Raw genomic sequence first — 52,080 nt, 5'->3', positions numbered from 1 at the left:
TGTGGCTCGCCGGCCAGCGGCCGGCGCTACCGGATAGCCAAGGCCTCGGGACATTCGGCGTTCGAGGCCGAGAACGTGGACGCGCTGGTGCGCGCCACCGATGGCTTCGCCTGATCGGTAGTGCCGGCCGCTGGCCGGCAACGCCTTGCCGGGTCGTTTCGCCGCCGCCCGATGTGGCTCGCCGGCCAGCGGCCGGCGCTACCGGATACCCAAGGGTTCTGACCCCGCCGAAACCTTCATCCACGCATGGCGTGGATTTACCAATCCCCGGCCAGCAACGCGTCGGCCAGCACCTGCAGCTTTGGCGAGTGCTGGCGCGACGGTGGGTAGATCAGCGACAGCGCGCGGCTGCGGCCTTCAAGCGGCTGCAGCACGCGTTGCAGGCGGCCGTCAGCCAGCGCGTCGGCCACCGCGAAATCCATCACCTGCACGATGCCGATGCCGGCGATGGCCGCTTCCACCAGCGGATCGCCACTGTCGAACACCATCCGCGTCGGTGGGGTGAACTCGTGCAGTTGGCCCTCCTGCAGAAACTGCCAGTCCACCAGCCGGCCACTGCGCAGGTTGCGCACCGCCAGGCACGCGTGGTCCCGCAGCGCGGCCACATCGTCCGGTGCGCCACAGCGGGCCAGATACGCGGGGCTGGCCACCGTCACCCAGCGCAGCGGACGCAGCGGGCGCGCGACGATGCGCTGGTCGGCGATGACGCCGGTGCGCAGGGCGGCATCGAAACCTTCCTCGACCAGATCGACCAGACGGTCACTGAGCACGGCCTCCACCTGCAGTTGCGGGTGCTGTTGCAGCAACGGCGCCAGCAGCGGTACCAGCACCTTGCGCCCGAACATCGAGGGCGCGCTGATCTTCAGGGTGCCCGCGGGCGTGCAGGGACGGTCGGCCAACTGGCGTTCGGCATCCTCCAGGCCACACAGCAGCGGTGCCACCTGATCGACGAACTGGCGGCCATCCGGGGTCAGCGCCACGTTGCGGGTGTTCCGCTGCAGCAGCTTCACCCCCAGCGTGGCCTCCAGCCGGCCGATCGCGCGCGACAGGCCGGACTGGCTCAGGCCCAGCTGCCCGGCGGCGACGGTGAAACTGCGGGCTTCGGCCACCTGCACCAGCATGCGCACTGCATTGAGGTCCATCGAAGTTCCATTCATGATGAAAATCATGACAGATATGGCTGGCAGGGGGTTTATTGATTCGGTCGCATCAATGAGACTGCGCTCCCCCACCGCACCAGACCGCCGATGCCTCCCCTCAAGTACCCGCGCTGGGCGCTGACCCTGCTGGCCACTGCCCAGCTGATCATCGCCCTGGATGCCACCATCATCTTCGTCGCCCTGCACGACATGGGCCGCGCGCTGCAGATCAACGCGCAGCAGCTGCAATGGGTAGTCAGTGCCTACACCGTGGCGTTCGGCGGCAGCCTGCTGCTGGGCGGGCGCGCCGCCGACCTGATCGGCCGCCGCCGCTTCTACCGGCTGGGCATGCTGCTGTTCGCGCTGGCGTCGCTGTTCGGCGCGCTGGCGCCGAATGCCACCCTGTTGATCATCGCGCGCGCGGCGCAGGGCATCGGTGCCGCGTTGCTGTTCCCGGCCACGCTGGCGCTGATCAACACGTTGTATGCGGAAGGCCCGGTGCGCAACCGCGCACTGGCGATCTGGAGCATGGCCAGTGCGGTCGGCCTGGCGCTGGGCACGCTGCTCGGTGGCGTGCTGACCCAGGCGTTCGGCTGGCCGGCGGTGCTGGCGGTGATCGTTCCGCTGGCCACCGCCTGTGCAGTCGCGGCCGGCGCGTGGTTGCCGGCCGATGGCCCGCGTGTGCAGGGCCGTTCCTTCGATCTGGCCGGTTGCCTCACCGTCACCGCCGGCGGCAGCCTGCTGGTCACCACCCTGGTGCAAGGGCCGGAGTGGGGCTGGACGGCCCGCGCCACGCTCATCTGCCTGCTGCTTTCAGCCGTACTGTTGACGGTGTTCGTGCAGATCGAAAAGCGCAGCCGTGACCCGCTGATGCAGTTTGCGCTGCTGCGCCTGCCCGGCCTGCGCGCGGCACTCGGCCTGACCTTCGCCTTCATGAGCAGCTATGGCGTGCAGTACTACTTCCTGGCGCTCTACTTCCAGGATGGTTACGGCTGGAGCCCGCTGCAGGCCGGCATGGCCTTCCTGCTGCCGACCATGGTCTGCACCTTCGGCATCCGCATTGCCGAACGCATGCTGCGGCGCCGTTCGCCACGGCAGGTGCTGGCCTGGGGCTTCGCGGCCGGTGCCATCGGCATCACTGCGGTGGCGCTGGCGATGCCGCATGGCGCCGGTTACTGGCCGCTGCTGCCGGGCATCGTGGTGCTCAGCGTGGGCCAGGGCATGAGCTGGACGGCGATGTGGATCGTGGCCGGGCAGGGCGTGCCGGGGCCGCAGCAGGGTGTGGCGTCCGGCATGGCCGCCACCGCACAGCAGATCGGCGGCGCGTTGGGACTGGCGGTACTGGTGATGGTGGCCAACGCCGCGCGTGGCACGCAGGAGGCAACCAGTCCTGATGCGCTGCAGGGCATGGTCAATGCGCAGTACGGCGCCGCGCTGTTCGCCGCGCTCGGCGTGGCCATCGCGCTGGGCCTGCGCCCGGCGCCGGTCGAATCGGCTGCTGCCGTCTGCCCGGTCAACGAGGCATGATTGAAGGCGCTGCCGTAGGTGGATGTGCCACGCCTGCGGTGGTGCCGGCCGCTGGCCGGCAACCTCGGGGTGGTTGGATCATTGAGGTTGCCGGCCAGCGGCCGGCACTACCAATCCGGGATGGGACCACGCGCGTTCAACCGAACGCCAGCAACTGTGGCTGCAAGGCGCTGAAGATCCGCGCCAGCCGCTCCGCCCACGCCTGCTGCCCGGCGGCATCGGCGATCAGGTCCTGGCGGATCTCCAGTTCCACGTGCACCAGGCCGCGCCCTTCGCCGTGCACCGGTACCGCGTAGTCGCTGGTGCTGCTGACCGAATACGGTTCGTTGTCACCCACCACCAGGTCGCCTTCATCGCGCAGTGCCTGCAGCAGTGCATGCGCAAAGCGCGTGTCCTGGTGGTACAGCACGCCGGCGTGCCACGGCCGCTGCGTGCCGTTCATCACTGGCGTGAAGCTGTGCATCATCACCAGCAGGGTGGGGCGGCCGGCATCGCGGCGTGCATCCAGTTCCGCGTCGATGCGCGCATGGTAGGGCGCGTGGATCGCATCGATGCGCTGCTGCCGCTGTGCAGCCGACAGCCTGGCATTGCCCGGGACCACGGTGTGGTCGCTCACTTCCGGAATCAGCGTCGGCGAGGCCAGTGGGCGGTTGCAGTCGATCAGCAGCCGCGAATAGGTCTGTTCGATCGCCCATGCATCCAGCCGTTCGGCCAGTGCGCGGGTGGTGCCGGCGATGCCGATGTCCCAGCCGATATGGCGGTCCAGCTCGGCCTGGGCCAGGCCGAGCCCGGTCAGCGCGCGTGGCACCTGCTGGCCGGCGTGATCGGCCAGCAGCAGGTACGGCGAGGCGCCCTGCGGCCGGTGGAGGGTATAGATCGCCGGGTCATCGGCGCCCAGCAGCGCCGGCAGTGCGTGCAGATCGGCGTCAGCCACGCGGGCGCCCGTCCAGGTGGTGCTCGATCATCCACAGGCCCGCCCACAGCTTGGCATCCAGCTCATAGCCTTCGCCCATCTTCTGCACCAGCCAGGCCGCCGCCTGCGCGCGCGGAATCTCGTGCACGGTGATGTCTTCGCTGTCATCGCCGCCACCTTCGCCGATCCGGCGCAGGCCGGTGGCGCGTACGAAGGCGATCTTCTCGCTGCTGGCGCCGGAGGACGTCGGGCCGATCATCAGCACTTCGGCGTGATCGGCGGTCCAGCCGGTTTCTTCTTCCAGCTCGCGCACGGCCGAGACTTCGATCGATTCGCCGGCGTGGATGTCGCCGACCAGGCCGGCCGGCATCTCGATGGTGGGGGCCTGCAGCGGCACGCGGAACTGTTCGACGAACAGCACCTTGTCCTCCGGGGTCACCGCGATGATGATCGCGGCCAGGCCACCGGCATGGGTACGTTCGCTGTATTCCCAGGTGCCGCGTACCAGCATGCGCTGGTACTTGCCTTCATAGACGACACGCGGGGCTTCGGTGTTGCGCTGGCTCATGCGGGCTCGCTGTGGGTGGGAAGAATATCGGGCACGCCGGCGGCATCGAACAGCCGGCGGCGGGTCATCGGGCCGAAGCGCAGGGTCTGGCACAGGCCGCCGAGCAGCTCGGGGTCGGCGGTCTGGCGCAGCAGGCCGGGTTGGCTGCCTTCCAGCGGCGCGTCCAGCGCGATGGTGGTCAGCTGGCGCCAGAGCAGGGCGTGCTCGCGCTGCTCGCGCAGGCGCACCGCCATCTGGGCGGCACCGCGCAGGCGCAGGAACGGCACTTCGTCCAGGCGTTCGTACAGCGCATCCAAGCTGCCGAAATGGGCCAGCAGCACGGCGGCGGACTTGCTGCCGACACCACTGACACCGGGAATGTTGTCCACCGCATCGCCGCACAGCGCCAGGTAATCGGCAATCTGGTGCGCATGCACGCCGTGCCGTGCCTTCACGCCGGCCACGTCCCAGCGCTGGTTGCGGGCGTAGTCCCACTGTTCGTCGTGATCCAGCAGCAGCTGCGACAGGTCCTTGTCGGCGGAGATGATCACCCCGCGATGGCTGCCGCGGTGCACGTGCAGTGCGCTGCCGATCAGGTCGTCGGCTTCGTAGTCGTGGTGGGCGAGGACGGCAAGGCCCAACGCCGCGCACAGCGCCTTGCAGTGCACGAACTGGCGCTTGAGCGCTTCCGGTGCCGGATCACGGTTGGCCTTGTAGGCCGGATACAGGCGGTGGCGGAAGCCGCTGTCGAGCGCTTCGTCGAAGGCAATGGCGATGTGCCGCGGGCGCTCGCGCTCCAGCAGGTCCAGCAGGAAGCGGGCGAAGCCGTGCACGGCATTGGTCGGCCAGCCCTGCGCGTCCTGGAACTGGTCCGGCAGCGAGTGCCAGGCGCGGAACACGTAGATGCTGGCATCGACCAGGTACAGCGACGGCGGCGGTGCCGGCAGGGTCATGCCGGCGGCGTCCAGTCCTGCAGCAGGGTCGCTGGGTCGGGGCGCTCGCGCTCGGGCACGTCGGCCTTGGCGGTGCCGATGTGGATGAAGCCGGCGATGCGTTCACCCTCGACCAGGCCCAGGTGGGCCTGCACGATCGGATCGAAGGCCATCCAGGCCGTCAGCCACTGTGCGCCGAAGCCAAGCGCCTGCGCGGCCTGCAGCAGGGCGAAGCAGACGCAGCCGGCGGTCATCAGCTGTTCCTGTTCCGGCACCTTCGGGTCCGGGCGCGGGCTGGCGACCACCACGATCACCAGAGGGGCGTGGCTGAAACGCTGGCGGTCCTTCTCGAACACGGCCTCGCCGGCATGCGGGTCGCGCTGGCGGCTGCGCTTGGCCAGGAAGTCGCCCAGAGTGTGACGTGCATCGCCGGCGATCTTCAGGAAGCGGAACGGCACGCGCTTGCCGTGGTCGGGCACGCGCACGGCCGACGCCAGCATCCGCTGCAGGGTGGCCGGGTCCGGGCCGGGCTCGCCCAGTTGCCGCGAAGGCACTGAGCGGCGGGCATCCAGGGCGAGCAGGGCAGCGGGGTCGGGCATGGAGTCTGAACCGGTCATCACGGGTGTTTGATTATAGTCGGGGTGGTCAATGACGCCGTCTGTGTCGCGTCCGGCCCCTGAATACCAAACTGTGATGAACATCATGCCACTGGCGGGAAACGGACAGCCGCTTCCCCTCGCCTCGTGGGCCTTGCACGGCTTACGATACCCCTCTTGCCGGGCCGCCGGTCATGAGGTTTGAAGTGAGGACTGTTTCACTGTCCGTGACGGGCTGGCCGGCCTACCATCGACGTTCCGGTACATGGGGTGTGCCGGTCGTCGCGATGTCCATGCTGTCTGTCGTACCAGAGAAGGTGGGGAGCCTTCCCGAATGATGAGCGTGCCCACACCGATGGGATCGCCGGGCCGTGACCCGGCCCAGCTCCAGCTTGCCCGGGACATGGTCCTGCCCGCGCTGTGCCAGGCCTTCGGGGCCGCACTGGCGCGATTCGACGATGCCCTGTTCGACCGCGCCGGCAATGCCGGCTCGTCGCAGTTGCTGTTCCTGGACGCGATGCGCGAACTGCGCCGCCGCCGTGAGGAGATCGCTGCCGCCTTCGCCGGCCACCTGCAGCAGGCGTGGGCCGCATTGGCGGCCGGTGAGCCGCTGTCGGCCGAGGCGACCCTGTCGGGGCCGGCCGAGGATGGCCTGAGCCTGCTGGCCGAACACGTACTGGAATCGCGGTTGGCGGTGCGCAATTTCGCCACTGTATTGCTGCGTGACTTCAAGCCGGTGCTGGCGCGGCTGGACCGCCGCCTGGGCCGGTTGATCGGCGGCGTGGAACTGGACGCCGACCACAATCCCATCAGCCCCGAACATCTGGGCGTGGCCATCCACGAGGCCTTTGCCGGCTGCGAACTGGCCCCGGAAGTGCATCTGGTGCTGATCAAGCTGTGCGAGCGCGACCTGCGTGCACCGGTCGGCCGCATCTACGAGAAGCTGGACGAGCAGCTGGCCGCAGCCGGCGTGATGTCGCAGATGGGGGCTCCGCAGCGCCCACAACCGCCGGCACCGGATCCGCGCATGACCGGGATGCTGGATGACCTGGTCGAGCATCGCCACGGCGCGGGCGTCGATCCGGGGTTCAGCGATGACGAGCAGGCCGCACCGGCTTGGGCGCAGCGCTTTGCCTCCCGCTGGTCCGAGCGCCGCGGGCATATGCAGCAGCACCTGGGCGGCGATGACGGCGCCGCCGGCGAGGCCTACGCCGGCCAGCAGGGCATGCTGCTGGAAGCGTTGCACGAACTGCTGCAGCAGACCCGCCATGTGCGTGAGGACGCCACGTCTGCGGCACAGGTGGCGGTCGGCCAGCAGCGCCCGCTCAGCCAGCGCGAAATGATGTCGGTGCTGTCGCTGCTGCAGGCCACGCCGAGCGCGACCCTGCGCGCGGCCATCGGCGAGGACGGCGAATCGCTGGCGCAGCGGCTGAAGAGCGAAGTGCTGTCCAGCGCCACCCAGCTCGGCGTCGATCCGGGCCAGACCCGGCTGGACCCGCAGGATGAGGATGCCATCGACCTGGTCGGCATGCTGTTCGACGTGATGCTGGACGAGCGTGAACTGGAAGGCCGCTCGCGCGAACTGATCGGCCGCCTGGTCGTGCCTTTCGTCAAGGTCGCCATGCTCGACCGCCGCATGTTCGTGCAGAAGACCCATCCGGCGCGCAAGCTGCTCAATTCGCTGGCCGAGGCCTGCGAGGGCAACACCGGCGAGAGCCAGGCCGAGCGCATGCTGATGGCCAAGGTCGAGGAGATCATCGAGCGCCTAGTGGCCGAGTTCAACGAGAACCTGGCGATCTTCCTGACCCTGGAAGAAGAATTCCGCGAGTTCCTGGTGCAGCATCGCCGCCGCGTGGAAATCGCCGAGCGTCGCGCCGCAGAAACGCAGCGCGGCCAGGAAAAGCTGGAAATGGCCCGCACCCGGGCCGGTGCGGAACTGGATCGTCGCATCGGTGATGCCACCCTTCCGCCGGCCATTGCCGAGTTCCTGCGCCAGCCCTGGCAGCACCACCTGACCCTGGCGCTGCTGCGCGAGGGCGAAGAAGGCGCGTCGGTGGCCGAGGCACTGAGCCTCGGCGACGGCCTGCTGGAGGAAGTGGCCGAGGCACGCCGGCAGATTGTCGGCAAGCCATGGCTGCAGGCCTGGCAGCCGGTGCTGGCCAAGGTGTTTGCCAGCGTCGGTGTGCACGGCGATGCGGCTACCGGTGCGATCGACGCCCTGCACGACACGTTGCAGGGCATCGCCGAGTCGCGGCCGGAACTGCAGCGCGCGCTGCCCGAGCTGCCGCAGGTCGCGCTGCCGGCACCGCCGGTGGCCGAATCGCCAGCGGTGGAACTCAGCGGGCAGATCGATGCCGACGATTTCGACAACGCCGATGCCGACCGCTTCCGACGCATGGAAATCGGCAACTGGTTGGACTTCGTCGACAAGGACGGCAAGGTCCAGGCGGGCAAGCTGTCCTGGGTCAGCCCGATTTCCTCGCGCCTGCTGTTCGTCAACCGTCGCGGCGTGCGCTTCTGCGTGGCCTCGCCAGAAGAGCTGGCGGTGATGGTGCGGCTCGGCCGCCTGCGTGCCCACGTTGACGATGGCGCCTTCGACAGCGCCATGCAGGGCGTGATCGACCGCCTCGACCCGGGCAGCACCACCCTGCACTGAGTGCTGGCTGCCTGCTAGGATCGGGAAAACTCACCGATCAGCGGGGACCTGCATGGCCGTGGCGTTGCTGGGGATCAAGGAGACCGCGCCGGGTGAACGGCGCGTGGCGTTGACACCGGAAACCGCGCGCAAGCTCGGTGCCCTCGGCATTACGGTCTGGTACGAGGCCGGCGCCGGGCTGGCCGCCGGCTTCACCGATGCCGCCTATGACGACGCCGGCGCACGTGTCTTCGACGCGGGCCGCTGGGCCGAGATCGATATCCTGCTGTGCGTGCAGGCACCTCCTGCGACGGTGCTGGAGCAGCTCAGGCCCGGTGCCAGCGTGGTTGGCCTGCTGGCACCGGCCAACGATCCGGCGCTGGCCGCGCTGGCGGCCGATGATCGCCTGCAGCTGTTCCCGCTGCAGCAGCTGCCGCGAACCACCCGCGCGCAGGCGATGGATGTACTCAGTTCGCAGGCCGGCATGGCCGGCTACAAGGCAGCGCTGATTGCCGCCGAACGCGCGCCGCGCTTCTTCCCGATGCTGACCACCGCCGCTGGCACCGTGCGGCCGGCCAAGGTGCTGGTGATCGGTGCCGGCGTGGCGGGCCTGCAGGCCATCGCCACCGCGCGGCGCCTCGGTGCACAGGTGGAAGGTTTCGATGTGCGCCCGGAAACCCGCGAGCAGATCCAGTCACTGGGTGCGCGCTTCCTCGATCTTGGCGTGAGCGCGACCGGTGAAGGCGGCTACGCGCGTGCGTTGACCGACGAGGAGCGCGCCGAGCAGCAGCGTCGGCTGGCCGACCACCTGCGCAGCGTGGACGTGGTGATCTGCACGGCTGCCGTACCCGGTCGGCCGGCGCCGACCATCGTGACCGCCGCGATGGTGGAGGGCATGGCCACCGGCAGCGTCATTGTCGATCTGGCGGCCGAGAGCGGCGGCAACTGTGCACTGACCCAGCCGGGGCACTGCATCGAACACCAGGGCGTGACCATCGATGGTCCGCTGGGCCTGGCCAGTCGCGGCGCGACCCAGGCCAGTGAGATGTATGCGCGCAACCTGCTCAACTTCGTTGCGCTGTTCGTGCGCGAGGGGCGGCTCGGTTTCGACTGGGACGACGAGCTGCTGGCAAAGACGCGCTGGCAGGCATGAATGACGTGGGGTCAGATCCCTTTGCCTCTGGCAAAGGGATCTGACCCCGATCTCCCGCAATCTGCCAGGGGTCGGATCCCTTTGCGTCAGCAAAGGGCTCTGACCCCGTTCCCCGGGGCCTTACCGCGGCTTCGCCGGCGGCGGGTTGTCGCGCACCCAGTCCCGGCGCTGCTCCGGCGTCATCTGCGACCAGCGCTCGCGCAGCGCGTCGCGCTGTGCCGGCGGCATGTTGCGCATCTGCCCGAACAGGGCGCGTGCCTGTTCACGCTGTTCCGGGCTCATGTGCTCGAAGCGGCGCAGGCCGCGGCGGGCCTTGTCGCGCTCCTCCGGGCTCATCGATTGCCAGCGCTGGCCGTGCGAGAGCATGCGCTGGCGCTGGCCGGCATCAGCGCTGTTCCAACGGTCGCGCAGCGGCGCCAGCAGGGACTCTCGCTGGGATTCGCTCAATTGCTCCCACGCAGGCAATGGCGTGACCGGTGCGGCAGGGGCGGGCGTGGCGTTCTGCGCCAGCGCCGGAACGGCCGGCAGCAGCGCCAGGGTCAACAGCAGTGGCAGGGCAAGCAGTCGGGACATGATTTACTCCATCGCCAGGTCGGTATCGCCCAGCCACAGGTACAGATCGGGATTCTCGTCGTAGAGCGCGCCGTTGTCTTCCACTGAAGCAAGCACGGGGTCCGGCGGCGGACCCGCAAGCGTGCCATGGCCGGTGAACTGCAGGCCAATGCCCAGTGCAACCACCAGTGAGCAGGCGCTGGCCAGCCACCAGCGCCAGCGCCCACGATGGGTGGTGGCCGTGGCGCCGTGGCGAGCTTGGCGCAGCCGGGCCAGCGTTGCCGGCGACAGCGCCTGCAGCGACTGCGCGTGCAGGCGGCGCAGGGTGTCATCGGAAGGCAGGGAGCGGTTCACGGGTGGGTCTCCAGGTAGTCCTGCAGCGCCTGCCGGGCGCGTGCCAGATGGGTTTTTACCGCGCCTTCGCTGCAGCCCATGGCGCGGGCGGTGGTGGCCCCGTCCAGGTCCTGCAGCACGCGCAGGGTGAAGGCCTCGCGCTGGCGGGCGGGCAGGGTGCGCAACGCGTCCACCAGCTGCTGGTACTGCTGGCGCTGCTCATGTGCCTGTGCCGGGTCCGGGCCGGGATCGGCCCAGTCGATCTCGCCGCCTTCCGCGTCCTGGTTGTCGCGCCAGAACGGCAGGCGGAAGCGGCGCCGGCGCTGCAGGTCGATCACCCGGCGGCGCAGGATGCTCCAGAACAGCGGCGCCCATTCGGCGGCCGGCTTGTCGGTGTAATCCAGCATGCGCAGCAGCGCGTCCTGCACCGCATCCATGGCGTCTTCGCGCTGGCGCAGGCCGGCCTCGGCGAAGCGGAACGCACGCGGGCCGACGCTGGCCAGGAATGCCTCCAGCGATGCCGGCAGGGCATCGGTCTGGGCGCTCGGGGGGGCGGGGCTGCTCACCAGCACAGGGTACGGTTCCTCGCTCGGGGTCACCATCGACAACGCGTGAGCGGCGCTCCGGTTGACGCCGGGTGCGCGCCGGGTTCAGCCCATGGTTATGATGGGCCGACGAAGACAGAGCAGGAGCGTTGCCGGTGAGTGACGGGTTCGTAGCGCTGTACATCTTCATGCTGGCAGCCATCGCCGGCCACGTGATCATTTCGCGGGTGCCGGTGATCCTGCATACCCCGCTGATGTCGGGTTCCAACTTCATCCACGGCATCGTGCTGATCGGCGCGATGGTGGTACTGGGGCATGCGCAGACGCCGCTGGAGAAGGCACTGGGCTTCCTGGCCGTGGTGCTCGGCGCCGGCAATGCCGCCGGTGGCTACGTGGTCACCGCGCGCATGCTGGAAATGTTCAAGCCGAGCGCGCCCAGGGGCGGCAAGGACGAACCGAAGGAGCCGCAGGCTTGAACATCAGCACCGTCGAACTGCTCGACTGGCTGGTCAAGGCCAGCTACCTGGTCGCCGCCACGCTGTTCCTGCTCGGCCTGCAGCGCATGGCCTCGCCGCTGACCGCGCGCAGCGGCATCCGCTGGGCCGGGCTGGGCATGCTGCTGGCCACCGCGGCCACCTTCTTCCTGCCCGAACTGCACAACGTGCCGTTGATCCTGGTGGCACTGCTGCTGGGTGCGGGCCTGGCCTGGTGGTCGGCCGGCAAGGTTGCCATCACCGACATGCCGCAGATGGTGGCGCTGTACAACGGCATGGGTGGTGGCTCGGCGGCGGCGATCGGTGCGGTGGAACTGCTGCGCTATGCCTTCCTGGCCCACCGCGATACCAGCCACTGGAGCGCGCAGGCGCTGGCCGACCTGGCCGCGCGCCAGCCGTCCGGCACGATGCTGCTGCTGGCGGTGGTCGGCGCGGCGATCGGCGCGGTGTCGCTGTCCGGCTCGGTGATCGCCTGGGCCAAGCTGGATGGACGGCTGGACAAGCGCGTGACCTGGCCCGGCCAGCAGGTGATGAACCTGCTGGTGGCGCTGGCGGTGGTGGTGCTGGCGATCATCGCGGCCAGTACGCTCAGTGCCTGGGCAATCGTCGCCTTCTTCGTGCTGGCACTGGCGCTTGGCGTGCTGATGACGCTGCCGATCGGCGGTGCCGACATGCCGGTGGTGATCTCGCTGTACAACGCGTTCACCGGCCTGGCAGTGTCGTTCGAAGGTTATGTGCTGGGCAACGAGGCGCTGATCATCGCCGGCATGATGGTCGGCGCGGCCGGCATCCTGCTGACCCGGCTGATGGCCAAGGCGATGAACCGGCCGATCCGCAACGTGCTGTTCTCCAACTTCGGCGGCGGTGCTGGTGGCGAAGCGCAGGCGATCAGCGGCGCGCAGAAGCCGATCGAAGCCCCGGATGTCGCGGCGATGATGGCCTACGCCGAACGCGTGGTGATCGTGCCTGGATACGGCATGGCCGTGGCCCAGGCGCAGCACAAGATCTGGGAACTGGCGCAGCGGCTGGGCCAGCGCGGGGTGAAGGTGAAGTTCGCCATCCACCCGGTCGCCGGGCGCATGCCCGGGCACATGAACGTACTGCTGGCCGAAGCGGGCGTGCCCTACGACCTGATCGCCGACATGGATGACATCAATCCGGAGTTCACCAACACCGACGTGGTACTGGTGATCGGTGCCAACGACGTGGTCAATCCGGTCGCGCGTACTGATCCGGCCAGCCCGATCTACGGCATGCCGGTGCTGGACGTGGTCAACGCGCGCAACGTGGTGGTGATCAAGCGCGGCAAGGGCACCGGCTTCGCCGGTATCGAGAATGCGCTGTTCTACGCTGACAATACCCGCATGCTCTATGGCGACGGCGCCGAAGCGGCCGCCTCGCTGGTGAGCGAGCTGAAGGCGCTCGACGGCGGGCATTGAAGACCGGGGTCGGATCCCTTTCCGCAGGACAGGGCTCTGACCCCTTTGCCGGCCAGCGGCCGGCACTACCCCCATCCGCGCGTGGTGGTTGCATCTGGTAGGTGCGGACCTGGGGCCGCGCGCTTTTGCCGGCCAGCGGCCGGCACTACCCCCATCCGCGCGTGATGGTTGCATCTGGTAGGTGCGGACCTGGGGCCGCGCGCTTTTGCCGGCCAGCGGCCGGCACTACCCCCATCCGCGCGTGATGGTTGCATCTGGTAGGTGCGGACCTTGGTCCGCACGCTTTTGCCGGCCAGCGGCCGGCACTACCGGATCCGCGCGTGGTGGTTGCATCTGGTAGTGCGGACCTGGGGCCGCGCGCTTTTGCCGGCCAGCGGCCGGCACTACCCCCCATCCGCGCGTGGCGTGGATCTACGCGCTCAGCGCGCCAGCCAGGCGCCGACGACCACGGCCACGGCCAGCCACAGCCATTCCATCGCGCCATTGGCCAGGGTGATCAGGGTCCAGGCCAGGTGCGGGCCCATCCGCGTGGTGGCGTCCCACAGGTCCAGACCGATCGAGCCGCCCATCCAGGCGCTGGCGATGGCCCAGTTGGCCACGACGGCCACCAGCAGGGTGCCGAGCACGACCAGGGCGATGCGCAACCGGCCCGGGCCCAGTGTGCCCAGACGCAGCATGAACACCAGTTCCAGGGCGGACACTACCGCCATCCAGCCGACCTGTCGGCCGGTCATCAGCGCCAGGACCATCCAGGCGAGGGGAGCAACAAGCAGACCCAGCAACAGCATGAGGGACCAGAGCCAGGTGACGGTCCTGGCACGCGTGGCAATGGAGGACATCGAAGCTCCCTGAAGATCACCCACAGGATACTGTGGTTTGCCGCAGTGCACCGGCGGTGCCGGGGCGGCTGGGCTAGAATGCCGTCTTGCGTGGCCCCGGCCACGGCCCCATATCGGTCCCCATGTATTCCCGTAGCAGCGAACCTGTCCACTTCGAACGCGATTGCGAGGCCGTGATGGTCCCGCAGGGCGATACCGTGACCCTGCCTGCCGGCAGCTATGGGTACATCACCCAGTCGCTGGGCGGCAGCTATTCGGTGTTCGTCGAGGGCAACCTGTTCCGCATCGCCGGCAAGGACGGCGACGCCATCGGCAAGGAGGCGCCGGCACCGCTCGAGCTGCCGGCCGACGCCACCGATGAGCAGGTGGAACAACTGGTGTGGCAGCAGCTGCGCACCTGCTTCGACCCGGAGATTCCGGTCAACATCGTTGAACTGGGCCTGGTCTATGAAGTGGAGATCAAGCATCTGGACGAAGGCAAGCGCGAGATCGACGTGAAGATGACCCTGACCGCACCGGGCTGTGGCATGGGCGAGATCCTGGTCGACGACGTGCGCAGCAAGCTTGAAATGATCCCGACGGTGGCCGAGGCCGACGTCGACCTGGTGTTCGACCCGCCGTGGAACCAGCACATGATGTCCGAGGCGGCGCGGCTCGAGACCGGCATGCTTTGACCCAGGGCCCGCAGTGACGCGGGCCCGGCACTACCCGCAACCAGAACAGGAATCCTCCGGTGTCCCAGTCCATTCCCAGCTTCGCCGTCACCCGTTCGGACCACCCGCGCAGCGCTGAAGAGCGCGCCAAGATCCTGGAGAAGCCGGGCTTCGGCCTGCACTTCACCGATCACATGGTGGAAGTGCGCTGGGACAAGGATGCCGGCTGGCACAACGCCAGTGTGCGTGCCTACGGCCCGCTGCAGCTGGACCCGGCCGCGGCCGTGCTGCACTACGGCCAGGAGATCTTCGAAGGCATCAAGGCCTACCGCCATGCTGACGGCTCGATCTGGACCTTCCGCCCGGATGCCAACGGCCGTCGCCTGCAGCGTTCGGCGCAGCGCCTGGCGCTGCCGGAACTGCCGGTGGAGATCTTCGTCGAATCGCTGAAGCAGCTGATCGCCGTCGACAGCGAGTGGGTGCCGTCGGCCGACGAGTCGAGCCTGTACTTCCGCCCGTTCATGATCGGCGACGAAGCCTTCCTCGGCGTGCGCGGCGCGCACAAGGCCGGCTACTACGTCATCGCCAGCCCGGCCGGCCCGTACTTCGCCAAGGGCGTGGCCCCGGTGTCGATCTGGCTGTCCACCGAATACGCGCGCGCGGCCAAGGGCGGCACCGGCGCCGCCAAGTGCGGTGGCAACTACGCCGCCTCGCTGCTGCCGCAGCAGAAGGCGCAGGCGCAGGGCTGCTCGCAGGTGCTGTTCCTGGACCCGGTCGAAGGCAGGTACCTGGAAGAACTGGGCGGCATGAACGTGTTCCTGGTCTACAAGGACGGCACGCTGGTCACCCCGGAACTGTCCGGCAGCATCCTCGAGGGCATCACCCGCGAGAGCATCCTGCAGCTGGCGCGCGACCGTGGCATGAAGGTCGAAGAGCGCAAGGTCAGCATCGACGAGTGGAAGGACGGCGTGGCCTCCGGTGCGATCAGCGAAGTGTTTGCCTGTGGCACTGCGGCGGTGGTCACCCCGATCGGCCAGCTGAAGGGCGAGGGTTTCTCGGTGGGCGACATCAACGCGCCGGCCGGCGAAGTGACCATGTCGCTGCGCAAGGAACTGACCGACATCCAGTACGGCCGCCTGCCGGACCGGCACAACTGGCTGGTCAAGCTGGGCTGATCGCCCGCACCGGGTTGTAGACCCGAGCGCGCGCTCGGCTGCGTTGTTCCTGGAAAGCCCGTCCCTGTGACGGGCTTTCTGCGTTTTGGACAGGTGGGTGGGGTCAGATCCTTTTCCGTGGGAAAAGGGATCTGACCCCGGCTCCGACCCCGAATCGGCGGATGCCGATGTCGGCAAAGTCATCGCAGGACAGGTGATGACCCAGTCAGGTGTGTGCAGGAGATGAGAAAGTTCCTTCACCTTCACAAACCCTCGACCCGGGAAGTCTCAGAACGAACATTTCATCTTGCTGAAAAGACGCTGAAAATCTTGTGGTGTCCGGTTTTGGTCATTAGCGTCATCTGCACGGCGGATCGATAGGGGGATCCGCTGACTCGCCGGACTTCGAACCTCGCCAACGCAAGCCAGCCCATGGTTCGGGCCGGTGCTTCTGCCGATTCCGGCATTCACACCACTAGAAAGGGAAATACGATGTCCCAGGTAACGCAACCGCGTGTGCGTCGAGTGTGGGTGGTCCTTGGTGCGTCCGTTCTGTCATCGCTGCTGCTGGCCACGCCTGCGCTGGCCGGTGACGTCCAGCTCAGCGGCCTGCAGTCCGCGCCGACGCACCAGCGCTTCATCGTGAAGTACCGCGACGGCAGTGCGCCGGTGGCCAACACCACCGCACTGGCCTCTTCGCTGAAGAGTGCCGCCGCCGGCCTGGCCAGCAGCCAGGGCCGTGCGCTGGGCCTGCAGCAGGTCCGCAAGCTGGCCGTCGGCCCGACCCTGGTCAGGACCGACCGCCCGCTTGACCAGGCTGAATCCGAGCTGCTGATGCGCAAGCTGGCCGCCGACCCGAACGTGGAATACGTCGAAGTCGACCAGATCATGCGCGCGACGCTGACCCCGAATGACACCCGCTTCAGCGAACAGTGGGGCTTTGGTACCTCCAACGCGTCGATCAACGTGCGGCCGGCCTGGGACAAGGCCACCGGCACCGGCGTGGTGGTGGCCGTGATCGATACCGGCATCACCAACCATCCCGATCTCAACGCCAACATCCTGCCCGGCTATGACTTCATCAGCGATGCCGCGATGGCGCGCGATGGCGGTGGCCGCGACAGCAACCCGAACGACGAGGGCGACTGGTATGGCGCAAACGAGTGCGGCTCGGGCATCCCGGCGTCCAACTCCAGCTGGCACGGCACCCACGTCGCCGGCACCGTGGCGGCGGTGACCAACAACAGCACCGGCGTGGCCGGCACGGCGTTCAACGCCAAGGTCGTCCCGGTGCGCGTGCTCGGCAAGTGCGGCGGCTATACCTCCGACATCGCCGATGCGATCGTGTGGGCCTCCGGCGGCACCGTCAGTGGCGTGCCGGCCAATGCCAATCCGGCGGAAGTCATCAACATGTCGCTGGGCGGCGGCGGCACCTGCTCGGCCACCTACCAGAACGCGATCAACGGCGCGGTCAGCCGCGGCACCACCGTGGTGGTCGCCGCCGGCAACAGCAACACCAACGTGTCCTCGTCGGTGCCGGCCAACTGCGCGAACGTGATCGCGGTGGCGGCCACGACCTCGGCCGGTGCGCGTGCCAGCTTCTCCAACTATGGTGCCGGCATCGACATTTCCGGCCCGGGCCAGAGCATCCTGTCCACCCTCAACACCGGCACCACCACGCCGGGCAGCGCCAGCTACGCGTCCTACAACGGCACCTCGATGGCGGCGCCGCATGTGGCCGGTGTGGTGGCCCTGATGCAGTCGGTGGCGCCGAGCCCGCTGAGCCCGGCACAGGTCGAGAGCATCATCAAGAGCACCGCACGCCCGCTGCCGGGCGCCTGCTCGGGGGGCTGCGGCGCCGGCATCGTCGACGCCAACGCGGCCGTGGATGCGGCGATCAATGGCGGTGGCCCGAACCCGGGCGGCAACGTGCTGCAGAACAACGTGCCGGTGACCGGCCTGGGCGCCGCGACCGGTGCCGAGCTGAACTACACCGTCGCCGTTCCGGCCGGCAGCACCCAGCTGCGCGTGGCAATCAGTGGCGGCAGCGGTGATGCCGACCTGTACGTGCGCCAGGGCAGTGCCCCGACCGATACCACCTACACCTGCCGTCCGTACCTGAGCGGCAACAGCGAGACCTGCACCGTCAACAGCCCTGCCGCCGGCACCTGGTATGTGCGGATGAAGGCGTACAGCACCTTCTCGGGCCTGACCCTCAGCGCCCAGTACTGAGCCCAAGTCCCTCTCCAAGGGCACGCCCTGGCTTCGGCCGGGGCGTTTTTGTCCGGGTGGGTGCCGACCTCGGCCGGCTCGCTGTTCCTCAGACCGACTCGAAACGGTTCGCCGCCACGTTCTTGCGCACATGCTGCGGGTCGAAGATCCGCCCGTTCATCGCGATGTACACGCCGCTCGGCAGCGACTGCACCGCACCGATCGCACAACCGATGTTGAACTCCGCATCCGAGCCGCGGAAGCGTGCCGGGCTCAGCGCACCGGTCATCACGATGGTCTTGTCCGGGATCGTCGCCAGCACCTTGCCGGTCTGCACCATCGAATCGGTGCCGTGGGTCACCAGCACGTGCCGGGTGGGCTGCGCGGCGATGGTGGCGCGGATCAGCTCGCGGTCTTCGTCGTTGATGTGCAGCGAATCCTTGCGCAGGATCGGAATCACGTTGAAGCGGAACGTCACGCCCAGCTCGCGCAGGATCATGCCGATCTGCGGATCGCCGATCTGGTAGTCCGACTTGTCGTCGAAGTAGATCTTGTCGATCGTGCCACCGGTGGTGACGACCAGGAGCTCTTCCATCATGTGCATGCGCGAAACCAGGACAGGGACTGCGGCGCGGGGCCAGGAATGCAGATGATAAGGCCCTGGGCGCGCAGCGTCAGCGCCGCTTGCCGAAGCGGGCGCGCAGGCCGGGCAGGCTGGCGCTGAAGATCACCAGCAGCGCCAGCGCGATCTCGATCAGCGCCAGCCAGCGCGTTTCCGGGTGGCTCCAGGCGCTCATCACGCCGTGGCTGAACCAGCCCAGCGCCAGCACCGAGGCCCAGAAGCCGGCCTTGCGCCAGCCCAGGCGCACGGCGATGGCCAGCGCCAGCGGTGGCGCGGTGAACACCAGTTGGGTGGCCAGCCAGTGCCTGTCATTGATGAACCAGCCTGCGAACAGCGCGGCCAGCCCCATCAGGGCCAACAGCAGGACCGTGCGCGGCGCGCGGTTCATCGGGCCAACCGCTGCGCGATGTCGGCCACCCGGCGCCCCAGCGCGCGCGCCAGCACCGCTTCGTCGTCGGTCGGCTGCGGATCGTCGGCGGCACCGGCCACGTGGCTGGCGCCATAGGGCGTGCCGCCACTGGTGGTGTGGCTCAGCGCCGGTTCGGTGAACGGGATGCCGACGATCACGCAGCCGTGGTGCAGCAGTGGCACCTGCATCGACAGCAGGGTCGATTCCTGGCCGCCGTGCATCGAGGCGGTGGACGTGAACACGCCGGCCGGCTTGCCGGACAGGGTGCCATTGACCCATTCGGCGCCCAGCCCATCCAGGAAGTGCTTGACCGGCGCGGCCATGTTGCCGAAGCGGGTGGGGCTGCCGAGCAGCAGGCCCTGGCAGTCGACCAGGTCCTGCACGCTCACGTAGGGGGCGCCATCGTCGGGTACCGGTGGCTGCGCGGTCTGGGTCACGGCGGCCACCGGCGGCACCGTGCGCAGGCGCGCGGTCATGCCCGGCACTTCGCCGATGCCCCGCGCGATCTGGCGCGCCAGCCGTGCCACCGAACCGCCCCGGCTGTAGTACAGCACCAGAATCTCGCCCATCGTGCCCGCTTCTCCTCGTCGTGTGGCTACCAGTATGGCTATCCTGCCAGCATTCCGCATCGGGTACCCTTCCACCGATGGAACCTTTGGATACGCTCAACCTGTGGATGGAGCGCGCGCGGGATCGCGCACGGGCCATCAGTTTCGGCCGCTTCCTGTGGCATCGCTTCCTCGACGACCGCCTGTTCCAGGCAGCGGCGGCGCTGGCCTACACCACGGTGTTCGCGCTGGTACCGCTGGCGATCGTGGTATTCGGTGTGCTGTCGGCCTTCCCCGTCTTCGACCGCTGGAGCGATCAGCTCAGCGACTACGTATTCTCCAACTTCGTGCCCTCCGCGGCGCGTGCGGCCGAGGGCTACCTGCGGCAGTTCTCGGCCAGTGCCGGCCAGCTGACGGCGGCCGGCTTCATCGCACTGGTGGCCTCACTGCTGATCACGCTCAACAGTGTGGAAGAGACCTTCAACCAGATCTGGCGGGTTGGCTCGACCCGGCCCAAGCTGACCCGCTTCCTGGTCTACTGGACCGTGCTGACCTTGGGCGCGATGCTCGCCGCCGCATCGCTTGCGGTATCGGCGCGGGTGTTCGCGATGCCGTTGTTCGGTACCCAGGAGGGCCGTTGGTTGGCCGAGCTGGCGCTGCGGCTGGCGCCGATCCTGATCGAGTTCGTCTGCATCACGCTGATGTTCCGGGTGGTGCCGCACCACACGGTGAAATGGCGGCATGCCGTGCCCGGCGCGATCCTGGCGGCGGTCATCCTGGAACTGGTGAAGTGGGGCATCGGTGCCTATCTGGGCAGCTTCCAGTCCTACCAGAAACTGTATGGCACGGTGGCGTTCGTGCCGATCCTGCTGCTGTGGATCTACCTGTGCTGGGTGGCGGTGCTGCTGGGGGCGTCGCTGGCTTCTTCGATGGCCGCCTTCCGCTACCAGCCGGTGGAACTGCGCCTGCCGCAGGGGTATGAGTTCTATGGACTGCTGCGCCTGCTTGGCCGCTTCCAGCATGCACGGGCCAAGGGCAAGGGCCTGGCCGATGACGAGATCCTGCGGCTGGAGCCGATGCTGACCGATTCACTGCTGCAGGACCTGATCTGCAACCTGCAGGAGATCGACCTGCTGCGCCGCGACGAGCGGGGCGAGTGGCTGCTGTCGCGTGACCTGGACCAGGTCAGCCTGGCCGATCTGTACGAATGCACCCAGCTGCGCATCCCGGTGGCCGAGCAGCACCTGCCGTACCGTGATGACAGCCTGGGCCGTGCCGCACTGGCGGCGCTGGACGATCTGCGGCTGCCCCTGCGCGAACGCCTGAAGCGCAAGGTCAGTGATATCTATACCGACTCTGGAGACATGCCATGACCCGCAAGACGCCGTTGCCGCTGCTGCTCCCGTTGACCCTGCTGCTGGCCCTGGCGGCCTGCAAGCCGGCCCAGGAGCCGACACCGGCCAGCAGCCAGCCGCCGGCACAGGCGCCGACGCCGACCACTCCGGCACCGGTCGATGAAACCCCGGCCGAGCGCACCACTGCCGAATTCCCGACCTTGAAGATGAAGGCGGTGGATGGCAGCGACTACGATCTGGCCGCGCATCGTGGCAAGTGGGTGGTGGTGAACTTCTGGGCGACCTGGTGCGCCCCGTGCCGCAAGGAGATGCCCGAGCTGTCGGCGCTGCATGCGATGCGCAGCAACATCGAGGTGGTCGGCCTGGCCTACGAGGACATCGAAGTGCCGGAAATGCAGTCGTTCCTGACCAAGCATCCGGTGACCTATCCGATCGTGATCGTGGACCCGTTCGATCCGCCGGCCGACTTCGCCACGCCGCGAGGCCTGCCGTTGACGCATCTGCTGGGTCCGCAGGGCAAGCTGGCCCACACTTTCCTTGGCCCGGTGACCGCCGCCGACATCGAAAAGCAGATCGCGGCCGCCAAGTAGTGGGTGGGTCGGCAGGGCCTGCGGCCCTGCACCTCGGTACGCGCCATCGCATGCGCGCTGCCGCTCCCACGCTTCGCTGCGCGAACCGCGGGCCCCACTTACCAACACCCAAACCCTCGCCCCCTGACTCAGGGGGGCTCTGCCCCAGACACGATCCGACGCCCGCCAGGCCAATGGGATTGCCGATGGGGTCAGATCCGCTTTCCGCAGGAAAACGGATCTGACCCCGGTTCCATTTCGATATCTGACAGATGTGTCGACCAAGGTCGACACCTACCACAGCCGCAGGGATCTGTCAGAGGCGGGGCGGTTGGGTGGGTAGGACGCGCCGTAGACCCGTCCATGGGGCTCGATGTCGCCATCCATGGCGCCAACGGTCGTGCCCACCCACCGCGCCGCCATCCCGCGGATGCCCGCTGTTGCTGTTGCCGTTGCCGTTGCGTTGAGCAGGTGCAGGGTGCAACCCTGCCGAACAACCCTAATCCTCGACCGGGAAATCCTCGATGGGCTTCAGCACATCGTAGTGCTCGCGATGCAGCTTGCCCTTCAGCTTCGGCAGCTCCGGCAACGGCGCATCCACCCGTGTGTCCGGCAACCGGTCCAGCAGGTTGCGCACCAGGGTCAGTCGCCCCAGCCGCTGGTCGTTGAAATCCACCAGCGTCCACGGCGCAGCCTCGCGATGCGTCGCGCGCAGCATCGCCTCGCGGGCTTCGGTATAGGCGCTGTACTTGCTGCGCGATTTCAGGTCGACCGGGGACAGCTTCCAGCCCTTCAGCGGATCGAGGTGGCGTTCGGCGAAGCGCTTCTCCTGCTGCTCCTGGTCCACGCACAGCCAGTACTTGAACAGCAGGATGCCGTCATCCACCAGCAGCTGCTCGAACACCGGTGCCTGGCGCAGAAACTGCTGGTACTCGGTTTCGCTGCAATAGCCCATCACCCGCTCGACGCCTGCGCGGTTGTACCAGCTGCGGTCCATCAGCACGATCTCGCCGGCGGCGGGAAGATGCGAGGCATAGCGCTGGAAATACCACTGCGTGGCTTCGCGGTCGGTAGGCTTGGGCAGTGCTACCACCCGGCATTGGCGTGGATTGAGATGCTGGCTGATGGCCTGGATCGCGCCGCCCTTGCCTGCCGTATCCCGTCCCTCGAACAGCACCAGCAGGCGTTGCCCGCTGAGCTGCACCCAGCGCGCCATCGCGGTCAGTTCCAGCTGCAGCGGCAGCAGCAGTTCGTCGTAGTCCTTGCGCTTGAGCTTGGCCATCGTCACACCACGCGGGGAGGAAGCCCGAGCGTAACGCAGGGGTCGCTCAGGTGCTGTCGACGCCCTGCCAGCCGTGTTCACCGGCAAGCCGCTGCAGCAGGGCCGACAGGTCGCGGGCAAACCCGGCCATGTCGAACAGGCCACTGCGGTCGCGCGCCTGCGCCAGCTCGGCGCGAAGCGAGGCCAGTGCTGCGGGGTCATTGCCCAGTGCGCTGGCGGTGGCGATGAACGCCGCATCATCGGCGACATTCATCCGGGCCAGCCCCAGATGGTGGTTGAGGCTGCCGGCCACGCGCGCGGCGAAGGTGTCGCCCGGGCAGGTCAGCACCGGGCAGCCGGCCCACAGTGCATCGGAGGCGGTGGTGTGCGCGTTGTACGGATGCGTGTCGAGGAACAGGTCGGCCAGTGGGTAGCGGGCCAGGTACTGCGGATGCGGCAGCTTGGCCATGAACACCAGCCGCGCCGGGTCCAGGCCGGCAGCCTGCGCGGCGGTGCGCAGGCGGGCGTCGGCCTGGCCGGGGCCGGACAGCAGCCACAGCACGCTGCCGGGCACCGCCTGCAGAACCGCGAAGGCGCGGCCCATGCTGCGCGGGTTGAGCTTGTAGCTGTTGTTGAAGCAGCAGAACACCACGCCGTGCTCGGGCAGCCCGCACTCGGCGCGGGACGGCGACGGCTCCAGCGTGCGGGTGTTGTCCGAGGGCTGGAAGGCCCGCGGAAGGCGCAGGACGCGTTCGCTGAAGTGCGGTTCCAGCGCTGCCGGCAGTACGAATTCGTCGGCGACCACGGCGTCCAGCCATCGCGCGCCCGAGGTGCCGGGGTAGGCCAGCCAGTTCAGCTGCAGCGGGGCCGGGCGCATCGCCAGCACTTCGGGCGTGCCGCCGCCGCCCCAGCCGCGCAGGTCGAACAGCAGGTCGATGCCCTGTGCGCGGATGCGGGCCGCGATGTCGGCATGCCGCAGTGCGGCCACCTCATGCAGCCGGGTCGCGGACTGCAGGCGTCCGCGGATGCCGCTGCCATCGGCGCGGTTCAGCGCGAACAGGTGCAGCTGCAACGCCGGGTCATGACGCAGGTGTTCGAGCAGGGCCACGGTCAGCAGCCCGGTGGGATGGGCGCCGAAGCCATTGGAAAGGAAGCCGACGCGCAACGGGCCGCGCGCGCGTACCGTCACTGCCGGCAAGGGCCGGACCGAGGCGGCGATCAGTGCGGCGCGCGCACGTGCACAGGCCAACTGCTCGCCCGCGCTGGCGTCTTCGCTGAGGAAGGCGAAGGGTTCCACCGCACCGTGGCCGGCGGCGAGCGCGGCGCGTACCTGCGCAGCCAGCGTGTCCACGTCCTGCCAGTCGCACAGGCGGCGCTGCCACGCCAGGCGCTGCGCGGCGATGTAGGGTTCATCCGGCATCAGCGCATGCGCGCGGCGATAGGCCGCTGCTGCGCCTTCGGCATCGTCGGCGTCTTCCAGCGCATGGCCCAGCCACAGCGCGATGCCCGGGTGCTGCGGGGCCAATGCCGAGGCCTGGCCGAGCAGCTTCGCCGCGTCGGCGTGCGCGCCGGCCATCCAGGCCACGCGGCCCAGGCGCGCCAGTGCCTCGGGGTGGTTCGGGCGCAGCTGCAGCGCGCGTCGTGCCGCCTGCTCGCCGGCGGCGATGTCGCCGGCTTCCAGCTCCAGGTCGGCCAGCATCACCCAGGCGACGAAATCGCCGGGCTGGCGTGCGATCGCCTGCTGCAGGTGCTGTCGCTGCTGCCAGGCCGACATCGTGCTCAGCCCGCCGACAGCTGGGCCAGGGCATCGACCTGGTGTTCGTGGCTGAGCCGCTGCAGCAGCGGGTCGAGGTCGCCGGCGAGGATGTTGGGCAGGTCGTACAGGGTCAGGCCTTCCACGCGGTGGTCGGTGATCCGGCCCTGCGGGAAGTTGTAGGTGCGGATGCGCTGGCTGCGGTCGCCGCTGCCGACCTGCAGGCGCCGCGATTCGGCCTGCGCGGCGTCCTGGCGCTGGCGCTCGGCATCGAGCAGCTGCGCCTTCAGGCGCTTCATCGCCTTGTCGCGGTTGGCGTGCTGGCTGCGCTCGGTCTGGCACTCCACCACCACGCCGGTCGGCACGTGGGTGATGCGGATGGCCGATTCGGTCTTGTTGACGTGCTGGCCGCCGGCACCGGACGAGCGGAACGTATCCACCTTCAGGTCGGCCGGGTTGATGACGATGTCATCGACCTCGTCGGCCTCGGGAATGATCGCCACGGTGGCCGCCGAGGTGTGGATGCGGCCCTGCGATTCGGTGGCCGGCACGCGCTGCACGCGATGCGTGCCCGATTCGAACTTCAGGCGCGAGAACGCACCACGGCCGACCACGCGCGCCACCACTTCCTTGTAGCCGCCATGCTCACCGGGGTTGTCTGATTCGATCTCGACCTTCCAGCCCTGGCGCTCGGCATAGCGGGCGTACATGCGGAACAGATCGCCGGCGAAGATCGCGGCTTCATCGCCGCCAGTGCCGGCGCGTACTTCCAGGAACAGGTTGCCTTCGTCGCGCGGATCGCGTGGTACCAGCAGCAGGGCCAGTTCTTGTTCCAGTTCCTGCAGGCGCGCCTGCGCCGCGGCGATTTCCTCGTCTGCCAGTTCACGCAGGTCGGGGTCGGCGCGCATGCCTTCCGCGGCGGCCAGGTCGGCCTTGGCACGGGCTTCCTCGGCGAGCGCGGCAGCGACCGGTTCAAGTTGGGCGAATTCGCGCGAAAGGTCGCGGAAACGGGTGTTGTCGGCGACCACATCGGGTTCGGCGAGCAGGCGTTCCAGTTCTTCGCGGCGCTCGGCCAGCGCTTCCAGCTTACGGCGCAGGGTCGGCGTCATCGGGTCTCACGGGTGGGTGGCGGTAACCCGGCGTGGCCGGGAACAGGCGCTCGGCGGCGCGGGTCAGGTCGGCATCGCCACTCAGCGCGGCCGCGCGCAGAGCGGCGGTCGGCGGATGCAGCAGGCGGTTGGTCAGGCCATGGGCCAGCAGTTCCAGCACTTCGTCGGCGGGCTTGCCGTTGGCCAGCTGCTGCCGTGCGCGCTCCAGCAGTTCGGCGCGGGTCGCTTCGCCGAACGCACGCAGCTGCCGCAGCGGTGCCTGGTGGGCGCTGGCCTGCTGGGTCTCGATGAAACGCGACACCTGCAGGTCGATGATCGCCTCGGCCTCGGCGGCGGCCTCGCGGCGGCCACGACGGTTGTCTTCCACCGCGCGTTCCAGGTCATCGACGGTGTAGAGGAAGGCGTCGTTGAGCGTGCCGACCTCGGCTTCGATGTCGCGCGGCACGGCCAGGTCGAACAGCAGCATCGGCTTGTGCCGGCGCGCGCGCAGTGCCTTGGCCACCATCTCGCGATGGATCACAGGTTCGCGCGCGGCGGTGGCCGAGAACACGATGTCGGCCTCGCCGAGATGGCGGTCCAGTTCGGTCAGCGGCAGGGCCACGCCGCCATGGCGGCTGGCCAGTTCCTGCGCGTGGGCAAGGGTGCGGTTGGCGATCAGCAGCCGCCGCACCTTGCCCTCACTCAGGTGGCGTGCAGCCAGCTCGATGGTCTCGCCGGCACCGACCAGCAGCACGGTGGAGTCATCCAGGCGCGCGAAGGCGTTCTGCGCCAGGCGCACCGCCGCCGAGGCCACCGACACCGGGTTGGCGCCGACCTGGGTATCGGTGCGCGCACGCTTGGCTACCGAGAAGGTCTGCTGGAACAGGCGGTCCAGGCGCTGGCCGAGCAGGCCGTGGTCACGCGCGGTCGACCAGGCATCCTTTACCTGGCCGAGGATCTGCGGTTCGCCCAGCACCATCGAGTCCAGCCCGGTGGCGACCCGGAACAGGTGGCGCACGGCCTCGGCATCGGCATGCTGGTACAGGTAGCCCTGCAGGTCGCCTGCCTGGCTGTGCAGCCACTGGTCCAGCGCCTGTGCCGACTCGGCCACGGCATACAGTTCGGTGCGGTTGCAGGTGGACAGCAGCACTGCCTCGGCGATCTGCGGGGTATCGCGCAGCGAGCCCAGCGCACGCGGCAACGCCTCACCGGCGAAGGCCGCGCGCTCGCGCAGCTCCACCGGTGCGGTCTGGTGATTCAGTCCGAGCACCCACAGGGTCATTGTTCAGTTGCTTGCGATAAGCTGCTGGCCATTGGACGACATTTTAAGGCCCCGATGCCGACGATGCCCGCATTGATTCGCATCCCCAGTGTTCTGCTGCTGTCCCTGGCCTGCGCCCAGGCCCTGGCGGCGGTGCCGGCCAAGGCCCCCGTGCGGGCCGCGGCCACTGAGGAACTGGCGCTGGAACCGGTGATGGCCGGTGAGTTCGCCCTGCAGGCCGGCAAGCTGGCCGAGGCCGCGCGCTGGTACCTGCAGGCCGCGCAGCAGACCGACGGCGACGCCGGCCTGGCCGAGCGCGCGACCCGTATCTCCATGCTGGCCAACGATGATGCCAGCGCCGCCAAGGGCCTGGCCCTGTGGCAGCAGCGCGCCCCGCGCTCGTTGACCATGCGCAGCGCCGCCGGTGCGCTGGCCATGCGCCAGGGCGATGTGAAGGCTGCCCGCACCGAGCTGCAGGCGCTGCTGGCCGACCCCGACGAGCGCGGCTGGAAGTTCGCCCTGGCCGCGCTGATCGGCGGTGGCCGCGACCCGGCGGTGCCGGCGCAGGTGCTCGGCGAGCTGGTCGATGCCAATGCGATTCCGCCGAAGATCGAGGCCTGGCAGGAGTTCGGTCGCCTGGCCCTCCGCATGGACAAGCCCGAGTTGGCGCGGCGCATGATCGATGAAGTGGTCAAGCGCTTCCCGGAAGAGCCGCGCGTAGCGTTGCTGCGTGCCAGCCAGCTGCAGCAGGCGGGCGAGACCGACAAGGCATTGTCGCTGCTGCACGACGTCGAGCCGAAGACCCGCCAGGACCCCGAGCTGCGCAATGCGGTGGCCATCGCCTACGACAGCCTGGGCCAGCCGGCTGCGGCCGAGCGCGTGTTGGCGTTCGGCCCGCAGGACGTACAGACCTGGGGCATGCGCGCCTCGCTGCTGGCCAAGCAGGGCGACAAGGCGGCGCTGTCCAACCTCTACAACGAGCTGTCGCGGCAGGCGGCCAAGCCGGATCCGGCGCAGCGCCTGTTGCTGGGCAAGATCGCCGAATACCTTAAGCGTTACCCCGAGGCGGTGCAGTGGTACCACAGCGTGCCCGGTGGCGATGAGCTGAGCGAAGCGCGCCTGCGCGCGGCCAATGCCCAGGCCCTGGCCGGGCGCCTGCCGCTGGCGCTGGAGGAAGTGCACGCGATCCAGTCCGACGCGGTGGTCGACGACGATGTGCGCCGTGACGCCTACCTGCTGGAAGCCGAACTGCGCCAGCGTGGTGACGACAGCGCCGGTGAACTGGATGCGCTGGCCCGCGGCCTGGCCGCCTACCCGGACGACAACGGCCTGCTGTACGCACGTGCGCTCACCTGGGAGCGCCGCGACGACATCCCGCGCGCCGAGGCCGACCTGCGCAAGATCCTGGTGACCGACCCGGAAAACGTGCCGGCGCTGAACGCGCTGGGCTACACCCTGGCCGATCGCACCGGCCGCCTGCAGGAAGCGCTGGAGCTGATCGACCGCGCCCGCGTGGCCGAGCCGGACAACGCCGCCATCGTCGACAGCTATGGCTGGGTGCTGTATCGCCTGGGCCGCAAGGAAGAGGCACTGGTACAGCTGCGCCGGGCCTGGACCCTGGCCAAGGACCCGGAGATCGCTTCCCACGTCGGCGAAGTGCTGTGGGTGCTGGGCAAGCATGACGAGGCCCGCCACTTCTTCGACGAAGCGGCCAAGCTCGACCCTGAAAACCGCGCGCTGCTGCGCGCCCGTGAGAAATTCAATCCATGAGTGGTTCCCTGATCCGGCCGCTGCTGTTGGCGACCGTGACCCTGGCGGTGAGCGCCTGTACCAGTGTCGGCACGCAGAAGACCCCGGCGCCAGCGGTGGTCGAGATTGTTTCGGCTGAAGCGGCGCAGGCCGAGGCAGCGCGCGTGGCCGCGCTGCAGGCACAGCCGGACTGGGCCTTCCAGGGGCGGGTGGCGGTCAGCAAGGGCAAGGACGGCGGCAGCGGTCGCATCGACTGGAAGCAGGACGGCCGCCGCTACGTGGTCGAACTGAGCGCGCCGGTGACCCGGCAGAGCTGGAAGCTGACCGGCGACACCCATTCCGAAGCCGGTCGCCTGGAAGGGCTGTCCGGCGGTCCGCGCGATGGCGAGGACGCCCAGCAGCTGCTGCTGGAAGCGACTGGCTGGGACATCCCGGTCAATCAGCTGCCGGAGTGGATCCGCGGCCTGGTGGCCGGGGATGCTGCCGGTCCGGAAAAGGTCGAGCGCGACGGTGAAGGCCGGCCGCGCCGCATGCAGCAGATGGGCTGGCAGGTGCAGTATCTGGACTGGTACCCGGCCGACGCCGGACGACCGGCGCTGCCGCGACGGATCGAGGCCAGCAATGGCGACGCCAAGGTGCGCCTGCTGGTGGACCAGTGGGGGCAGGGCACGCCATGAGCGCCGGGCGCGACGAGGCGGGCTGGTCCTGGTGGCCGGCCCCGGCCAAGCTGAACCTGTTCCTGCACATCACTGGCCGCCGGGCCGACGGCTACCACGAGCTGCAGACCGTATTCCGCCTGCTGGACTGGGGGGACCGCATCGGCCTGCGCCTGCGTGAAGACGGTCAGGTGCGTCGGCAGGGCGAGGGCCTGGCCGGCGTGGCCGAGGCCGATGACCTGGCGGTGCGGGCCGCGCGCCTGCTCCAGGATGAGGCGAAGGGCGCGCAAGGTGCTGACATCATCGTCGAAAAGCACGTTCCTGCCGGTGGTGGCTTCGGCGGCGGTTCGTCCGATGCGGCCACCGTGCTGGTGGGGCTGAATCGGCTCTGGCGCGCCGGCCTGGACGAGGATGCCCTGGCCGCGCTGGCCCTTCGCCTGGGCGCCGACGTGCCGGTGTTCGTGCGTGGCCACAATGCCTGGGCCGAAGGGGTGGGCGAGCGCCTGCAGCCGATCACGCTGGCGCCGGCCTGGTATGTGGTGGTTGAACCGGGTGTTCATGTTCCTACGCCGGTCCTGTTTGCAGACCCGGATTTGACGCGCGACAGCCCAGTGGCGAAAATAGAGGACTTCGCTTCCGGGACCCTGGTCGGGAACGCGTTCGAACCGGTGCTGCGCCGCCGTGAGCCTGCCGTCGAGGCAGCGCTTGCCGCGTTGAGCGACATCGGCGCGGCGCGGCTGACCGGTTCGGGAAGTGGTTGTTTCGTCGAGTTCGCATCGCAGGCTGCTGCAGAGCAGGGGCGGTCGAAGTTGCCGAAGGAGTTGCGGGCAAGGGTGGCAGCGGGCGTTGCGCGTTCGCCACTGCTGGATGCACTCGAGCAACGCTGATTTATCAATGCAGGGGCGTCGCCAAGAGGCCCAAGGCACCAGGTTTTGATCCTGGCATTCGTAGGTTCGAATCCTACCGCCCCTGCCAATAGCGGCTGTGTCCGCGCCTTCCAGCGCATCGCCCGCGCGGGACGTGGAAACAACCGCGGTGTTGTCAGCAGCAAGGGTCCATCGGGGTCCTTGCCGACTCCGGATCCCCGCCACTCGTCCCCGCCCGAGACAATCATGATGCAAGAGTCCCCGAACCTGCTGGTCTTTTCCGGCAACGCCAACAAACGTCTGGCGCAGAACATCTGCAAGGAACTGGGGGTCCGCCCGGGCAAGGCGCTGGTGTCGCACTTCTCCGATGGTGAAGTGCAGGTGGAAATCGAAGAGAACGTCCGCAAGCAGGACGTGTTCGTGATCCAGCCGACCTGCGCGCCGAGCGCGGAAAACCTGATGGAACTGCTGGTTCTGATCGACGCGCTCAAGCGCGCATCGGTGGCCAGCGTGACCGCCGTGGTGCCGTACTTCGGCTACTCGCGCCAGGACCGCCGCATGCGTTCCTCGCGCGTGCCGATCACCGCCAAGCTGGCGGCCAAGATGTTCAGCACCGCTGGCGCTGATCGCGTGCTGACCGTCGACCTGCACGCCGACCAGATCCAGGGCTTCTTCGATATTCCGGTGGACAACGTGTATGCGTCCCCGCTGCTGCTGGCCGACATCTGGCGCGCCTACGGCACCGAGAACCTGATTGTTGTCTCGCCGGACGTGGGCGGCGTGGTCCGCGCCCGTGCGGTGGCCAAGCGCCTGGATGACGCCGACCTGGCGATCATCGACAAGCGCCGCCCGCGCGCCAACGTCTCCACCGTGATGAACATCATCGGTGACGTCGAAGGCAAGACCTGCGTGATGGTCGATGACATCGTCGATACCGCCGGCACCCTGTGCGCCGCTGCCGCTGCCCTGAAGGCGCGCGGTGCGCTCAAGGTCGCCGCCTACTGCACCCACGCGGTGCTGTCGGGCCCGGCGGTGGACAACATCACCAATTCCCAGCTCGACGAGCTGGTGGTGACCGACACCATCCCGCTGAAGGACGCAGCGCGGGTGTGCAGCAAGATCCGCCAGCTGAGCGTGGCGGAAATGCTGGCCGAAACGATGCGCCGCATCGCCTTCGGCGAGTCGGTCAGCTCGCTGTACGTCGACTGAGTTTTCGTCCCTGCCGGCAACGGCGGGGACATACCCGGATGCTTCTGGTCGCGGAAGCATCTTCAACCGCCACGCCGCAGGGCGCGGCAACAACCTGAGTAGTCGAAAATGTCGAAGACCCATGAAATCAAGGTCACCAAGCGTGAACTGCAGCGTAAGGGTGCGAGCCGCCGCCTGCGTCACGCTGGTGTGATCCCGGCCATCGTGTACGGCGGCAACGCCGAGCCGGTCGCCATCAGCCTGGACCACAACGAAATCTGGCTGGCCCAGCAGAACGAGTGGTTCTATGCCTCGATCCTGGACCTGAACCTGGATGGCCAGGTGCAGAAGGTCCTGCTGCGTGACATGCAGCGCCACCCGTACAAGCAGCTGATCATGCACCTGGACTTCCAGCGCGTGAACGAGAACGAAGCCCTGACCGCTTCGGTCCCGCTGCACTTCGTCAACGAAGACACCTCGCCGGCCGGCAAGGCTGCCGACGTCGTGGTCACCCACGAACTGAAGGAAGTGACCATCACCTGCCTGCCGAAGGACCTGCCGGAGTCGATCGAAGTCGACCTGGGCGAGCTGAAGGCCGGTGACGTCGTGTACCTGTCCAACATCAAGCTGCCGAAGGGCGTGGAAATCCCGGCGCTGGCGCTGGGCAAGGACCACGACGACGCCATCGTCACCGCCAAGGCCGGCAAGGCCGACGAGGCTGACGAAGAAGCGGCTGCCGCCGAGTAATACCGTTACGGTGCCTGCCTCCGGGCAGGCACCGTACTGGAAGGAACCATGGCAGGACTGCGACTGATCGTCGGTCTGGGCAATCCCGGATCGGAACACGCCCGGACCCGGCACAATGCCGGGTTTCATTTCGTTGAGGCCCTGGCGGAAAAAGCCGGTGCGCGATGGAATGTGGACAGCAAGTTGTTCGGCGAGACCGCCAAGGTCGAGATCGCCGGGCAGACGGTGTGGCTGCTCAAGCCCGCCACCTTCATGAATCTCAGCGGCAAGTCGGTCACCGCCGCGCAGCGGTTCTGGAAGATCGAGCCGGAAGAAACCCTGCTGGCCCACGACGAGCTGGACCTGCCGCCCGGTGCGGCGCGACTGAAGTTCGACGGTGGCCACGGCGGCCAGAACGGCCTGCGCGATACCATCCGCCTGCTGGGTCATGGCAAATTCCACCGCCTGCGCGTGGGCATTGGTCATCCCGGCCACAAGGACCGCGTGGTGGGTTGGGTGCTGGGGCGCCCGTCCAAGGAGGATGACGTGCTGATCGCACGCGCCATCGACGATGCGATCGACGTGCTGCCGCTGGCGGTGCAGGGCGATTTCAACGAAGCGATGAAGCGGCTGCACACCCCGCGCTGACCATGACCGACCCGCGTACTCCCTGCACCGTGTGTGGCGCCATGATCCTGCTGGCGACGGCGGCCCGGAACGATGGGCTCTGCATGCCGTGCCGGAATGGTACGCGGCAGAGCATGGAAGAGGCGAAGGTGCGAAACAAGGAAATGCGCGAAGAGCTGGACCGATACGAGAATTCCGCTGCGGGGCGCCACTGGAACTGGCTGGTGGAACAGGAAGGCGGCTCGGGCTGTGGATTCTCAGGTCTCCTGACGCCAGATCAGCGCTACTTCGCGGTTTCGGTGACAAGTAGCGAAGTCTGGCGTGGCGGCATTGGTACGTACTTCGACAGTTACTCGGGTGCCTATTACGAAGAGACGCTCGCAGGTCTTGAAGAAATGGGGCTGGTCGAATTGGGAGACGTGCTGAAAGAAGCCAAGATGGTGCTGTTCGGTGACGACGCCGTGCCCAAGGATGAAGGTGTCCGGTGGGAGAAAATGTACGGTCAGCATAATGAGTTGCCGGACGGTGTCGAAGCTCTGCTGGGCCGCTTGAGCCAGAGATTTTGTGAGACTGAGGAGAGGCTAGAGCTTTCTACTGCACTGCAGACCTACGCTGAGAAGCACAAGCTGTACGCTGCGTTCTAGCTTTGGCTACTGGAAGGACGATTGGGGATTGAGGGCATGCCCGCAGGCGAGCCTTGAATCCCGAATCATCCACTTACACTCAAACCCGGATTCAACCCATGGGTATCAAATGCGGCATCGTCGGCCTGCCCAACGTCGGCAAGTCGACCCTGTTCAATGCGCTGACCAAGGCGGGCATCGCCGCGGCGAACTTCCCGTTCTGCACCATCGAACCGAACGTCGGCATCGTGCCGGTGCCGGATCCGCGCCTGAACGAGCTGGCGGGCATCATCAACCCGCAGAAGGTCATCCCGACCGCGGTCGAGTTCGTCGACATCGCCGGCCTGGTCGCCGGTGCCGCCAGCGGTGAGGGCCTGGGTAACAAGTTCCTGGCGCACATCCGCGAAGTCGATGCGATCACCCACGTGGTGCGCTGCTTCGAGCACGGTGACATCGTGCACGTGGCCGGCAAGGTCGACCCGATCTCGGACATCGAAACCATCGACACCGAACTGGCGCTGGCCGACCTGGACAGTGTCGAGAAGGCGCTGAACCGTGCCGAGCGTGCGGCCAAGGGTGGCGACAAGGATGCGGCGGCGCGCAAGCCGGTGCTGGCCAAGTTGCAGGCTGCACTGTCGGAGGGCAAGGCTGGGCGCTCGGCCGGGCTGGACGAGGAAGAGAAGGCGCTGGTGCGCGACCTGTTCCTGCTGACCCTGAAGCCGGTGATGTACATCGCCAACGTGCTGGAAGACGGTTTCGACAACAACCCGCACCTGGAAGCCGTGCGTGCGCATGCTGCCGCCGAAGGCGCGCAGGTGGTGCCGGTGTCGGCCGCGATCGAAGAAGAGCTGTCCCAGCTCGACGACGAAGACCGCGATACCTTCCTGGCGGACCTGGGCCTGAGCGAGCCGGGCCTGAACCGCGTGATCAACGCGGCCTACAGCCTGCTCGGCCTGCAGACCTACTTCACCGCCGGCGTGAAGGAAGTCCGTGCGTGGACCGTGCGCAAGGGCGCTACCGCTCCGCAGGCTGCCGCCGTCATCCACACCGACTTCGAGAAGGGCTTCATCCGCGCCGAAACCATCGCGTATGACGACTTCATCAAGTACAAGGGCGAAGCCGGCGCCAAGGAAGCCGGTCGCCTGCGCCTGGAAGGCAAGGAGTACCGCGTGCAGGAAGGCGACATCCTGCACTTCCGCTTCAACGTCTGATCCTGCGGCATCGGATCGACCCCGGACGCCCCGCCCTGTGCGGGGCGTTCGCGTTTCCGGTGATGGACAAAAAAACACCAGGCTGCGAAACGCTTGCGGTGTGACGTTCGCCGGTACTTGTCCACAGCAAACTCCCATCGCTTTCCACGTCGGGTGTGGAAAACCCCGCGCGCCTCTGTAGAGCCGAGCCTGCGCTCGGCTCAGGTTGGCATCAGCCGAGCATGGGCTCGGCTCTACGAGGCTTGGCGGTGCGGTGTGGACAAATTTTCACCACGCTTCGAAACGCCTGCGGTGCAATGCTCACAACTACTTGTCCACACCTAGTTCCCATCGCTTTCCACGCGCGTTGTGGAAAAGAACTGCAGACGTGGACAAAAACTCACCACGCCCGGAAGCGCCTGCCCCGCAACGCTCGAACCCACTTGTCCACACCAAACCCCCATCGCTTTCCACGCCGCATGTGGAAAAAGTGCCCGGCATTCCCTTGCCGGGCACGTCCCGCGTCACCAGGTGTACGACACGCCCAGCTGGGCACCGACGTCGTGGAAGCCCATGCCACCGCTCTGCCGGCTCAGTTCACCCCAGCCGCGCCAGCCGCCGGACAGATCCACCTGCACGCCGGCCTTGGCTTCGTAGATGTCACGCGGCAACTGCCGCTGCAGGCGCTCGCCGTCCATTGTCAGGCCCGCACCATTGCCGCCGGACCACCAGTTCACCGCCACGTACGGGTGCACCTGGCCCTGCGCCGGGCTCAACCCACGGCGGTACAGGCGCAGGCCGAGGCGGGTGCTGGTCTCGCCACCACCGCGGTCGTCGACTACCGTGCCGTTGGCCTCGACCACGCGGTCGCTGTCATAGCGGCTGTGCACCACCTGCACCTGCGGTTCCAGGTAAATGCCGCGCTGCGCGGTGCGCCGCAGGGGCAGCACATAGCCGGCCTCGGCCGACGCACTCCAGTTGCGGGCGTCATAGCGCTCCTTCTGCAGGCCTTCGCCCTGCACGCTGTTGCGGAAGCGGCCGTATTGCAGCCAACCATCCACATAGGCGCCGCCTTCCATGCGCGCATCCTGAAGCCAGGTGGCATAGGCGCCCACGCTGGTGCCGGTGACCACGCCACGCGCGGTGTAGCCGGTCACCTGCGAGCGGCTGTCATTGCGCGCGCGGCCGTGGCCGAGCATCGCACCCGCCTGCAGCTCGCCCGTGCCACCCACTTCGAAGCGGCGGCCGACGCCGACCAGCACGCTGCTGATCTGCCCATCGACCTGGACCTGGCGGTTGCGGTCGTGGCTGTCGGGCTGCGCGCTGCGAAGGTGTATCCAGGCCACGGCATCACCGCGGGTGCCGGCCTGGGCGGCGGGATCACCGGCGCGGTCGTGCAGGCTGTGCCGGAACATGCCCAGCGCGGCGCTGCGGTTGGCCAGGTAGGCCGCCGGTTCCGGGCGTTCCACCTGCGGGCGCGGCGGATCGATCGGCGGCTCCGGCGGCAATGGTGGATCGATCGGCGGCTCCGGCGGCAACGGCGGATCGATCGGCGGCTCCGGCGGTGACGGTGGGTCGACCGGCGGTTCCGGCGGCTGCGGCGGGTCGACCGGCGGATCCGGCGGCTGCGGCGGGTCGATCGGGGGATCCGGCGGCTGCGGCGGATCGACCGGCGGCACGTACTCCGAGCGCAGGTACCAGTTGCCATCGTCCGGGGTCGACACACCGCCCTTGAACAGGAAGTAGTCGTAGGCACCGGCAACCGCGCGCCCCTGCAGGCTGAATTGTGCATCCGACTGGCCGGCCACGGTGATCAGGCGGATGCCCTCCTGGGTCAGCGCACCGGCGCCGCCGGCATTGCGCACACTCACGCTGGCGGTGCCGCTGCTGTTGCCGTTGATCACCAGCTGGTCGCCCAGCGAAGTGTCGTCGCCCAGCGCGCGGTTGAAGATCCACTGGCCACCGTTGCCCACGTAGTCGCCGCTGACGGTAACGGTCTTGAAATCGCCGGCCGCCGGCGCATCGAAAGCGATGGTGCCGGCGTGTTCGAGCGTGCCGACGCTGGAACTGGCGCGTACGTTCCACTGGCTGCTGCCATCCAGCGCCAGTTGTGCGACCTGGTAGCCGGAGTCGTTGCGCAGGGCGCCGCTGAACGTGGTGCCGTTGCCCAGCACCATGTGCACCTCAGCCGTTGCGCTGTCGACCACCACGTCACCGCGCAGCATGCTGGCGTCGGCGCTGAAGTCGATGCGACTGGTCGCCACGCTGCTGCCATCGGTGAATACCGTGTCGCTGACCCGCAGCAGGCGGCCGCTGCCGTCGCCCGCAGTCACATCGCTGCCATTGACGTTCAAGGCATGGTTGCTGCCCTGCAGCCAGAACGCTGCGCCGCTGGCGGTCTCTATGTGGCTGTCATTGAAGGTGGCACGGTTCCAGTACGGGCCGAACGCGGTCAGGTAGGAGCGGTAGCCGCCGCTGTTGCTGCCGGTCATGCGGATATCCAGGCGATCGGCCTGGGTCAGCCGCGCGGTGTTCATGTGCACGATGCCGAACACGTTCTCGCCATCGCTGCGGATCGCAACGGCATCGAGCAGCGCGGTGGCGGTGGAGCCGCCGATGAACACGCCACCGCCGCCGTTGCCGCGCACGTCGATCACGCTGCCGTTGGCTTCGATGCGGCTGGCGGTGCTGCCGGTGGAGCCGGTCACGCGCACGCCGTAGGTCGCATCACCGTGCGTGGTGATCCGGCCACCCTGCACGGTGGCAACGCCGCCGGCGATCTCAACGCCATAACCGTAGGTGTCGGTCCAGGTGTCGATGCTGCTGTCGGTCAGCTGCAGGCGCGACTCATCGCTGGCCAGCCAGAATCCGGAGTAGCCATCACGAACATCGAACGCGGCATCGCTTGCGGTCAACTGTCCCCAGCTGTTGATGTTCACGCCATAGCCACCGACGGTGTAGAAGCTGCCGCCGTTGATCACTGCACTGGAATAGGTCTTGCTGATGCGGCTGCCGAGCAGGCGCATGCTGCCGCCCACCGAATGGGCTTCCACGTTCTCCAGCAGCAGGCTGCCGCCGCTGTCGATATCGAACCAACCGCCCTGCAGGTAGGTGTCGTACAGCTCGGCGCGGCTGCCCACGCCGTTGGCCGCCACGCCGGCAAGGATGCCACCGGGGGCGAGGGTGATGCGGCTGTTGCGGATCGTCAGCAGGCCGGCACTGTCGGCGCGCAGGCGGGCACCGCCGTCGGCGCTCATCCGCAGATCGGCCAGGTGCAGCTCGCTGCCCTTGCCGGATGCACCGGCCAGCGTGCCACCGGTCCCGGTCATTGAAAGACTGCCCCCGGCATAGTGGATCACGCCACCGTTGTAGGCCTGCACGCTGCCGAATCCGCTGCCGTTGCGCGTGGCATCGATGTGGACATCGCGCGCATCGATCACGCTGCCGGCACCATTGGCATACAGCGCATAGAAGCCCGTGCCGGTCGCCGGTGCGATCGACAGCGTTGCGTCGCGCAGCTGCACCTGGCCACCATTGGCAGCGGACACGCCGCTGCCATTGCCGGTCACGTGGATGCGGCTGCCGTCGATCAGCGCATTGCTGCCGGTACCGGTGACCGCAAGTGCGAAGCTGCCCGCACTGTGGGTGAGGACGTCGTCGGCACCCAGCTGCAGGGTGTCACCGTCGTTGACCAGCAGCGGGCCGGTGAGGTCTGCGGCATGCGCCGGCAGGGCTGCCCACAGCGCAGTGGCCAACAGGCTGGGAATGAGGGGTACGCGCTTTCCGTGCGCGCGCCCGTACGCACGGCCGTGCCGTGTGGGGGAGGCGTTCATGCTGATGGACTTCCTGTGGCAGGGCGCAGCGAGGCTGCGCGGACTGACGCGGCAGGGCCGCGTCGCTGCGGAAGTCCCACGCCACGGCAATTGCAGGCGCCATCGGACTTCCGTCCCCCACGGCGATGCGGCAACAGCCGGCAGGCGCATCTTGGCGGGATGTCTCCAGCCTAGAAATCGGCACTGTCCGATGGAATCAGGCGTTTCCTAAAGCGGTTGCAGGCCCCGTCGCAGGGCCGGCGGGATTCAGCCGGGAGTGGCCTCAGCCGAACAGCGAGGCCTGCAGGCAGTACTCGATCAGCGCCTGGTCGCTGTCCACACCGAGCTTGCGCATCGCGCTGATCTTCTGCGTGCTGACCGTCTTGGCGCTGCGCTGCAGCTGGCGTGCGATGTCGCCCACGCTCATGCCACTGGTGAACAGGCGGATCACCTCCAGCTCGCGCGGCGACAGCCGCGCACGGACCGCATCCGCATCGGCCGGTTCGCTCGCGGCTACCGGCAGCAGTCCCGGGGGGCGGTAGACGCGATCGGCCAGCACCACGCGCAGGGCCTGTACCAGGCTGCCCAATCCATGGCTCTTGAGCACCACGCCACCGGCGCCGGCGGCATACATCGCCGCGACCAACGACGGATTGGACACCATCGTCAGCACCAGCAGGCGCGTCTCCGGGAAGCTGCGGCGCAGGAACGAGATCAGCTTGATGCCGTCCCCGAAGCGATCGCCTCCCGGCATGCTGTAGTCGGTGATTACCGCCTGTGGCCGGGTCCGGGTCATCAGCTCGATCAGCGTCGCCGGATCGGCCGCTTCGCCCACGATGTCCAGGTCCAGTTCCCCGGCCAGTACGTCGCGGATGCCGGCAAGCACGATCGGGTGGTCGTCGGCGATGAGGATCCGTGTGGTCATGGCAGGGTCGGGTCGTCGGGAAGGGAGGGGGATGCAGCGTCGCGCAACGGATGCAGCAGCTGCTCGAGGCGTCGCTGGAACCCGGCAAGAGCGGCCGCCTGGGTGGCCAGGTCATCGCCGCCGGCAAGGCACTGTTCGATCTGCAGGCCGCTGTCGACCAGCGCAGGTGCACCGACGATCACCAGCGCGCCGCGGATGCGGTGCAGAACCTGCGCCACCCTGGCGGGATCGGCAGCGGCGATCGCCTGGCGCAGGCTGTCCAGGTCGGCCTGCATGGTCTGTACGAACAGCGACTGCATCTTCGCGGGAACCTGCAGCGGGGGATCCTTGTCGTGCGACGCAGTGGACGCAGGGCGCTCCTGCATCGCGACGGCCGGTGCATCACCGTCGGTGATCCGGGTCAGCAGGCGCTGCAGGGCTTCCAGCGTGATCGGCTTGACCAGCACGCCCTGCATGCCCGATTCCTGGCAGCGTTGGCGTTCGGCCGGGTCGGCATTGGCCGTGGCGCCGTGGATGGGCACGCTGACACCCCGTGCCCGCAAGGCACGGGCCAGGCCGTAGCCATCCAGCCCGGGCATGTTCAGGTCGGTCAGCACCAGCGCGAACGCCCCTTGTTGCCAGTAGCCCAGCGCTTCATTGCCATCGCTGGCGACCACGGCGCGGCAGCCGAGCTGTTCCAGCTGGTCGCGCAGGATCGCCTGGTTGATCGGGTTGTCCTCGGCGACCAGCACCTGCAGGCCGAAATGGCGCGTCGCCGGCAGGCGCCCTTCGGCGCTGGCCGCCAGCGGTTGGCCGCTGGCCGCGGCCAGGGCCAGCACGATCGCGTCGAATCGATGCAGGCCGACCTGCCAGGCGCCATCGACCTGCCGTGGCCGCACCCCGCCTTCGCGGCAGGCGATCACGCGCGGTCCACCCGCCCATGCGGGCAGAGGGTCGTCCAGGACCAGCTCGAGCAGCACGGCGGACGATGGCAGGCCTGCTGCGCTGTCCTCCCGGTACACGCTGGCCTGTGCACCGCGCTGCTGCAGGCGCTCGCACAGCGATTGCACCAGTTCGCGCACGCTGCCCCGCACCTGTACCTGCAGGCCGGCGGGTAGTTGCGGCGGCGGGGCCTGCTGTGGATCCGGTGGAGCCGAGGGCAGCGGCAGTTCGACGCTGAAGCTGCTGCCCAGGCCGCTCTCGCTGACCACGCGCAGCTGGCCTTCCATCAACGCCACAAGATGCGCGCAGATGGCCAGCCCCAGGCCGGTGCCGCGCATCGCATCGGTGCCCGGGTTGGCCTGGAAAAATGGCTCGAACAGATGCGCCTGGTGTTCGCTGGCAATGCCGATACCGGTATCGGCCACCTGCCATTGCAGCCAGCAGCGTTGCTCCTGCCAGCGTGCCGAAACACGGACCACCACGCGCCCGCTGTCGGTGAACTTCAGTGCGTTGCTGATCAGGTTGTTGAGCACCTGTCGGATCCGCGCGGCATCACCGCACACCCCGGGCGGTACGTCGGCATCGATGCAGGCGTAGAACTGCAGCCCCTTGTTGGCGGCCGCGGCAGCATACGAGTCGAGCGCGTCCTCGGTCAGCCGCACTGGATCGAATGGGCTTGGCTCCAGGCTCAGTTGCCCGGCCTCGGCTTTGCTGACATCCAGGATGTCGCTGATCAGCTGCATCAGGGTCGAGGATGAACGCTGGATCGTTGCAAGGTAGTCCTGCTGCCGTGCATCCAGTGGCGTCAGCCCCAGCAGTTCAAGCGTGCCGAGCACACCGTACAGCGGCGTGCGGATCTCATGGCTCATCGTGGCCAGGAACTGGCTCTTCGCGCGGTTGGCCTGGTCGGCGGCGCGGCGCGCCTGCTGCAGCACCTGTTCGGCTTCATGCTGGCTGCTCAGGTCAATGAACAGGCACAGCACCGCCGGCTCACCGCGATAGCGCGCCGGTGTCGCCGTTACCAGCAGGTGGCGGCCTTCGGGCGTGGCGTAGGCCAGGCCATCGCCCAGCGTGGTGCCGCCGGCAGCCAGTACGCTGCGCCGCCACGGGCCATGCCAGCCGCCGGCGTGATAGTCCTCGCCCAGCCAGCGGCGGGCGAGGGCGTTGTCCAGCAGCACATTGCCATCGGTACGACGCAGCAGGCACAGCCCGATCGGCGCGTTGTCCAGGATCGTGCGACTGAAGGCTTCGCTTTCCAGCAGGCGCGCGTGGTTGCTGCGCAGCGGCTCGATGACCGAACGCCGGTACGCGCGCAGCACCAGCGTGCCGCCCAGTGCCAGCAGCAGGGCGACCACGGTCGCGCCCAGCAATGGCCCCTGCGGGTGCTGGAACACCTGCCGCCAGCCGACGTGGTAGACCGCCAGCCAGCCGCGCTCGCTGCGCATGCGGAACTGCAGGCCAGCGAGGCCGGCCTGCCAGGAGGTGCCAGCCTCGCTGGCATCGGCTGCATCGCCCAGCAGGCGCTGGCCGTTGGCATCGAACAGCGACAGCCGCTGGAACACCGGGACACCCAGCACCTGGCGATAGTCATCGACACGGCCAGGATCGAGCAGGCAGGCCAGTGCGGCCTGCGAGTCCTTGTCGTCCTCACCCCACAGGCGCGCATCCTGCGGGGCGTGGGCGATGGCCAGCAGCCAGGTCTGCCGGTCGCGCCATGGCACGCCCACCCAGACGATGCCACCACGTTGCACCGCCGGTCGCGTACCCAGCACCCGGTGGATGTCGGCGATCGCCGGGCGCAGGTGATGCGGGCTGTTCTGGCTCGCGTCGGTACCGGCGATCTGTACCGGTGCCAGCAGCCCGCGCGTGCCCTGGCCATCGACCAGCAGGCATTGCGGCGGTGGATAGCGCGAGGCCGACCAGAACGTGCCGTAGAAGCGCAGGAAACGGTCGCCCAGTTCAGTCGGTGGCGAAAGACTGGCCCCCTCGCTTCCGATCACCGCAAAGTTGGCGAACAAGGGCCCGCGTTGCAGCTCCACGCTGGCATCGGCCACCGGCTGCCCATGCGTGCCGACATCATGCAGCCGCCACTGGCGCAGAAAGCGCTCCTGCTCGCGCAGCGTCCCGTCCAGGCGGCGGAAGTGGTACTCGATCTTGCTGCGCTCTTCGTTGAACAGCTGCGAGCCGGCCGACAGCAGCAGTCCGGCCTGCAGCGTGGCCAGCACCACAACGCCGATCAGCAGGGCGTGGACGCGCAGTGAGCGGCGAGCGAGTCGGCGTACAGGAGCGGCCTCGGCCGGCATGGCAGGTCTCAGGGCAGGGAGCGGTCAGCGGCACCATGGACAGCAACGGAGGGACATCCGCCACCGCTGCACAGACAGGATCGTCAATGCCACTTGATGATTTCGTGAAGCGGACGTGGAATCCGTGTCAGCGCAGGGCGGCTCGCGGCGACTCGTCCAACTGCGGCGCTTCTTCGTCCAGCAGGCGGGTGAACTCGTCCGACGGCAGCGCCTGCGAGATCAGGAAGCCCTGCACCTGGCTGCACCCCAGCTGGCGCAGGGCAGCCAGGTCGGCATCGCTTTCCACGCCCTCTGCCACGATGGTCAGGCCCAGCTGGTTGGCCAGCGCGATCACCGTCGACAGGGTCAGGTGCAAGGCCGGGTCGCGCGCGCATCCGCTGACCAGCGCGCGGTCGATCTTGACCTCGGTGAAAGGGGTATTGACCAGGTTGTGGACCGAGCTCAGGCCCTGCCCGAAATCATCCTGGGCCAGGCCGAAGCCCTTCATGCGCAGGCGGCAGGCGCCGGCATAGAAGTCGCTGACGTGCCGCGTGGTGCTGTTTTCCATCAGTTCGAAGCACAATTCACCGGGCGTACCGCCGTTGGCCAGGGTCAGTGCCAGCAGTTCGTCGGGCAGGTCCGACTGCTCCAGCAGGTGAGGGGGCAGGTTGATCGATACCGGTACCCGGAACCCTTGCTTGCGCCAGCGTGCCTGCGCGCTGATGCTGGCCTTGAGCATCATCCGCAGAAGATCGCCCTCCAGCCCGTAGCGGCAGATTGCCGGCAGGAAGCTGCCAGCGGCCAGCGTGCCCAGCTGCGGATGTCGCCAGCGCACCAGTGCTTCGGCCGCCACCACGCGTCCTGACTGCAGTGACTTCTTCGGTTGGAACCAGGCCGTCAGGCTGCCATCGGCCATGGCCTGGCGCAGCTGCGATGCATCCGGTTCGGGCGCAGCCGCCGCGCGCGTAGGGGCCTCGCCGGCGGCCGGACGCGCCTGCGCCAAGGCCTCGAACAGGGCGTCCACATCGGCGGCCGCCACCGGCTTGGGCAGCAGGCCGACCACATCCAGCCCCAGCGATTCGGCCATCAGCCGTGCCGAGGTCATCATCCGCCGCGGGGCCGCGCTGACCACCGCGAGGCGTGGCGGGCGCGGCTGTGCCGCCAGCGCCTGGATGAACTGGATGCCGTCCTGCCCGGGCATCAGCAGGTCGCTGACCACCAGGTCGTAGGGCTGGCACGCACACAGCGCGATGGCCGCATCCACGTCTTCGCAGGCGTCGACCTGCACGCCTGCGTGGCTGCCGAACAGATTGGCCAGGAAACCACGCTGGAAGGGCTGGTCTTCCAGGATCAGGACACGCTGGGTCATGCGGGGTCTCCTTGGCGCAGTGAGGTGAGCGCCTTGCGCAGGCGTGCGATGTCGATGGGTTTGCTCAGGTAGCCCTGCATGCCACTGGCCAGGCAGCGCTCGCGCTCCTCGGCAGTGGCATTGGCGGTGGCGCCGATCACCGGCACCGGGTTGCCGTCCTCGCGCAGTTGCCGGGCCAACGCGTGGCCGTCCATGCGCGGCATGTTGATGTCGGTCACCACCAGGTCGAAAGACTGCTCTCGGCATCGCTGCAGGGCTTCCACGCCGTCCTGTGCCAGCTCCACGTCGCAGCCGAGGGTGCGCAGCTGCTCGGCCAGGATCACCCGGTTGATCGGGTTGTCTTCGACGGCCAGCACGTGCAGGCCCAGCGGCATCAGCGTTGCCGCGCGCGATGTTTCCGGCAGCGCCGCACGTTGCTGCTGCACGTTGGCCAGTGCATTGCCGATCGCGGTCATCCCATGCAGGGTCACCACCAGGCTGCCATCGGCGGCAACGGTGGGCTGGTCGCCGCCGTCGATCGATGCCACCACGCGAGGGCCTGCCCAGGCCAGCGGCATCCCGGCCTCGCCGTCCATCAGGATCGCGCCGTCATGGTCCAGCAGTGCAGGGTCGCCCTGCAGGGGCTGTGCGTTGGCGCCCCAGCGACGCAGCCAGCCGCAGGCACTGTCGACCAGTTCGCGATCACGGCCGCGCACCAGGATCGGCGGCTCCGGCAGCAGGGTCGGGCCATCCTCGGCGGCGGCCAGCACCGGCAAGGGCAGGCGCACGCTGAAGCTGCTGCCCAGGCCGGGCTCGCTCACCACCTGCAGCTCGCCGCTCATCAGGCGCACCAGGCGGTCGCTGATGGACAGGCCCAGCCCGGTGCCCTGTGCACTGGCCGCGCCACGGACCTGGCGGAATGGTTCGAACAACCGCGCCTGTTCCTCCGCGGCGATGCCCACGCCGGTATCGGTGACCTGCCAGGCCAGCACGCTCGATTCACCTTCGCGCTGTACCTGGCGCACGCGCAGTACCACCCGGCCATGCTCGGTGAACTTGATAGCGTTGCTGAGCAGGTTGCCCAGCACCTGGCGGATGCGGTCGGCATCACCCAGCACGCGCGTGGGCAGGCGCGGGTCGGTACAGACCAGGATCTGCAGGCCCTTGCAGGTGGCCGATGCGGCGAAGCTGCGCAGCACGCTCTCGGTCAGCTCGCGCGGCGAGAACGGCGCCGGCTCCAGGCTGAGCTGCCCGGATTCGATCTTGGAAACATCCAGCACATCGCTGATCAACTGCAGCAGGACCGATGAGGAACTCTCGATGGTGCGCAGGTACTGCGACTGCCGGGCGTCCAGCGAGGTGTGCCCGAGCAGCTCCAGCGTGCCCAGCACGCCGTAGAGCGGAGTACGGATTTCATGGCTCATGGTGGCCAGGAACGCGCTCTTGGCCTGGTTGGCCGCATCGGCGGCCTGGCGTGCCGACGACAGCGCGGCCTGTGCCTGGCGGTGCCGGGAAATGTCATGGAACACGCACAGCAGCACGTCGTCGCCCTGGTAGCGGCAGGACGCGTGCAGCACCTGCAGCTGACGACCGTCGCGGGTAGTGAATTCCAGTCCACGCCCGCGCTCGCCGGCATGTCCGCGCCATGGCGCCTGCCAGTCGCTGTGTTCGCCTTCTTCGCCAAGCCAGTCGCGTAGCAGCTGGTTGGAGAGCAGCAGCGCGCGGTCGCTGCGGCGCAGGACGCAGATGCCGACCGGCGCCATGTCGATCACCGTCGAACTGAAATCCAGGTTCTCCAGCAGCCTGCGCTGTTGCTGCAGGGCCGGCTGGATCAGCTGGAGGTCCACGCGATGCCGCAGCAGGCGCAGCGCGACGCCGGCCAGCAGCAGCAACAGCGCGCAGACCAGCAGCGGCACCGCCAGGTCACCCAGCAGCAGTTGCGACGGCAGGTGGTAGACCAACCGCCAGCCGTCGTTGCCGACACTTTTCACCAGCGCTACACCGCGCGGAAGCCCGCCACTCCACAGCGTGCCGAAGCTGTCGTCCTGGCGTTCCCGCAGGGTCTTCCAGCCCGCACCATCCAGACGCGGGGTCTGGCTGGACAATGCCGGCTGCCCTGCACGGTCGAGCAGCGCATAGCCGCCGATGCCCTGGCCGTCGATCATGCTCGCCGCCGCCGCGCCATCGAGCAGCAGCACCAGCCACTGCGTCGGATGCGGGCCGGCCTGTACCGGCTGCGCCAATGCAACGCCACTGTCACCCGGGCGCAGCCAGTGCACCGGGTCGGCCGCCTCCAGGCTGCCGCTGCGTGCCTGCAGCGCACGCAGCGATGGCAGGTGCGCCAGGTCCACGTCGACCTCGCCGCCGGCCAGCCAGTGCGTGCCGTGCGCATCGACCAGCAGCAGATGCGTCTGCAGTGCCTGCAGCGTGTGTTCGGCGCGCGCTGACAACAGCAGCCGCTGGCCCGGTTGGCCGCCAGCACCATCCAGCGGCACCTGGCGCATGCCTTCGCTGTCCGCCGCAGGTGCATCCGGGTTGCCCCTCACCACCGAATCGCCCAGATAGCGCAGCAGGGCTTCGCGCTGGTCGAAATAGATCTGGGCCCTGTAGGCCGCTGCATTCATCTCGCGGCGATGGGTCGAGATGTCCTCGGTGAATGCCGTGAGCAGGTAGAAGCCGGCCGCGGCGGCCAGGCAGACGAAGACGCACACGGTCAGGCAGCGCAGCAGCACCGACGCGGTGGTCGATGGCACGGCCTGCTGCAGCGAAGGGCGGGGGAAGCGGAACATGCAACGATGCTAGGGAGCGGCGCGCGCGGCGCGGAATCAGCTGTTTCCTAAAATCCCCGGCTGGCCGGTCGGGCCGGAGCCTGCGCGCGGGTACCGTTCAGGCGGCGGAAAAAAAGAACCCCCGCCGAAGCGGGGGTCTCCTGTATCTGCGCTGGCCGGGCGCTTACAGCGCGCTGCCACCGAACTTGTGGGTGTACTGCAGGTTGATCGTGCGCCCCACGCTGTCGAACCAGGACACGTCGTAGTACGGGTATGCAGTGTAGGTACGGTCCTTCGGCGGCATCTTGTTGAACACATTGACCACCGACAGCGACAGGCGCGAGTGGTCGTCGAAGCGGTACTGCAGCGAGGCGTTGTAGCGATAGGTCGCCTTCACGTACGGGCTGTCGCCGCTGTCCCAGTCGAACACCTGGTCGTAGCTGTCCGAGGTCGGCAGCTTGCCCAGGCGCGAACCGTACACCGTTGCCGACCACGCATCCTTTTCCCAGGTCACGCTCAGGCTGGTCTTGGTGCGTGGGATGTCGAAGCCGCTGTTCACTGCGAACTGGTCTTCGGTACGGTCGCCCGGGTAGCGCTGGAAGTCATGCTTCTTCACCCAGGTGTGGGTGCCGTTGAAGATGAAGTCGCCGATGCCCGTCTGCAGGCGGTAGCGCAGGCCGACGTCGATGCCGGAGGTGGATTCGCGGGCGACGTTGATCGGCGCCACGCGCACGCCATACAGGCGCCCGTCGTTGCTGCGGGTGATGCGGGCGAGTGCATCCACGCAGGTCGGCGAGGTGATGTCGGCGCTGCCCAGGCGGCAGTTCGCTTCGTTGGCCAGGATCGTGCGCACGTCCATGTCCTGCACCTGGTCGCGCATGTCGATGTCGAACCAGTCCACCGACAGGTCCAGGCCGACGGCCGGCGACCAGACGAAGCCGGCACTCCACGAGGTGCTGGTTTCCGGGTCGAGCTGGCGGTTGCCGGTGCGGCTGCGGATCAGGTTGCGCTCGTAGTCGGCGCAGTCGGTGGCGCCGTCGGCGCGGCAGCTGTACAGGTCTTCGGCGGTGGTCTCATCGTTGCCCGGGCCGGCGAATACATAGTGCAGGTCCGGCGCACGGAACGCGGTGCCATACGAACCGCGCACCAGCAGCGTGTCGATCGGGCGCCATTCCAGGCCACCGCTCCAGGTCGCCTTGCCGATGGTGTGGCCGGAATAGCGGTACTGGTCGTAGCGGCCGGCCACGCTCAGGTTGACCGTTTCGTGCAGCGGCATGCGCAGCTCGGCCGCCGTAGCCCAGCGGTTGCGCGAACCTTGGCCGTCCGAATCCTTCCAGCTGTAATAGTAGTACTGGGTCGCCAGCGGATCAGGATTGAGCGAGTACGCCTGCTGGCCCACTTCCACGGTCGCGGCGAAACCGGCGTCACCGCCGGGCAGGCCGAACAGCGCGGAATTGGTCAGAGTGAATGCCGCCGTCTCCGTGCGCGACTTCGGCGTGTAGGTGGTACGCGCGGCGATCGAATCGTACTCGGCGCGGGTCAGCGGCCGGTACAGGCGTGACGGGTCGGCGTTGTAGATCGGGAAACCGTCGTCATCCACGCCCAGCTGCGGGCCGAGGAACAGGTCATTGGCCTTGGCGGCGATGATCTGCGCCCAGCTGATCCGCGACTGGTACTGCGAATGGCTCAATGCCGCTTCGTAGTCCCAGTTGCCGGCCAGGTTGCCCTTGAAGCCGGTGGTCACGCTGAAGGTCTTCTGCGTGCTGCGCACCATGGCATTGCGCAGGCCGCCCATTTCCTCGGGCGAGAACTGGCGCTGCCAGAACTCGATCTCGCCGGTGGCTTCGTTGTTGAAGTAGCCCGACTCATCGCCGTTGGCGTCCATGCGGCCCCACTTGGTGACGTCGCGCATCAGCGACATCGTGTGGTAGCCCAGCTGCACGTCGGCGAACCACTGCTGGCCATTGTCGAAGTCATGGCTCAACGACGCGTAGCCGTTGGCACCGCGGCGCTTGCTGAGGATGGTGCCGTAGCCGATCGAGCTGTCGCTGCCACAGTAGTAGCCGTACTTCGGGCGGTAGGCGCGGTAGGTGCTGCCCTGGTTCTGGCCGGACAGCGCTTCGCAGGTGGCGGCGCCGGGGTCCAGATAGTCATCGTTGTAGTCGGTGCGCAGGTACGCACGGCGCGCGATGCGCGAACCCTCGGTGGGGCCGTCCTGGGTCGAGTCCTGGATGTCGCGCTCATAGGCCCACAGCGGCGTCTGCGACTGCAGTTCGACGCTGTATACCGCGTTGAAGTTGCCACGGCTGAAACCGCTGGCGATGCTCATGTCGAACGACTCGCCACCGCCTTCAGTGGTGGTGCCCATGCGCATGTCGATCGTGGTGCCGTCGGCCTTCTTCTTCAGGATGAAGTTGACCACGCCGGCGATCGCGTCCGATCCATAGATGGCCGAGGCGCTGCCGGTCAGTACTTCAATGCGCTCGATCATCCCCAGCGGAATGTTGGAGACATCGGTGAAGTTGCTGCGGCCCTTGAACGGCATCGGGAAGTCGGCGATACGGCGGCCATTGACCAGCACCAGCGTGTGGTTCGGGCCCAGGCCGCGCAGGTCCACCTGCTGGGCACCCGGCGAGAAGTCGGCGCCGCTGGAAGACTGCTGGCTCTGCGTCTCACCGCCGTTCTGGGTCATCGCACGCAGCACGTCCGGCACGCTGGTGAAGCCACTGGAGCGGATCTGTTCGGCGTTGATCACCGTGATCGGGGCGGGGCCTTCCACCTGGGCGCGCGGAATGCGCGAACCGGTGACCTGCACCGCGTCCAGTTGTTGTACCGGAGAGGACGCCGGAGCCTGGGCGGCCGCGGAAGCAGCCACACCCATCAACGCTAGCTGGATCGACCACGCCATCGCCTTTCTACGCATGAGGAATTCTCGGAAATGAAGCCGGCCCGCAGAGGAGGGGCCTGTCCCCCATTCAGATTTCCGGAATGGGCGCGCGCATTTAACGCCTTTTTTATGTCCTTGACTACTGGGTCCCTATCTGGCAAAGAGTGAAAACGCTTGCAAGTCGATTTTGTTCAGGGAGATCAAGATGCGACGCGTTGACCGGACCCTGCGTACCCCTGTTGCCTGGCTGGCGCTGCTCATGCTGGCCTGGCCGTCGGCCGCGCCCGCGCAGGATCTGCAGGGCCCGGGCTTTTCCTATTACGAGGTCGGCGACCTTGAGGCCCCACGTCCCGGGCCGCGTGCATCCGCGATGATGCTGATGGGCGGTGGCGAGTGGGTGCCGGATGCCTTCCAGTGGTGGTTGAAGCAGGCAGGCAATGGCCGTGTACTGATCCTGCGTGCCTCCGGTGGCGATGAACTGCAGGACCGCCTGTACCGCGAGATCGGCGGCACCACCGCGGTACAGACGCTGGTCTTCGACAGCCGCCGCGGTGCCGATGATCCAGCCGTGCTGCGCGTGGTCGCTGCGGCCGATGCCATCTTCATTGCCGGCGGCGACCAGTCGCGCTACATCCGCTTCTGGAAGGGCACCGCACTCAACCGCGCGCTCAACGCCCATGTACGCGCCGGCAAGCCGATTGCCGGTACCAGCGCTGGCCTGGCCATCCTCGGCGGCTATGCCTATGGCGCCATGGATGGCGGCAGCATCAGCTCGGCCGGTGCGCTGGCCGATCCGATGGGCAGCGCAGTCACCATGGACAGTGGCTTCCTGCAGATGCCCTACCTGCAGCGCGTGGTCACCGACACCCATTTCGACAAGCGTGACCGCCTTGGCCGCCTCATCGTGTTCGTGGCACGCGCCGCGCAGGACAGCGGCGACCCTGACATCGTCGGCATCGGCGTTGATGAGGACACCGCCCTGTGCGTGGAGCCCGATGGCCAGGCCCAGGTCTACAGCGCTGATGGCGAGGGCAAGGTCTGGGTGGTCAGCCCCGGTCGTGATGCCGATCGCCTGGTCGAGGGCGAACCATTGCGCTTCCATGCCGTTCCGGTGACCGTGGTCGCCAGTGGCAGCCGCATGCGCCTGGACGATTTCCAGGCCGAGGCCGACTACCAGGCCGTGGCCGACATCAGCGACGGCCAGATCGAGTTCACGCTTCGGTAGTGCCGGCCGCTGGCCGGCAACTCACTTCCCTGACCTGATGCGCCCCTTGCGGCCAGCGGCCGGCGCTACCCTGCAATCCATTCCCTTGTCCTGCTGGAGACGTACCTGATGAAACTGCGCCTGGCGCTGTCCGCGCTGCTGTCCTTTCCATTGATCGCCCAGGCCGCCCCGGCTGCGTCGCCATTGCTGGTCATCCATGGCGGCGCCGGCGTCGAACGCAAGGACCTGTCGCCGGCCGAAGAGAAGGCTGCGCGCGATGCGTTGCGCGCCGCACTGCTGAAAGGCCATGCCGAACTGGCGGCCGGTCGTCCGGCGCTTGCAGCGGTCACTGCGGCAATCACCGTGCTGGAGGACGATCCGACCTTCAACGCTGGCAAGGGCGCAGTGTTCACCCATGACGGCCACAACGAGCTGGATGCGGCGGTGATGGACGGTGCCACCCAGGCAGCAGGTGCGGTGGCCGGCGTGCAGCGGGTGCGTAACCCGATCCTGCTGGCGCAGACCGTGATGCAGAAGTCCAGGCACGTGATGATGGTAGGGCAGGGTGCCGAAGCCTTCGCGGTGGAGCAGGGCATTGCTCTGGTTGATCCCTCCTACTTCCGCACGGAGAAGCGTTGGCAGCAGCTGCAGCGCGCGCTTAAGGAAGAGGCCAATGGCCAGGCCCATGCCGACCTGGAGACCGCAAAGCACTTCGGTACCGTCGGTGCGGTCGCGCTGGATGCGCAGGGGCAGCTGGCCGCCGGCACCTCCACGGGCGGCATGACCAACAAGCGCTATGGCCGGGTGGGTGACTCGCCGATCATCGGCGCCGGCACCTGGGCCGATGCGCGCTGTGCGGTGTCGGGCACCGGCTGGGGCGAGTACTACATCCGCACCGCGGCCGCGCACGAGATCTGTGCGCGCATGCGCTACCAGGGGCAGAGCCCGGAGCAGGCCGGCAAGGGCGTGATCAACGAGACGATTCCGCAGATGGGCGGCGACGGTGGTGCGATCGTGCTTGCCGCGGACGGCAGAATAGCCACGCCGTTCAACACCCAGGGCATGTATCGGGGCTGGATCGGCGCCGACGGAGTCCCCCATGTCGCAATTTTCGCCAGCGAGACCCTGCCGGTCCCCGGTCAATAACCTTGCGTATCAATGGGTTTGCGACAACGTGTGAAAAAGATGGAAAAAAGCGTTGACAGCCCCCCGTCCCATCAGCAGAATAAGCGGCTCACCACCACACACCGCAACGCTTCGGCGGCAACGGAATGGGGTGGTAAGGAGGGATACCCAAGCGGCCAACGGGGGCAGACTGTAAATCTGCTGGCTTACGCCTTCGGTGGTTCGAATCCACCTCCCTCCACCAGTTTCACGTTGTGACATTCCCGGCGCGGGAGTAGTTCAATGGTAGAACCTCAGCCTTCCAAGCTGATGGTGCGGGTTCGATTCCCGTCTCCCGCTCCATTGAATGAACTTTGAATCTTATCGAGTTCATGTCATAATGCAAAACTCGGCTCACGTAGCTCAGTCGGTAGAGCACTTCCTTGGTAAGGAAGAGGTCGAAGGTTCGATTCCTTTCGTGAGCACCATCTTAAGCATCACCTCTCAGACGAATTCGAGATAAGCAGCCATGGCCAAGGGTAAGTTCGAGCGCACCAAGCCGCACGTCAACGTCGGCACCATCGGTCACGTCGATCACGGCAAGACCACGCTGACCGCCGCACTGACCAAGATCGGTGCCGAGCGCTTCGGTGGCGAGTTCAAGGATTACTCCTCG

43 protein-coding genes and 4 tRNA genes are annotated in these 52,080 nt (G+C 67.9%); 25 read left to right on the top strand and 22 right to left on the bottom strand.

Annotated features, from left to right (window positions below; genetic code table 11):
* Positions 1–257 precede the first annotated feature (257 nt).
* Entirely contained in the window at positions 258–1,142 is an 885-nt protein-coding gene (locus AC5P7F_RS20910; protein WP_164077523.1) for a LysR substrate-binding domain-containing protein, read from the bottom strand.
* A gap of 105 nt (positions 1,143–1,247) precedes the next feature.
* Between AC5P7F_RS20910 and AC5P7F_RS20905 the strand changes: the two genes are divergently transcribed.
* Positions 1,248–2,666: an MFS transporter gene (locus AC5P7F_RS20905; RefSeq protein WP_481462580.1), complete on the top strand. Its 1,419-nt coding sequence runs from the start codon at positions 1,248–1,250 to the stop codon at positions 2,664–2,666.
* A gap of 136 nt (positions 2,667–2,802) precedes the next feature.
* Here AC5P7F_RS20905 and AC5P7F_RS20900 read toward each other — a convergent pair whose 3' ends face one another.
* The 4 genes from AC5P7F_RS20900 to AC5P7F_RS20885 are packed head-to-tail and all read right to left on the bottom strand — an operon-like array spanning position 2,803 to position 5,657.
* Entirely contained in the window at positions 2,803–3,600 is a 798-nt protein-coding gene (locus tag AC5P7F_RS20900; RefSeq protein ID WP_164077518.1) for an N-formylglutamate amidohydrolase, read from the bottom strand.
* Positions 3,593–4,147 carry an NUDIX hydrolase gene (locus AC5P7F_RS20895; protein WP_024957736.1) on the bottom strand — a complete coding sequence of 185 codons (555 nt, stop codon included), beginning with the start codon at positions 4,145–4,147 and terminating at the stop codon, positions 3,593–3,595. The genes AC5P7F_RS20900 and AC5P7F_RS20895 overlap by 8 nt, the downstream gene beginning before the upstream one ends.
* Positions 4,144–5,079 carry a 5'-3' exonuclease gene (locus AC5P7F_RS20890; protein ID WP_014646011.1) on the bottom strand — a complete coding sequence of 312 codons (936 nt, stop codon included), beginning with the start codon at positions 5,077–5,079 and terminating at the stop codon, positions 4,144–4,146. Before AC5P7F_RS20890 ends, AC5P7F_RS20895 begins: the two co-directional genes overlap by 4 nt.
* Positions 5,076–5,657 (bottom strand): nitroreductase family protein, encoded by a 582-nt coding sequence (locus tag AC5P7F_RS20885; protein ID WP_032956994.1) that lies wholly within the window; start codon positions 5,655–5,657, stop codon positions 5,076–5,078. The genes AC5P7F_RS20890 and AC5P7F_RS20885 overlap by 4 nt, the downstream gene beginning before the upstream one ends.
* A gap of 331 nt (positions 5,658–5,988) precedes the next feature.
* Here AC5P7F_RS20885 and pacR point away from each other — a divergent pair, with 331 nt between their 5' ends.
* A complete protein-coding gene (gene pacR, locus AC5P7F_RS20880; protein ID WP_164077517.1) occupies positions 5,989–8,310 on the top strand; it encodes a PacR family protein in 2,322 nt (773 codons plus the stop codon).
* Between the two features lie 52 nt (positions 8,311–8,362).
* Positions 8,363–9,442: an NAD(P) transhydrogenase subunit alpha gene (locus tag AC5P7F_RS20875; protein WP_069118521.1), complete on the top strand. Its 1,080-nt coding sequence runs from the start codon at positions 8,363–8,365 to the stop codon at positions 9,440–9,442.
* Between the two features lie 120 nt (positions 9,443–9,562).
* Here AC5P7F_RS20875 and AC5P7F_RS20870 read toward each other — a convergent pair whose 3' ends face one another.
* Genes AC5P7F_RS20870 through AC5P7F_RS20860 form a run of 3 tightly spaced genes read right to left on the bottom strand, consistent with a single transcriptional unit; the run spans position 9,563 to position 10,929 of the window.
* A complete protein-coding gene (locus tag AC5P7F_RS20870; protein WP_164077516.1) occupies positions 9,563–10,015 on the bottom strand; it encodes a DUF3106 domain-containing protein in 453 nt (150 codons plus the stop codon).
* Positions 10,016–10,018: 3 nt separating this feature from the next.
* Complete coding sequence (locus tag AC5P7F_RS20865; RefSeq protein ID WP_032956964.1) at positions 10,019–10,348, bottom strand: membrane protein; 330 nt, start codon at positions 10,346–10,348, stop codon at positions 10,019–10,021.
* The gene (locus AC5P7F_RS20860; protein WP_481462592.1) at positions 10,345–10,929 is read right to left on the bottom strand and encodes an RNA polymerase sigma factor; all 585 of its coding nucleotides are present in this window, start codon (positions 10,927–10,929) and stop codon (positions 10,345–10,347) included. The genes AC5P7F_RS20865 and AC5P7F_RS20860 overlap by 4 nt, the downstream gene beginning before the upstream one ends.
* A 98-nt stretch (positions 10,930–11,027) precedes the next feature.
* Here AC5P7F_RS20860 and AC5P7F_RS20855 point away from each other — a divergent pair, with 98 nt between their 5' ends.
* Positions 11,028–11,348, top strand: coding sequence for an NAD(P) transhydrogenase subunit alpha part 2 (locus AC5P7F_RS20855; RefSeq protein ID WP_014646018.1), 321 nt, complete (start codon positions 11,028–11,030; stop codon positions 11,346–11,348).
* Positions 11,345–12,805 (top strand): NAD(P)(+) transhydrogenase (Re/Si-specific) subunit beta, encoded by a 1,461-nt coding sequence (locus tag AC5P7F_RS20850; RefSeq protein WP_032956961.1) that lies wholly within the window; start codon positions 11,345–11,347, stop codon positions 12,803–12,805. Before AC5P7F_RS20855 ends, AC5P7F_RS20850 begins: the two co-directional genes overlap by 4 nt.
* A gap of 419 nt (positions 12,806–13,224) precedes the next feature.
* Here AC5P7F_RS20850 and AC5P7F_RS20845 read toward each other — a convergent pair whose 3' ends face one another.
* A complete protein-coding gene (locus AC5P7F_RS20845) occupies positions 13,225–13,644 on the bottom strand; it encodes a hypothetical protein (protein ID WP_164077515.1) in 420 nt (139 codons plus the stop codon).
* Between the two features lie 122 nt (positions 13,645–13,766).
* Between AC5P7F_RS20845 and sufT the strand changes: the two genes are divergently transcribed.
* The 3 genes from sufT (at position 13,767) to AC5P7F_RS20830 (ending at position 17,683) form a co-directional block, all read left to right on the top strand.
* Positions 13,767–14,318, top strand: coding sequence for a putative Fe-S cluster assembly protein SufT (sufT, locus tag AC5P7F_RS20840; protein WP_495204207.1), 552 nt, complete (start codon positions 13,767–13,769; stop codon positions 14,316–14,318).
* A gap of 59 nt (positions 14,319–14,377) precedes the next feature.
* Complete coding sequence (locus AC5P7F_RS20835; RefSeq protein ID WP_049440133.1) at positions 14,378–15,472, top strand: branched-chain amino acid aminotransferase; 1,095 nt, start codon at positions 14,378–14,380, stop codon at positions 15,470–15,472.
* A gap of 471 nt (positions 15,473–15,943) precedes the next feature.
* Positions 15,944–17,683 (top strand): S8 family peptidase, encoded by a 1,740-nt coding sequence (locus AC5P7F_RS20830; RefSeq protein WP_481462504.1) that lies wholly within the window; start codon positions 15,944–15,946, stop codon positions 17,681–17,683.
* An 88-nt stretch (positions 17,684–17,771) separates the two neighbouring features.
* Here the strand turns inward: AC5P7F_RS20830 and AC5P7F_RS20825 are convergent, their stop codons facing one another.
* The 3 genes from AC5P7F_RS20825 to wrbA all read right to left on the bottom strand — a co-directional run bounded on the left by AC5P7F_RS20825 (position 17,772) and on the right by wrbA (position 19,262).
* Positions 17,772–18,257 carry an asparaginase domain-containing protein gene (locus AC5P7F_RS20825; RefSeq protein ID WP_010481766.1) on the bottom strand — a complete coding sequence of 162 codons (486 nt, stop codon included), beginning with the start codon at positions 18,255–18,257 and terminating at the stop codon, positions 17,772–17,774.
* A gap of 79 nt (positions 18,258–18,336) precedes the next feature.
* Positions 18,337–18,672, bottom strand: a complete 336-nt coding sequence (locus AC5P7F_RS20820; protein ID WP_014646024.1) for a DUF2069 domain-containing protein — start codon at positions 18,670–18,672, stop codon at positions 18,337–18,339.
* Positions 18,669–19,262, bottom strand: a complete 594-nt coding sequence (gene wrbA, locus AC5P7F_RS20815; protein ID WP_014646025.1) for an NAD(P)H:quinone oxidoreductase — start codon at positions 19,260–19,262, stop codon at positions 18,669–18,671. Before wrbA ends, AC5P7F_RS20820 begins: the two co-directional genes overlap by 4 nt.
* 77 nt (positions 19,263–19,339) lie before the next feature.
* On the opposite strand from wrbA, the gene AC5P7F_RS20810 reads away from it, so the two are divergent.
* The gene (locus tag AC5P7F_RS20810) at positions 19,340–20,614 is read left to right on the top strand and encodes a YihY family inner membrane protein (RefSeq protein WP_032956948.1); all 1,275 of its coding nucleotides are present in this window, start codon (positions 19,340–19,342) and stop codon (positions 20,612–20,614) included.
* Positions 20,611–21,186, top strand: a complete 576-nt coding sequence (locus tag AC5P7F_RS20805; protein ID WP_164077514.1) for a redoxin domain-containing protein — start codon at positions 20,611–20,613, stop codon at positions 21,184–21,186. The genes AC5P7F_RS20810 and AC5P7F_RS20805 overlap by 4 nt, the downstream gene beginning before the upstream one ends.
* 478 nt (positions 21,187–21,664) lie before the next feature.
* Here AC5P7F_RS20805 and ppk2 read toward each other — a convergent pair whose 3' ends face one another.
* Genes ppk2 through hemA form a run of 4 tightly spaced genes read right to left on the bottom strand, consistent with a single transcriptional unit; the run spans position 21,665 to position 26,549 of the window.
* A complete protein-coding gene (gene ppk2 / locus AC5P7F_RS20800; protein WP_032956942.1) occupies positions 21,665–22,447 on the bottom strand; it encodes a polyphosphate kinase 2 in 783 nt (260 codons plus the stop codon).
* Positions 22,448–22,493: 46 nt separating this feature from the next.
* Positions 22,494–24,200, bottom strand: coding sequence for an O-linked N-acetylglucosamine transferase family protein (locus tag AC5P7F_RS20795; protein WP_164077513.1), 1,707 nt, complete (start codon positions 24,198–24,200; stop codon positions 22,494–22,496).
* A 5-nt stretch (positions 24,201–24,205) separates the two neighbouring features.
* Positions 24,206–25,288 (bottom strand): peptide chain release factor 1, encoded by a 1,083-nt coding sequence (gene prfA / locus AC5P7F_RS20790; protein WP_014646030.1) that lies wholly within the window; start codon positions 25,286–25,288, stop codon positions 24,206–24,208.
* Positions 25,266–26,549, bottom strand: coding sequence for a glutamyl-tRNA reductase (hemA, locus tag AC5P7F_RS20785; RefSeq protein WP_014646031.1), 1,284 nt, complete (start codon positions 26,547–26,549; stop codon positions 25,266–25,268). Before hemA ends, prfA begins: the two co-directional genes overlap by 23 nt.
* A gap of 63 nt (positions 26,550–26,612) precedes the next feature.
* Between hemA and AC5P7F_RS20780 the strand changes: the two genes are divergently transcribed.
* The 9 genes from AC5P7F_RS20780 to ychF all read left to right on the top strand — a co-directional run bounded on the left by AC5P7F_RS20780 (position 26,613) and on the right by ychF (position 34,174).
* Positions 26,613–28,298: a tetratricopeptide repeat protein gene (locus AC5P7F_RS20780; RefSeq protein ID WP_173390336.1), complete on the top strand. Its 1,686-nt coding sequence runs from the start codon at positions 26,613–26,615 to the stop codon at positions 28,296–28,298.
* Positions 28,295–28,954 carry a lipoprotein insertase outer membrane protein LolB gene (gene lolB / locus AC5P7F_RS20775; protein ID WP_014646033.1) on the top strand — a complete coding sequence of 220 codons (660 nt, stop codon included), beginning with the start codon at positions 28,295–28,297 and terminating at the stop codon, positions 28,952–28,954. Before AC5P7F_RS20780 ends, lolB begins: the two co-directional genes overlap by 4 nt.
* Positions 28,951–29,820 carry a 4-(cytidine 5'-diphospho)-2-C-methyl-D-erythritol kinase gene (gene ispE, locus AC5P7F_RS20770; RefSeq protein ID WP_164077512.1) on the top strand — a complete coding sequence of 290 codons (870 nt, stop codon included), beginning with the start codon at positions 28,951–28,953 and terminating at the stop codon, positions 29,818–29,820. Before lolB ends, ispE begins: the two co-directional genes overlap by 4 nt.
* An 11-nt stretch (positions 29,821–29,831) precedes the next feature.
* Positions 29,832–29,908, top strand: a tRNA-Gln gene (locus AC5P7F_RS20765).
* Positions 29,909–30,048: 140 nt separating this feature from the next.
* The gene (locus tag AC5P7F_RS20760) at positions 30,049–31,008 is read left to right on the top strand and encodes a ribose-phosphate diphosphokinase (protein WP_005415400.1); all 960 of its coding nucleotides are present in this window, start codon (positions 30,049–30,051) and stop codon (positions 31,006–31,008) included.
* Positions 31,009–31,116: 108 nt separating this feature from the next.
* Positions 31,117–31,734 (top strand): 50S ribosomal protein L25/general stress protein Ctc, encoded by a 618-nt coding sequence (locus AC5P7F_RS20755; RefSeq protein ID WP_010481743.1) that lies wholly within the window; start codon positions 31,117–31,119, stop codon positions 31,732–31,734.
* 48 nt (positions 31,735–31,782) lie between these two features.
* Positions 31,783–32,361, top strand: a complete 579-nt coding sequence (gene pth, locus AC5P7F_RS20750; protein ID WP_032956928.1) for an aminoacyl-tRNA hydrolase — start codon at positions 31,783–31,785, stop codon at positions 32,359–32,361.
* A gap of 41 nt (positions 32,362–32,402) precedes the next feature.
* The gene (locus AC5P7F_RS20745; RefSeq protein WP_157806022.1) at positions 32,403–32,984 is read left to right on the top strand and encodes a DMP19 family protein; all 582 of its coding nucleotides are present in this window, start codon (positions 32,403–32,405) and stop codon (positions 32,982–32,984) included.
* A 98-nt stretch (positions 32,985–33,082) separates the two neighbouring features.
* Complete coding sequence (ychF, locus tag AC5P7F_RS20740) at positions 33,083–34,174, top strand: redox-regulated ATPase YchF (protein WP_014646036.1); 1,092 nt, start codon at positions 33,083–33,085, stop codon at positions 34,172–34,174.
* Positions 34,175–34,677: 503 nt separating this feature from the next.
* Here the strand turns inward: ychF and AC5P7F_RS20735 are convergent.
* The 6 genes from AC5P7F_RS20735 to AC5P7F_RS20710 all read right to left on the bottom strand — a co-directional run bounded on the left by AC5P7F_RS20735 (position 34,678) and on the right by AC5P7F_RS20710 (position 49,132).
* Positions 34,678–37,986 carry an autotransporter outer membrane beta-barrel domain-containing protein gene (locus AC5P7F_RS20735; RefSeq protein WP_164077510.1) on the bottom strand — a complete coding sequence of 1,103 codons (3,309 nt, stop codon included), beginning with the start codon at positions 37,984–37,986 and terminating at the stop codon, positions 34,678–34,680.
* Positions 37,987–38,248: 262 nt separating this feature from the next.
* On the bottom strand, positions 38,249–38,890 hold the full coding sequence (locus AC5P7F_RS20730; RefSeq protein ID WP_014036089.1) for a response regulator: 642 nt from the start codon (positions 38,888–38,890) through the stop codon (positions 38,249–38,251).
* The gene (locus tag AC5P7F_RS20725; RefSeq protein WP_032956923.1) at positions 38,887–42,114 is read right to left on the bottom strand and encodes a hybrid sensor histidine kinase/response regulator; all 3,228 of its coding nucleotides are present in this window, start codon (positions 42,112–42,114) and stop codon (positions 38,887–38,889) included. Before AC5P7F_RS20725 ends, AC5P7F_RS20730 begins: the two co-directional genes overlap by 4 nt.
* A gap of 127 nt (positions 42,115–42,241) precedes the next feature.
* On the bottom strand, positions 42,242–43,462 hold the full coding sequence (locus AC5P7F_RS20720; RefSeq protein ID WP_032956914.1) for an EAL domain-containing response regulator: 1,221 nt from the start codon (positions 43,460–43,462) through the stop codon (positions 42,242–42,244).
* Entirely contained in the window at positions 43,459–46,230 is a 2,772-nt protein-coding gene (locus tag AC5P7F_RS20715; protein WP_164077509.1) for a response regulator, read from the bottom strand. Before AC5P7F_RS20715 ends, AC5P7F_RS20720 begins: the two co-directional genes overlap by 4 nt.
* Before the next feature lie 163 nt (positions 46,231–46,393).
* The gene (locus AC5P7F_RS20710; RefSeq protein ID WP_164077508.1) at positions 46,394–49,132 is read right to left on the bottom strand and encodes a TonB-dependent receptor plug domain-containing protein; all 2,739 of its coding nucleotides are present in this window, start codon (positions 49,130–49,132) and stop codon (positions 46,394–46,396) included.
* Positions 49,133–49,301: 169 nt separating this feature from the next.
* Here AC5P7F_RS20710 and AC5P7F_RS20705 point away from each other — a divergent pair, with 169 nt between their 5' ends.
* The 6 genes from AC5P7F_RS20705 to AC5P7F_RS20680 form a co-directional block, all read left to right on the top strand.
* Positions 49,302–50,321, top strand: coding sequence for a Type 1 glutamine amidotransferase-like domain-containing protein (locus tag AC5P7F_RS20705; protein ID WP_164077507.1), 1,020 nt, complete (start codon positions 49,302–49,304; stop codon positions 50,319–50,321).
* 108 nt (positions 50,322–50,429) lie between these two features.
* Complete coding sequence (locus AC5P7F_RS20700) at positions 50,430–51,446, top strand: isoaspartyl peptidase/L-asparaginase (protein ID WP_164077506.1); 1,017 nt, start codon at positions 50,430–50,432, stop codon at positions 51,444–51,446.
* A gap of 137 nt (positions 51,447–51,583) precedes the next feature.
* A tRNA-Tyr gene (locus AC5P7F_RS20695) sits at positions 51,584–51,669 on the top strand.
* Positions 51,670–51,693: 24 nt separating this feature from the next.
* Positions 51,694–51,767: transfer RNA gene (locus AC5P7F_RS20690), tRNA-Gly, on the top strand.
* 49 nt (positions 51,768–51,816) lie between these two features.
* Positions 51,817–51,892 (top strand) — tRNA-Thr (locus AC5P7F_RS20685).
* A gap of 41 nt (positions 51,893–51,933) precedes the next feature.
* On the top strand, positions 51,934–52,080 hold a 147-nt coding region (locus AC5P7F_RS20680), incomplete at its 3' end, for a GTP-binding protein (protein ID WP_230078978.1).

This window comes from Stenotrophomonas sp. YJH_SMC_105-26 (assembly GCF_059368915.1).
Note: the sequence above shows the minus strand (reverse complement) of the source record. Positions and strands in the feature narration are given on the sequence as shown.

What these genes read in the sequence shown, in the direction of transcription:
- AC5P7F_RS20910 (WP_164077523.1), bottom strand. Translation starts at nt 1,142, where the DNA reads ATGGACCTCAATGCAGTGCGCATGCTGGTGCAGGTGGCCGAAGCCCGC.
- AC5P7F_RS20905 (WP_481462580.1), top strand. Translation starts at nt 1,248, where the DNA reads ATGCCTCCCCTCAAGTACCCGCGCTGGGCGCTGACCCTGCTGGCCACT.
- AC5P7F_RS20895 (WP_024957736.1), bottom strand. Translation starts at nt 4,147, where the DNA reads ATGAGCCAGCGCAACACCGAAGCCCCGCGTGTCGTCTATGAAGGCAAG.
- AC5P7F_RS20890 (WP_014646011.1), bottom strand. Translation starts at nt 5,079, where the DNA reads ATGACCCTGCCGGCACCGCCGCCGTCGCTGTACCTGGTCGATGCCAGC.
- AC5P7F_RS20885 (WP_032956994.1), bottom strand. Translation starts at nt 5,657, where the DNA reads ATGCCCGACCCCGCTGCCCTGCTCGCCCTGGATGCCCGCCGCTCAGTG.
- pacR (WP_164077517.1), top strand. Translation starts at nt 5,989, where the DNA reads ATGATGAGCGTGCCCACACCGATGGGATCGCCGGGCCGTGACCCGGCC.
- AC5P7F_RS20875 (WP_069118521.1), top strand. Translation starts at nt 8,363, where the DNA reads ATGGCCGTGGCGTTGCTGGGGATCAAGGAGACCGCGCCGGGTGAACGG.
- AC5P7F_RS20870 (WP_164077516.1), bottom strand. Translation starts at nt 10,015, where the DNA reads ATGTCCCGACTGCTTGCCCTGCCACTGCTGTTGACCCTGGCGCTGCTG.
- AC5P7F_RS20860 (WP_481462592.1), bottom strand. Translation starts at nt 10,929, where the DNA reads ATGGTGACCCCGAGCGAGGAACCGTACCCTGTGCTGGTGAGCAGCCCC.
- AC5P7F_RS20845 (WP_164077515.1), bottom strand. Translation starts at nt 13,644, where the DNA reads ATGTCCTCCATTGCCACGCGTGCCAGGACCGTCACCTGGCTCTGGTCC.
- sufT (WP_495204207.1), top strand. Translation starts at nt 13,767, where the DNA reads ATGTATTCCCGTAGCAGCGAACCTGTCCACTTCGAACGCGATTGCGAG.
- AC5P7F_RS20830 (WP_481462504.1), top strand. Translation starts at nt 15,944, where the DNA reads ATGTCCCAGGTAACGCAACCGCGTGTGCGTCGAGTGTGGGTGGTCCTT.
- AC5P7F_RS20825 (WP_010481766.1), bottom strand. Translation starts at nt 18,257, where the DNA reads ATGGAAGAGCTCCTGGTCGTCACCACCGGTGGCACGATCGACAAGATC.
- AC5P7F_RS20820 (WP_014646024.1), bottom strand. Translation starts at nt 18,672, where the DNA reads ATGAACCGCGCGCCGCGCACGGTCCTGCTGTTGGCCCTGATGGGGCTG.
- wrbA (WP_014646025.1), bottom strand. Translation starts at nt 19,262, where the DNA reads ATGGGCGAGATTCTGGTGCTGTACTACAGCCGGGGCGGTTCGGTGGCA.
- AC5P7F_RS20810 (WP_032956948.1), top strand. Translation starts at nt 19,340, where the DNA reads ATGGAACCTTTGGATACGCTCAACCTGTGGATGGAGCGCGCGCGGGAT.
- AC5P7F_RS20805 (WP_164077514.1), top strand. Translation starts at nt 20,611, where the DNA reads ATGACCCGCAAGACGCCGTTGCCGCTGCTGCTCCCGTTGACCCTGCTG.
- ppk2 (WP_032956942.1), bottom strand. Translation starts at nt 22,447, where the DNA reads ATGGCCAAGCTCAAGCGCAAGGACTACGACGAACTGCTGCTGCCGCTG.
- AC5P7F_RS20795 (WP_164077513.1), bottom strand. Translation starts at nt 24,200, where the DNA reads ATGTCGGCCTGGCAGCAGCGACAGCACCTGCAGCAGGCGATCGCACGC.
- prfA (WP_014646030.1), bottom strand. Translation starts at nt 25,288, where the DNA reads ATGACGCCGACCCTGCGCCGTAAGCTGGAAGCGCTGGCCGAGCGCCGC.
- hemA (WP_014646031.1), bottom strand. Translation starts at nt 26,549, where the DNA reads ATGACCCTGTGGGTGCTCGGACTGAATCACCAGACCGCACCGGTGGAG.
- AC5P7F_RS20780 (WP_173390336.1), top strand. Translation starts at nt 26,613, where the DNA reads ATGCCCGCATTGATTCGCATCCCCAGTGTTCTGCTGCTGTCCCTGGCC.
- lolB (WP_014646033.1), top strand. Translation starts at nt 28,295, where the DNA reads ATGAGTGGTTCCCTGATCCGGCCGCTGCTGTTGGCGACCGTGACCCTG.
- ispE (WP_164077512.1), top strand. Translation starts at nt 28,951, where the DNA reads ATGAGCGCCGGGCGCGACGAGGCGGGCTGGTCCTGGTGGCCGGCCCCG.
- AC5P7F_RS20760 (WP_005415400.1), top strand. Translation starts at nt 30,049, where the DNA reads ATGCAAGAGTCCCCGAACCTGCTGGTCTTTTCCGGCAACGCCAACAAA.
- AC5P7F_RS20755 (WP_010481743.1), top strand. Translation starts at nt 31,117, where the DNA reads ATGTCGAAGACCCATGAAATCAAGGTCACCAAGCGTGAACTGCAGCGT.
- pth (WP_032956928.1), top strand. Translation starts at nt 31,783, where the DNA reads ATGGCAGGACTGCGACTGATCGTCGGTCTGGGCAATCCCGGATCGGAA.
- AC5P7F_RS20745 (WP_157806022.1), top strand. Translation starts at nt 32,403, where the DNA reads ATGATCCTGCTGGCGACGGCGGCCCGGAACGATGGGCTCTGCATGCCG.
- ychF (WP_014646036.1), top strand. Translation starts at nt 33,083, where the DNA reads ATGGGTATCAAATGCGGCATCGTCGGCCTGCCCAACGTCGGCAAGTCG.
- AC5P7F_RS20735 (WP_164077510.1), bottom strand. Translation starts at nt 37,986, where the DNA reads ATGAACGCCTCCCCCACACGGCACGGCCGTGCGTACGGGCGCGCGCAC.
- AC5P7F_RS20730 (WP_014036089.1), bottom strand. Translation starts at nt 38,890, where the DNA reads ATGACCACACGGATCCTCATCGCCGACGACCACCCGATCGTGCTTGCC.
- AC5P7F_RS20725 (WP_032956923.1), bottom strand. Translation starts at nt 42,114, where the DNA reads ATGCCGGCCGAGGCCGCTCCTGTACGCCGACTCGCTCGCCGCTCACTG.
- AC5P7F_RS20720 (WP_032956914.1), bottom strand. Translation starts at nt 43,462, where the DNA reads ATGACCCAGCGTGTCCTGATCCTGGAAGACCAGCCCTTCCAGCGTGGT.
- AC5P7F_RS20715 (WP_164077509.1), bottom strand. Translation starts at nt 46,230, where the DNA reads ATGTTCCGCTTCCCCCGCCCTTCGCTGCAGCAGGCCGTGCCATCGACC.
- AC5P7F_RS20710 (WP_164077508.1), bottom strand. Translation starts at nt 49,132, where the DNA reads ATGCGTAGAAAGGCGATGGCGTGGTCGATCCAGCTAGCGTTGATGGGT.
- AC5P7F_RS20705 (WP_164077507.1), top strand. Translation starts at nt 49,302, where the DNA reads ATGCGACGCGTTGACCGGACCCTGCGTACCCCTGTTGCCTGGCTGGCG.
- AC5P7F_RS20700 (WP_164077506.1), top strand. Translation starts at nt 50,430, where the DNA reads ATGAAACTGCGCCTGGCGCTGTCCGCGCTGCTGTCCTTTCCATTGATC.